62 protein-coding genes (2 of these 62 only partly in view) are annotated in these 57671 nt (G+C 40.4%); 13 read left to right on the top strand and 49 right to left on the bottom strand.

Going from position 1 to position 57671, the window contains the following annotated elements; all coding sequences use genetic code 11:
* Together PTRA_RS04310 and ilvY are read right to left on the bottom strand one after the other, a co-directional pair.
* Nucleotides 1–488, bottom strand: partial view of a MipA/OmpV family protein gene (locus PTRA_RS04310; RefSeq protein WP_058374516.1) — the 5' portion only. The gene continues 364 nt to the left of window position 1, outside the view; only the first 488 of its 852 coding nucleotides appear in the window; the start codon lies at nucleotides 486–488; its stop codon lies beyond the left edge, outside the window.
* Between the two features lie 229 nt (nucleotides 489–717).
* Complete coding sequence (gene ilvY / locus PTRA_RS04305; protein ID WP_058372823.1) at nucleotides 718–1623, bottom strand: HTH-type transcriptional activator IlvY; 906 nt, start codon at nucleotides 1621–1623, stop codon at nucleotides 718–720.
* 136 nt (nucleotides 1624–1759) lie between these two features.
* Between ilvY and ilvC the strand changes: the two genes are divergently transcribed.
* The 4 genes from ilvC to PTRA_RS04285 all read left to right on the top strand — a co-directional run bounded on the left by ilvC (nucleotide 1760) and on the right by PTRA_RS04285 (nucleotide 7517).
* Nucleotides 1760–3232: a ketol-acid reductoisomerase gene (gene ilvC / locus PTRA_RS04300; RefSeq protein WP_011327542.1), complete on the top strand. Its 1473-nt coding sequence runs from the start codon at nucleotides 1760–1762 to the stop codon at nucleotides 3230–3232.
* A 160-nt stretch (nucleotides 3233–3392) separates the two neighbouring features.
* Nucleotides 3393–5312: a methyl-accepting chemotaxis protein gene (locus PTRA_RS04295; protein ID WP_058372822.1), complete on the top strand. Its 1920-nt coding sequence runs from the start codon at nucleotides 3393–3395 to the stop codon at nucleotides 5310–5312.
* An 86-nt stretch (nucleotides 5313–5398) separates the two neighbouring features.
* Entirely contained in the window at nucleotides 5399–6580 is a 1182-nt protein-coding gene (locus tag PTRA_RS04290; RefSeq protein ID WP_058372821.1) for a tetratricopeptide repeat protein, read from the top strand.
* Nucleotides 6581–6602: 22 nt separating this feature from the next.
* Nucleotides 6603–7517, top strand: coding sequence for a M20/M25/M40 family metallo-hydrolase (locus PTRA_RS04285; protein ID WP_237113474.1), 915 nt, complete (start codon nucleotides 6603–6605; stop codon nucleotides 7515–7517).
* On the opposite strand, the gene PTRA_RS04280 is transcribed toward PTRA_RS04285, so the two are convergent.
* Nucleotides 7504–7818 carry a GIY-YIG nuclease family protein gene (locus PTRA_RS04280; protein ID WP_058372820.1) on the bottom strand — a complete coding sequence of 105 codons (315 nt, stop codon included), beginning with the start codon at nucleotides 7816–7818 and terminating at the stop codon, nucleotides 7504–7506. The two genes, PTRA_RS04285 and PTRA_RS04280, sit on opposite strands and share 14 nt — an antisense overlap.
* Nucleotides 7819–7930: 112 nt before the next feature.
* On the opposite strand from PTRA_RS04280, the gene PTRA_RS04275 reads away from it, so the two are divergent.
* Nucleotides 7931–8290: an outer membrane protein assembly factor BamE gene (locus PTRA_RS04275; protein ID WP_058372819.1), complete on the top strand. Its 360-nt coding sequence runs from the start codon at nucleotides 7931–7933 to the stop codon at nucleotides 8288–8290.
* Between the two features lie 66 nt (nucleotides 8291–8356).
* On the opposite strand, the gene PTRA_RS04270 is transcribed toward PTRA_RS04275, so the two are convergent.
* Entirely contained in the window at nucleotides 8357–8680 is a 324-nt protein-coding gene (locus tag PTRA_RS04270) for an RnfH family protein (protein ID WP_058372818.1), read from the bottom strand.
* Nucleotides 8677–9117, bottom strand: coding sequence for a type II toxin-antitoxin system RatA family toxin (locus PTRA_RS04265; RefSeq protein ID WP_011327535.1), 441 nt, complete (start codon nucleotides 9115–9117; stop codon nucleotides 8677–8679). The genes PTRA_RS04270 and PTRA_RS04265 overlap by 4 nt, the downstream gene beginning before the upstream one ends.
* Before the next feature lie 147 nt (nucleotides 9118–9264).
* On the opposite strand from PTRA_RS04265, the gene smpB reads away from it, so the two are divergent.
* Both smpB and PTRA_RS04255 read left to right on the top strand, forming a co-directional pair.
* Nucleotides 9265–9744, top strand: a complete 480-nt coding sequence (gene smpB / locus PTRA_RS04260) for an SsrA-binding protein SmpB (RefSeq protein ID WP_011327534.1) — start codon at nucleotides 9265–9267, stop codon at nucleotides 9742–9744.
* Nucleotides 9745–10108: 364 nt separating this feature from the next.
* Nucleotides 10109–12697, top strand: coding sequence for a TonB-dependent receptor (locus PTRA_RS04255; RefSeq protein ID WP_058372817.1), 2589 nt, complete (start codon nucleotides 10109–10111; stop codon nucleotides 12695–12697).
* A 58-nt stretch (nucleotides 12698–12755) separates the two neighbouring features.
* Here PTRA_RS04255 and PTRA_RS04250 read toward each other — a convergent pair whose 3' ends face one another.
* Complete coding sequence (locus PTRA_RS04250; protein WP_011327532.1) at nucleotides 12756–13361, bottom strand: peroxiredoxin; 606 nt, start codon at nucleotides 13359–13361, stop codon at nucleotides 12756–12758.
* 300 nt (nucleotides 13362–13661) lie between these two features.
* Complete coding sequence (gene fadR / locus PTRA_RS04245; RefSeq protein WP_011327531.1) at nucleotides 13662–14375, bottom strand: fatty acid metabolism transcriptional regulator FadR; 714 nt, start codon at nucleotides 14373–14375, stop codon at nucleotides 13662–13664.
* A 443-nt stretch (nucleotides 14376–14818) separates the two neighbouring features.
* Between fadR and dsbB the strand changes: the two genes are divergently transcribed.
* Entirely contained in the window at nucleotides 14819–15337 is a 519-nt protein-coding gene (gene dsbB / locus PTRA_RS04240) for a disulfide bond formation protein DsbB (RefSeq protein ID WP_058372816.1), read from the top strand.
* Complete coding sequence (locus tag PTRA_RS04235; RefSeq protein ID WP_058372815.1) at nucleotides 15337–15639, top strand: DUF6170 family protein; 303 nt, start codon at nucleotides 15337–15339, stop codon at nucleotides 15637–15639. The genes dsbB and PTRA_RS04235 overlap by 1 nt, the downstream gene beginning before the upstream one ends.
* A 15-nt stretch (nucleotides 15640–15654) precedes the next feature.
* Here the strand turns inward: PTRA_RS04235 and PTRA_RS04230 are convergent, their stop codons facing one another.
* The gene (locus PTRA_RS04230) at nucleotides 15655–15954 is read right to left on the bottom strand and encodes a ComEA family DNA-binding protein (RefSeq protein ID WP_058372814.1); all 300 of its coding nucleotides are present in this window, start codon (nucleotides 15952–15954) and stop codon (nucleotides 15655–15657) included.
* Between the two features lie 315 nt (nucleotides 15955–16269).
* Here PTRA_RS04230 and PTRA_RS04225 point away from each other — a divergent pair, with 315 nt between their 5' ends.
* On the top strand, nucleotides 16270–16587 hold the full coding sequence (locus PTRA_RS04225; protein WP_058372813.1) for a YebG family protein: 318 nt from the start codon (nucleotides 16270–16272) through the stop codon (nucleotides 16585–16587).
* 60 nt (nucleotides 16588–16647) lie between these two features.
* On the opposite strand, the gene putP is transcribed toward PTRA_RS04225, so the two are convergent.
* Complete coding sequence (gene putP / locus PTRA_RS04220; RefSeq protein WP_058372812.1) at nucleotides 16648–18159, bottom strand: sodium/proline symporter PutP; 1512 nt, start codon at nucleotides 18157–18159, stop codon at nucleotides 16648–16650.
* A gap of 320 nt (nucleotides 18160–18479) precedes the next feature.
* Between putP and PTRA_RS04215 the strand changes: the two genes are divergently transcribed.
* Nucleotides 18480–19703, top strand: a complete 1224-nt coding sequence (locus PTRA_RS04215) for an EAL and HDOD domain-containing protein (protein ID WP_058372811.1) — start codon at nucleotides 18480–18482, stop codon at nucleotides 19701–19703.
* Nucleotides 19704–19766: 63 nt separating this feature from the next.
* Here PTRA_RS04215 and PTRA_RS04210 read toward each other — a convergent pair whose 3' ends face one another.
* The 10 genes from PTRA_RS04210 to ccmA are packed head-to-tail and all read right to left on the bottom strand — an operon-like array spanning nucleotide 19767 to nucleotide 27492.
* Nucleotides 19767–20498: an MlaA family lipoprotein gene (locus PTRA_RS04210; protein WP_058372810.1), complete on the bottom strand. Its 732-nt coding sequence runs from the start codon at nucleotides 20496–20498 to the stop codon at nucleotides 19767–19769.
* 9 nt (nucleotides 20499–20507) lie between these two features.
* The gene (gene ccmI, locus PTRA_RS04205) at nucleotides 20508–21764 is read right to left on the bottom strand and encodes a c-type cytochrome biogenesis protein CcmI (RefSeq protein ID WP_058372809.1); all 1257 of its coding nucleotides are present in this window, start codon (nucleotides 21762–21764) and stop codon (nucleotides 20508–20510) included.
* A complete protein-coding gene (locus PTRA_RS04200; RefSeq protein ID WP_058372808.1) occupies nucleotides 21765–22226 on the bottom strand; it encodes a cytochrome c-type biogenesis protein in 462 nt (153 codons plus the stop codon).
* A complete protein-coding gene (locus PTRA_RS04195) occupies nucleotides 22226–22795 on the bottom strand; it encodes a redoxin family protein (RefSeq protein ID WP_058372807.1) in 570 nt (189 codons plus the stop codon). The genes PTRA_RS04200 and PTRA_RS04195 overlap by 1 nt, the downstream gene beginning before the upstream one ends.
* Complete coding sequence (locus PTRA_RS04190; protein ID WP_058372806.1) at nucleotides 22792–24762, bottom strand: heme lyase CcmF/NrfE family subunit; 1971 nt, start codon at nucleotides 24760–24762, stop codon at nucleotides 22792–22794. The genes PTRA_RS04195 and PTRA_RS04190 overlap by 4 nt, the downstream gene beginning before the upstream one ends.
* 2 nt (nucleotides 24763–24764) lie before the next feature.
* The gene (gene ccmE, locus PTRA_RS04185; RefSeq protein ID WP_058372805.1) at nucleotides 24765–25244 is read right to left on the bottom strand and encodes a cytochrome c maturation protein CcmE; all 480 of its coding nucleotides are present in this window, start codon (nucleotides 25242–25244) and stop codon (nucleotides 24765–24767) included.
* On the bottom strand, nucleotides 25244–25444 hold the full coding sequence (ccmD, locus tag PTRA_RS04180) for a heme exporter protein CcmD (protein ID WP_011327518.1): 201 nt from the start codon (nucleotides 25442–25444) through the stop codon (nucleotides 25244–25246). The genes ccmE and ccmD overlap by 1 nt, the downstream gene beginning before the upstream one ends.
* Nucleotides 25445–25446: 2 nt before the next feature.
* Nucleotides 25447–26184 (bottom strand): heme ABC transporter permease, encoded by a 738-nt coding sequence (locus PTRA_RS04175; protein WP_011327517.1) that lies wholly within the window; start codon nucleotides 26182–26184, stop codon nucleotides 25447–25449.
* A gap of 1 nt (nucleotide 26185) precedes the next feature.
* A complete protein-coding gene (gene ccmB / locus PTRA_RS04170) occupies nucleotides 26186–26872 on the bottom strand; it encodes a heme exporter protein CcmB (RefSeq protein WP_011327516.1) in 687 nt (228 codons plus the stop codon).
* Entirely contained in the window at nucleotides 26872–27492 is a 621-nt protein-coding gene (gene ccmA / locus PTRA_RS04165) for a cytochrome c biogenesis heme-transporting ATPase CcmA (RefSeq protein ID WP_099046585.1), read from the bottom strand. The genes ccmB and ccmA overlap by 1 nt, the downstream gene beginning before the upstream one ends.
* Before the next feature lie 113 nt (nucleotides 27493–27605).
* Between ccmA and fliK the strand changes: the two genes are divergently transcribed.
* Both fliK and PTRA_RS04155 read left to right on the top strand, forming a co-directional pair.
* Nucleotides 27606–29708: a flagellar hook-length control protein FliK gene (gene fliK / locus PTRA_RS04160; protein ID WP_058372803.1), complete on the top strand. Its 2103-nt coding sequence runs from the start codon at nucleotides 27606–27608 to the stop codon at nucleotides 29706–29708.
* Nucleotides 29709–29710: 2 nt separating this feature from the next.
* Nucleotides 29711–30019: an EscU/YscU/HrcU family type III secretion system export apparatus switch protein gene (locus PTRA_RS04155; protein ID WP_058372802.1), complete on the top strand. Its 309-nt coding sequence runs from the start codon at nucleotides 29711–29713 to the stop codon at nucleotides 30017–30019.
* Between the two features lie 30 nt (nucleotides 30020–30049).
* Here the strand turns inward: PTRA_RS04155 and PTRA_RS04150 are convergent, their stop codons facing one another.
* The 30 genes from PTRA_RS04150 to PTRA_RS04005 form a co-directional block, all read right to left on the bottom strand.
* Nucleotides 30050–30451, bottom strand: coding sequence for a DUF2802 domain-containing protein (locus PTRA_RS04150; RefSeq protein ID WP_058372801.1), 402 nt, complete (start codon nucleotides 30449–30451; stop codon nucleotides 30050–30052).
* 18 nt (nucleotides 30452–30469) lie between these two features.
* Nucleotides 30470–30967 (bottom strand): chemotaxis protein CheW, encoded by a 498-nt coding sequence (locus tag PTRA_RS04145; protein ID WP_011327511.1) that lies wholly within the window; start codon nucleotides 30965–30967, stop codon nucleotides 30470–30472.
* 24 nt (nucleotides 30968–30991) lie between these two features.
* Nucleotides 30992–31741, bottom strand: a complete 750-nt coding sequence (locus PTRA_RS04140; protein ID WP_058372800.1) for a chemotaxis protein CheW — start codon at nucleotides 31739–31741, stop codon at nucleotides 30992–30994.
* Between the two features lie 3 nt (nucleotides 31742–31744).
* A complete protein-coding gene (locus PTRA_RS04135) occupies nucleotides 31745–32515 on the bottom strand; it encodes a ParA family protein (RefSeq protein WP_011327509.1) in 771 nt (256 codons plus the stop codon).
* Nucleotides 32516–32527: 12 nt separating this feature from the next.
* On the bottom strand, nucleotides 32528–33487 hold the full coding sequence (locus tag PTRA_RS04130; protein ID WP_058372799.1) for a flagellar motor protein MotB: 960 nt from the start codon (nucleotides 33485–33487) through the stop codon (nucleotides 32528–32530).
* An 8-nt stretch (nucleotides 33488–33495) separates the two neighbouring features.
* Nucleotides 33496–34260 carry a flagellar motor protein gene (locus PTRA_RS04125; protein WP_058372798.1) on the bottom strand — a complete coding sequence of 255 codons (765 nt, stop codon included), beginning with the start codon at nucleotides 34258–34260 and terminating at the stop codon, nucleotides 33496–33498.
* A complete protein-coding gene (locus PTRA_RS04120; RefSeq protein WP_058372797.1) occupies nucleotides 34253–35428 on the bottom strand; it encodes a protein-glutamate methylesterase/protein-glutamine glutaminase in 1176 nt (391 codons plus the stop codon). Before PTRA_RS04120 ends, PTRA_RS04125 begins: the two co-directional genes overlap by 8 nt.
* Nucleotides 35429–35479: 51 nt before the next feature.
* On the bottom strand, nucleotides 35480–37657 hold the full coding sequence (locus PTRA_RS04115) for a chemotaxis protein CheA (RefSeq protein ID WP_058372796.1): 2178 nt from the start codon (nucleotides 37655–37657) through the stop codon (nucleotides 35480–35482).
* Between the two features lie 15 nt (nucleotides 37658–37672).
* The gene (locus tag PTRA_RS04110; protein ID WP_058372795.1) at nucleotides 37673–38434 is read right to left on the bottom strand and encodes a protein phosphatase CheZ; all 762 of its coding nucleotides are present in this window, start codon (nucleotides 38432–38434) and stop codon (nucleotides 37673–37675) included.
* A 15-nt stretch (nucleotides 38435–38449) separates the two neighbouring features.
* On the bottom strand, nucleotides 38450–38833 hold the full coding sequence (gene cheY / locus PTRA_RS04105; protein WP_011327503.1) for a chemotaxis response regulator CheY: 384 nt from the start codon (nucleotides 38831–38833) through the stop codon (nucleotides 38450–38452).
* Between the two features lie 40 nt (nucleotides 38834–38873).
* Nucleotides 38874–39584, bottom strand: coding sequence for an RNA polymerase sigma factor FliA (locus tag PTRA_RS04100; protein WP_058374514.1), 711 nt, complete (start codon nucleotides 39582–39584; stop codon nucleotides 38874–38876).
* 26 nt (nucleotides 39585–39610) lie between these two features.
* Nucleotides 39611–40471: a MinD/ParA family ATP-binding protein gene (locus PTRA_RS04095; RefSeq protein WP_011327501.1), complete on the bottom strand. Its 861-nt coding sequence runs from the start codon at nucleotides 40469–40471 to the stop codon at nucleotides 39611–39613.
* Nucleotides 40464–41954 carry a flagellar biosynthesis protein FlhF gene (flhF, locus tag PTRA_RS04090; protein ID WP_058372794.1) on the bottom strand — a complete coding sequence of 497 codons (1491 nt, stop codon included), beginning with the start codon at nucleotides 41952–41954 and terminating at the stop codon, nucleotides 40464–40466. Before flhF ends, PTRA_RS04095 begins: the two co-directional genes overlap by 8 nt.
* A gap of 20 nt (nucleotides 41955–41974) precedes the next feature.
* Nucleotides 41975–44086, bottom strand: coding sequence for a flagellar biosynthesis protein FlhA (gene flhA, locus PTRA_RS04085; RefSeq protein WP_058372793.1), 2112 nt, complete (start codon nucleotides 44084–44086; stop codon nucleotides 41975–41977).
* 72 nt (nucleotides 44087–44158) lie between these two features.
* Nucleotides 44159–45289, bottom strand: coding sequence for a flagellar biosynthesis protein FlhB (gene flhB, locus PTRA_RS04080; RefSeq protein ID WP_058372792.1), 1131 nt, complete (start codon nucleotides 45287–45289; stop codon nucleotides 44159–44161).
* Between the two features lie 9 nt (nucleotides 45290–45298).
* Nucleotides 45299–46078, bottom strand: a complete 780-nt coding sequence (fliR, locus tag PTRA_RS04075; protein WP_058372791.1) for a flagellar biosynthetic protein FliR — start codon at nucleotides 46076–46078, stop codon at nucleotides 45299–45301.
* Nucleotides 46079–46080: 2 nt separating this feature from the next.
* Complete coding sequence (fliQ, locus tag PTRA_RS04070) at nucleotides 46081–46350, bottom strand: flagellar biosynthesis protein FliQ (RefSeq protein WP_011327496.1); 270 nt, start codon at nucleotides 46348–46350, stop codon at nucleotides 46081–46083.
* A gap of 41 nt (nucleotides 46351–46391) precedes the next feature.
* The gene (gene fliP, locus PTRA_RS04065; RefSeq protein WP_011327495.1) at nucleotides 46392–47132 is read right to left on the bottom strand and encodes a flagellar type III secretion system pore protein FliP; all 741 of its coding nucleotides are present in this window, start codon (nucleotides 47130–47132) and stop codon (nucleotides 46392–46394) included.
* Nucleotides 47133–47136: 4 nt separating this feature from the next.
* Nucleotides 47137–47520: a flagellar biosynthetic protein FliO gene (gene fliO / locus PTRA_RS04060; protein ID WP_041454360.1), complete on the bottom strand. Its 384-nt coding sequence runs from the start codon at nucleotides 47518–47520 to the stop codon at nucleotides 47137–47139.
* The gene (gene fliN / locus PTRA_RS04055; protein WP_011327493.1) at nucleotides 47517–47915 is read right to left on the bottom strand and encodes a flagellar motor switch protein FliN; all 399 of its coding nucleotides are present in this window, start codon (nucleotides 47913–47915) and stop codon (nucleotides 47517–47519) included. The genes fliO and fliN overlap by 4 nt, the downstream gene beginning before the upstream one ends.
* Before the next feature lie 20 nt (nucleotides 47916–47935).
* Nucleotides 47936–49027: a flagellar motor switch protein FliM gene (gene fliM / locus PTRA_RS04050; RefSeq protein ID WP_011327492.1), complete on the bottom strand. Its 1092-nt coding sequence runs from the start codon at nucleotides 49025–49027 to the stop codon at nucleotides 47936–47938.
* Nucleotides 49028–49036: 9 nt separating this feature from the next.
* A complete protein-coding gene (gene fliL / locus PTRA_RS04045) occupies nucleotides 49037–49567 on the bottom strand; it encodes a flagellar basal body-associated protein FliL (RefSeq protein WP_058372790.1) in 531 nt (176 codons plus the stop codon).
* A gap of 57 nt (nucleotides 49568–49624) precedes the next feature.
* Nucleotides 49625–51205, bottom strand: a complete 1581-nt coding sequence (locus PTRA_RS04040; RefSeq protein ID WP_058372789.1) for a flagellar hook-length control protein FliK — start codon at nucleotides 51203–51205, stop codon at nucleotides 49625–49627.
* A gap of 168 nt (nucleotides 51206–51373) precedes the next feature.
* The gene (fliJ, locus tag PTRA_RS04035; RefSeq protein WP_058372788.1) at nucleotides 51374–51823 is read right to left on the bottom strand and encodes a flagellar export protein FliJ; all 450 of its coding nucleotides are present in this window, start codon (nucleotides 51821–51823) and stop codon (nucleotides 51374–51376) included.
* Complete coding sequence (fliI, locus tag PTRA_RS04030) at nucleotides 51823–53157, bottom strand: flagellar protein export ATPase FliI (RefSeq protein ID WP_011327488.1); 1335 nt, start codon at nucleotides 53155–53157, stop codon at nucleotides 51823–51825. The genes fliJ and fliI overlap by 1 nt, the downstream gene beginning before the upstream one ends.
* Nucleotides 53158–53175: 18 nt before the next feature.
* Nucleotides 53176–53991, bottom strand: a complete 816-nt coding sequence (gene fliH / locus PTRA_RS04025) for a flagellar assembly protein FliH (protein WP_058372787.1) — start codon at nucleotides 53989–53991, stop codon at nucleotides 53176–53178.
* 3 nt (nucleotides 53992–53994) lie between these two features.
* Nucleotides 53995–55035, bottom strand: coding sequence for a flagellar motor switch protein FliG (gene fliG / locus PTRA_RS04020; protein WP_058372786.1), 1041 nt, complete (start codon nucleotides 55033–55035; stop codon nucleotides 53995–53997).
* A complete protein-coding gene (gene fliF / locus PTRA_RS04015; protein ID WP_058372785.1) occupies nucleotides 55028–56743 on the bottom strand; it encodes a flagellar basal-body MS-ring/collar protein FliF in 1716 nt (571 codons plus the stop codon). The genes fliG and fliF overlap by 8 nt, the downstream gene beginning before the upstream one ends.
* A gap of 20 nt (nucleotides 56744–56763) precedes the next feature.
* Nucleotides 56764–57096, bottom strand: coding sequence for a flagellar hook-basal body complex protein FliE (gene fliE / locus PTRA_RS04010; protein ID WP_041454357.1), 333 nt, complete (start codon nucleotides 57094–57096; stop codon nucleotides 56764–56766).
* A 159-nt stretch (nucleotides 57097–57255) separates the two neighbouring features.
* Nucleotides 57256–57671: the end of a sigma-54-dependent transcriptional regulator gene (locus tag PTRA_RS04005; protein ID WP_058372784.1), read on the bottom strand. It continues 1045 nt past the right edge of the window; the window shows 416 of its 1461 coding nt (coding positions 1046–1461); the start codon falls outside the window, past its right edge; the stop codon is at nucleotides 57256–57258.

Raw genomic sequence — 57671 nt, 5'->3', positions numbered from 1 at the left:
AACATCTGCTGCTCAGCTACAAAGGAGTAACTTATACCTGCATCTAAAACGAGCTTACGCTTACTAATATTATTAATATTTATTTGTTGAGGCGAGGTATTTGTTTCTAACTGGGTAAATTGATTATTTGAACTAACACTTTTTAGCGCAAATATATTTTGCGGGTGCCAATCAATAAAAAAACGCGACTCTGGGTTTAATTCTGTTACTAGGCTTAAGCTATGCTGTTGCGTTTGTTTAAACGAGTAACCTATTCGGCCATTATCAAAAAACCACTGTTGGCCATAAAAGGCAATTTGAGGAATGATCACCAACGGAATATTATCTGCACCATATAATGGATTAGTTATTACTCCCGCCCCTATACTCATGCTTAAATGCAGTTGCTCTGTAGATATATGTGCATCTACAGGCTCGTCACTTAGCGCTAATACCTGAGCGTTAAACGAAAGAGAGATTAATAATATTATTATAAAATAAAACCGCATTGTGTTCATCGTACATATATAAAAAGGCCATTTATCCATAGTAGCAAGGTCATTGAGAACAAGCTCTAGGCAGTTACAATCATTAACAACTTTTATACAATTAAGATTACTTTGCGGCTTATATGCTTAGCCTAATAGCTCTATTTACAGGCTATAGAGGAGCTGTAGATTGAAGACTTACGCTATCTGGGATTTTATACTAAGAGCAACCTTAGTAAGTGTATTGCCACTAAATTATTTTTTCCCCCATATTTTGCGCTATATTCCACAAGGCACTTATAGCCGGATCGTTTAATTCTTTATGTAATACTGCCAAGCCAATATCAATACCTTTAGGTGCATGTGTATTTGTTTGCAAAACGTGTACTTTGTCTTGTAGTGGGCTGTTATCTAAAACTATTTTAGGGATCATTGCTATGCCAAAGCCAAGGCTCACCATAGATACCATAGCTTCGTGCCCCGCTACTTGCGCATAAATTTTTCCCTGAATATTATTTTTTCGCCACCATTGCTCCAAGCGCTGCCTAGCAAACCCTTGCTCTGGCACAATAAACTCAAGTTCTGACCAATCAATACTATTTGTATTACTAGCAAGCTTTTGCGTAATTGAGCACGCAATTTTAGGCGCAATAAATACCAGCGGCGAATAACCAATATCAACAAAGGCTATTTGTGCAGGTAACTTATTTGGCTTAGCAGCAATAGCCATAGATTCGTGGCCATCTAAAACACGGTTTATTGCCAACGCAGGATCGCCGGTATTTAGCGTGATTTCTATATGCTGATGTTGAGCGCGTAACTGCTCTAAAATATGATGTAAAAAGCTGTACGATGCGGTTACTGAACAATAAATACTCACGTTGCCATAAATATACTGCTGTGGTTCTTTTAGGTTCGCTTTAAAGCGCTGCCAATTAGCCAATGTAGATGTGGCGTAGTCAATAAATGCCAGCCCTTCGCGGGTTAGTTTTACACTGCGGTTATCACGTAAAAATAGCATTACCCCTACTTCGCTTTCAAGCTGCTTAATATTACGGCTCAATGTAGGCGCACTTATATGACAAAGTTCACTGGCGCGCGAAAAGTGCAATGTTTTTGCCAACGCTAAAAAGTAATTTAAATGCTTGTGATCCATAACCAACTCAGTATTTCATATTGTGAAACACTCTAATGCAAATATATCAGTTTACGCAAGAAAAGATTTTCCATATGGTTGAGTTAAGCAAAGCAACAGCAATGCATCTAACAAACTGAATCAATAGGACACTAACATGGCGAATTATTTTAATACCTTACCCTTACGCGAACAATTGGCGCAATTAGCCCAATGTGAATTTATGAACGCAGACGAGTTTACTGATGGCGTTGATGCTCTTAAAGGTAAAAAACTGGTTATTGTAGGCTGTGGCGCACAGGGTTTAAACCAAGGCTTAAACTTACGTGATTCTGGTTTAGATGTGTCGTATACGCTGCGTGACTCGGCCATTAGTGAGCGTCGTCAATCATTTTTAAATGCGTCTGAAAATGGCTTTACTGTAGGCACGTACCAAGAACTAATTCCAACTGCCGACGTCGTATTAAATTTAACGCCTGATAAACAACATACTTCAGTGGTAAACGCAATTATGCCACTAATGAAACAAGGCTCAACCCTTGCCTACTCGCATGGTTTTAATATTGTTGAAGAAGGTATGCAAGTACGCGACGACATTACCGTAATTATGGTAGCGCCAAAATGCCCAGGCTCTGAAGTGCGTGAAGAATACAAACGTGGCTTTGGCGTACCAACTCTAATTGCTGTGCACCCAGAAAATGACCCACAAGGTCATGGTTTAGCTCAAGCTAAAGCCTATGCTGCTGGTACTGGCGGCCACAGAGCCGGCGTACTTAAGTCGTCATTTATTGCTGAAGTAAAATCAGATTTAATGGGCGAGCAAACCATTTTATGTGGCATGTTACAAACTGGTTCTATTTTATGTTTTGATAAAATGATTGAAAAAGGCATTGATGCAGGTTACGCCTCAAAACTAATTCAATACGGCTGGGAAGTAATTACCGAAGCGCTTAAATACGGCGGCGTAACCAATATGCTTGACCGTCTTTCAAACCCAGCTAAAGTAAAAGCGTTTGAATTAAGTGAAGAACTAAAACAAATTATGCGCCCACTATATAACAAGCATCAAGATGACATCATCGATGGTACTTTTTCACGTACCATGATGGAAGACTGGAATAATGATGATGCAAACTTACTTAAATGGCGCGCAGAAACAGCCGAAACTCACTTTGAAAAAACCCCAGCGGGCAATGTTGAAATTGCTGAGCAAGAGTTTTTTGATAACGGTATTTTAATGGTCGCTATGGTTAAAGCAGGTGTAGAGCTTGCATTTGAAACCATGACTGCCGCAGGTATTATTGCAGAGTCGGCTTATTATGAGTCATTACATGAAACGCCACTGATTGCTAATACCATTGCGCGTAAAAAGTTATTTGAAATGAACCGCACAATTTCGGATACGGCTGAATATGGTTGTTATTTATATAACCATGCATGTTTACCTTTGCTACAAGACTTTATGCAAAAAATTGACACCGACGTAATTGGTAAAGGCTTAGGCGAGCATAGTAATCAAGTAGACAACCAAACGTTAATTCAAATTAATACGGCATTACGTGAACACCCAGTTGAAAAAGTAGGCGCTACATTACGCGGTTACATGTCAGCAATGAAAAAAATAGTTTAATCCCAAGTTAACCTAAGTTTCACTTGTTAGAAACCAAGCCCACCTGCTTTTGCGGTGGGCTTTTTCGTACCTGCATAACGCGCTATTCATCACTCGCTCAAAATATATAATGTGTTAAAATAATCACCTACTTGGTTCAGTTGTAAACAAAATTACCCTTATGATGATACAAAACCTTTCTATTACTCAAAAAATCACCGCTTTAGGCAGTGTTATCGCAATCTGTGTTGCCGCGCTCATAGGCTTAACATCGCTACATAGCGCAGAGGATATCATCGAAAAGCGTATGATAGAGTCTGAACTTCCAAGCAAGTTACAAACTATTAGTAACCATATTGGTGGCGAAATAAACGAGCTTTTAGGCGCCGCAGAACAACTTTCTTCAAATGTATTTCTGATTGATTGGGCAAACTCAGCCACCGAGGACGACTCTCAATTACTTAATGAGCTAAACAGATTAGTACAACAGTACGATCTTGCTACTGCATCATGGGCAAATAGAAACACTGCACAATACTGGAACCAAAATGGCTTTTTACGCGTATTGAAAAACGATGCCGCAGATGGCTGGTTTTTCGCATTTAAACAGTCAAAGCGCCCTTATGACATCAGTATTTATCAAGAATCTGCTAACGATGTAAAAATGTTTATTAACCATCAGCAACCCAATGGTTTAGGTTTAGCGGGGCTTGCTAAAAGCATTACCGATATGCAAAAGCTACTGCAGCAATTTAAAATTGAGCAATCTGGATTTGTTTTTCTTGCCAATAAAAATGGCTTGATCCAGTTACATAAAGACGCCAATAAAGTGGCTAAAGTAAATATAGATACCCTGTACGGCGCAAATATACATAATAAATTATTAAACAGTAATGGCTTTTCATTAGCAGAAATTAACTTAGCAGGTGAAGACACCCTAGTTGCTGCAACACCAATAAAAAATACTGACCTTTTTGTTGTAGCCCAAGTACCTAAAAGCGAAGTGTTTTCGAGTGTGAGTAAATTAGAATGGCAAATTTTAACCTTCACGATAATCATCGCCCTTATAGCGAGCATTATTAGTTATTTGCTTGCTCGATCATTGTCGTCGCCACTGTCGAAAATAGCTGAGCTATTCTCTCGTTTAGGCACAGGCGATGCTAATTTAGCATATAGACTTCCTTACTCTGCGCAACCTGAGCTAAATAATTTAACCGATGGTTTTAATCAATTCATCGAAAAAATAGACACAGCAATTAAACAAGTTGCCCATGAAAGCCATGGGATCCGCCAAAGCTCTGATCATGTATTTGCGCAAGCAAAACATAACTCACAAGCAATTGATCAGCAAAAAGAGCAAACAATATCGGTTGCTGCTGCCATTAACGAAATGGGCGCCACAGTACAAGAAATAGCACAAAGTGCCGCTAACACGGCGAAGTTAACTAATAGTAGCCGCGAAAACACCAATAAAAGCCATCAACAGGTACTGCAAAGCCAAACGACTATTGCAGCCCTTGCTAGCGACATAGATGGCATTACAGAGCAAGTAACCTTACTTTCTAAAAAAACGCTTGATATTGCTAGTATTGTTGACTCAATTAGAGGTATTTCTGAACAAACAAACTTACTCGCGCTTAATGCTGCTATTGAATCTGCGCGTGCGGGTGAGCATGGTCGCGGTTTTGCTGTTGTTGCCGATGAAGTGCGAGCGTTGGCTAATCGCACCTCACAATCAACCACTGAAATCCAGTCGATGATTGAAGAGTTAACCCAAATATCGAATGATGTTGTTACCGATATTAGTCAGTCTAAAAGTAAAGCTCAGCAAAGTGTAGGGGCAATGCAAAACTCAGTTGAGCTGCTTGATACTATTACTGAAACAGCAAATCAAATTAATGATATGGCAACCTTAATCGCAACAGCAACAGAGCAGCAAAGTAATGTAGTAGCCGATGTAGGACGCAATATTGAGCAAATTAGTGAAATTAGCGACAAGTCGATGAATGAGCAATTAAATACTGAGCAGGCTATTCGCGACTTAGCAAATAGCGCACAAACGCTTGCGTCACTTGTTGCCACTTTTGAGGCAAATAGATAACTCATTTTTTGTAACATTTAAATTATACCTCTGAGTAAAATTACAACTACACTTAATTGGTAAGTAGTTTTGCTTAGAGGTGTTATATGAAAGCCACTCAACTTAAATGTTATTTATCATTTAGCTTTATACTTTTTTTGTGTGCGTGTAGCTCATCGCCAAAGTTAGCGTTGCCGCATCTAATTAAGCCAGCAAACTTTAAGCTACAACAGATTGAAACCCCAGCCGAAATATTTAAATTAGATGCCAGCTTAACGCGGCAATTAGATTCTCATTTAAACAGTCAAAATTCAGCCCAACATATTGCACAAGGCATATTCAGCTTTTTATTAAAAAATGGTGATGACTCACTTGCCTATCGCTCATCAGCCACTTTAACCGCTGCACAAAGCTATCAAAACCTAAACGCTAACTGTTTGTCATTATCTATATTAGCGTATAGCTTAGCAGAGCACTTAGGCTTAAAAGCGCAATTTCAAAAAGTGCATATTCCTGAATATTGGGCACTTGATCAAGGCGTTAATTTATTAACCGGACACATAAATTTAAGCCTTAATAGTCAACCTCTAATAAAAGATGCTGGCACTTTATTTTACCAACGAGATCAGCGTTTAATTATCGACTTTGATTCTAATAGCCGACAAGCACGCTTTAAAACAACACGGCTATCAAAGAGTACTGTTACCGCTATGTTTTATAATAATAAAGGTGCTACTGCGCTAATAAATAAGCAATATGAATTAGCCTATAGCTACTTTAATGCAGCAACTAAGGTAGCCCCTAATTTTAGCGTTGCATGGGGTAACTTAGGTGTTTTATTTAGGCAATTTAACTATTTGAATGAAGCCGAGCAAGCTTATAATTATGCCCTTCATCTTGATAAAAACAACAACACTGCACAAGGTAATCTTGCTATGTTGTACTTACTTACAGAGCGAGAGATGCAAGGGGCTCAAATACTTAATCAGCTTGATAAACAGCGCCAAAGTAATCCTTATTACCATATATCACTTGGTAATACCGAGTACGTACATAAATATTATACTAAAGCACTCAAACACTTTAAAAAGGCCTATGCATTATCCCCCACGCTTCACGAAAGTCATTTTGGCTTGGCGCGAGTTTATTTTCAGTGGGGCGATACAAAGCAAGCAAAGTACCATTTACGCAAAGCCGGAAAAAATGCTGATTTTACACATGACAAAAAACGTTATGACGCAAAGTTAAAAGCGCTGCAATCATTAACCGCAAAGGTAGGTACCCATTAAACAATTAACTGTCGTTATTATTTTGCTGCTTTTAAGTCCTTTTGCTAATAGTAAAACGGCGCAGCAACTACTTATTGATGATTTATATTACTTAGCAGACCAGCAACTTGCAGGTAGAAAAACAGGATCTCAAAGCGCAGAGCTTGCAAGAAGCTATATAAAACGCAGATTAAGCAAAGTTAATAACAATGTGGTTGAGCAGCCATTTTGCTATAAATCGGGCCTATTTAGCCAAGCGTGTGGTATTAATATTATTAGTTCTAACATAGGTGCTATAGAAACAGCAGCAAAGGCAACCGACCCGGCACAAAAAGCCAATCGTATTATTATTACCGCACACTATGACCACTTAGGTAAGCATGGTGGAAAACTGCATCCTGGAGCAAATGATAATGCCACCGGTGTTGCGGCTTTAATTTATTTAGCAAGGGTATTTAATGATAAACCACTGCCCTTTTCTCTTACCTTTGTAGCCACAGATGCAGAAGAAAACGGCTTACATGGCAGTAAATACTTTGCCAAAACACTGCAGCCAAATAGCGTTATTATGAACATAAATTTAGACATGCTAGGGGTTAAAAAGCGTCGTAGCAACTTATATGGATTAACCTCTAGGTCGTTAAAAAACACCTTAAATAGCGTATTTTCTGCCGTTGAAAATAATAATGTAAAATTAAAACCGGTTTACTCCGCTGCACAAATGAGCCGATATATAAAATCTAAAAATATAAACTGGCATAAAGCGAGCGATCACTATTCGTTTGCAAGGCAAAAAATACCTTATGTTTACTTTGGCATGGGCTACGACAGTGCCCATCATACAAGTAATGACACCGCCAAGAATATTAACAGCAAACTTTTTACTGATGCAGTACTATTAATAGAAGCCTTTATTAACCAGCTAGCTAAAACACCACTCCCTCTTAGCTCGCCTTAAATGATGCTACATAGGCTTCTTTTTTAGCCCTAGATAATTTTTTCACTTGGTACTCTAATTTACTTGCTGCACTTTTATTGCCAACACTGTGCTGATGAATAAGTAAAAGTGGACCTTTACCTTTCAGGTTTTTTGCACCATTACCCGCTTGATGCGTAGCAAGACGTTGCTCAACATTAGTGGTTATACCCGTATACCAATGGCCGTAGCGGGTTTGTACTATATACAAATGCCAGGTAGATGGCTTTTTTAAGCAGCTTTGATCACTGCACTTTAAACTTTTTTGATTATCCGTGGTCAAATCGCTACCTTAACTTAATGCCCTTAACAAAAAACAATTGCTTAAAAGGGTTTTACCTTCAGTGACTAATCGGTATCATGCAGATTATAAAAAATAAGGATCACAACTAACAATGCAGTCGTTAAAAACTTTTTCTCTTTGGCTTATCGTTGCTTTAACGCTTAGTTCAGCAGCTGGGTGTTCTAGCTGGGTATACAGAATCAACATCCCTCAAGGTAACTTTTTAGAACAATCTGATGTTGATAAACTGCGTGTAAACATGACTCGTGAGCAAGTTGTTTATGTATTAGGCAAGCCTATCGCCGAAAATGCATTTGATAATAACACTTGGCGTTATGTATATAGCTTTAATAAAGGCCGCAGTAACGAGCAGTACAAATCACTGGTTATTAACTTTGAAAATGAAAAGCTTGTTTCTATTTCAGGTGATTACGAACAGCCAGAAAACTTTACTACTCCACTCGAACAATAAGCACCCTCGCTTATTAAAATTATAAAGGTGAGTTAAGCTCACCTTTATAATAGCTAAAACCTTATGCTATCGCTCTATAGGGCGGCCACCGGTTACTTTGTTTGCTCGCCCTTCTTCTTTCGCTTTTTCAGCACGTTTTCTACGCGCATCTTTAGGATCGGCAATTAAAGGACGATAAATTTCAATTCTATCCCCCTCTTTTAGCTCTTGATTAGGCTTTACAGTTCTATTCCAAACACCGAGTGTTAGTGCTGTAGCATCTATTTCTGGGTGTTTTTCGATAATTCCTGATTGAATAACAGCTTGTTCTACCGTTGTTCCCTTAACTACTTCTATTGTTAAGCTTGTTACTGTTTCGGGTAATGCAAATACAACTTCAACATGAATCATACTCTCGCTCCATAAACCTGTTTCGCGCGCTGAGTAAACGCACTCACCATATTTTTTGCAACATCATTAAATATTTTACCAAACGCCAACTCAATCAACTTACTCGAGAATTCAAAGTCTAATTGTAACTCTACTTTGCAAGCATTCGCGTCAAGTTGTTGAAAGTGCCAACGCCCCTGCAACATTTTAAACGGACCATCTACAAGATTTAATACCACGGTTTGCTCATCAACAAAGGTGTTTTCTGTGGTAAACCACTTTTTTATACCTGCTTTTGATATTTCTAAACTCGCGGTCATGCTATTATTGTGTTGCTTAATAATTTTTGAGTCTGAGCAATTAGGTAAAAACTGAGGATAGGCTTCTACATCATTAATAAGGTCAAACATCTCTTTAGTGCTGTACATAACCAGCGCACTTTTTTTTATTTGTGGCATACTCACTCCCAACTGTGTGGTGGAATTTTAGCAAGCTTTACGCGTTTCCCCAAACTTTCACGCTGCTTAAATTAATTACTAAGCTTTTAAATGCATTATTAAAAAATCGATGTAAAACATCTCGTATTACGTATAATATAGGGCACTATGGCTAAGAATAAATCATCAAAATCGACAAGCAATACCATCGCGCTTAACAAAAAAGCGCGACATGAGTATTTTTTACACGATAAGTTTGAAGCGGGTGTAGAGCTCCAAGGCTGGGAAGTAAAAAGCATCCGAGCTGGCAAAGTTAACATCACTGAAACTTATATCCACCTTAAAAACGGTGAAGCATTTTTACTAGGCGCCCAAATCCAGCCTCTTAACAGTGCATCAACCCATGTAATTTGTGATCCATTACGTTATCGTAAGTTACTATTAAGCAGACGCGAGCTAGATCGCTTAGTAGGCGCAACTGAACGCGATGGCTATTCATTAATTGCTACTGCTATGTATTGGAAAAATTGCTGGGTGAAACTTGAGTTTCATTTAGCAAAAGGTAAAAAATTACACGACAAACGCGAAGACGGTAAAGATAAAGACTGGTCGCGTGAAAAAGAACGCTTAATGAAGCATAAAGCATAAATAAAAACGCCTAATTTATTAGGCGTTTTTTTATTTATTTTAAAATAATTTAACGCACAACTTTAAAGCAAACTGCACAAATATACTGCAATTTAGTGACTACTTATAAAAGAATAAATTATTACAAAATAAGTGCCCACTAAACTATTTAATTCTTACCACTAATTGCAACGCAATATTTATATTAAAACCTCGCTTTACGTCGAACTTCTATCTCTAAGTAAATAAAATACACTGACTATTTTACCAGCAACACCCAGACTAAAGTCACACCACAGCGCAATTGCTAACACCTTTGTTACATGGTATTAATATGGAGGCTTTTTTAGCTACCAAATTCAACAAAACTAACAAGGACTTAAGGATGAAGCAATTTTCATTTACCCCTAGCTTAATTGCAGGGGCTACTTTGGCATTAACAGCTGGCTTTACAACAACAACATACGCCGCTGATGAAGTGAAAAAAGTAGAACGCATTGAAGTAACGGGCTCTCGCATTAAACGTTCTGATATGGAAGGCCCTTCTCCGGTTCAATCTATCAGTCGAGCCGATATTGATAACATGGGTTATGACAACCTACAGCAGTTGCTTGAAAGAATGCCTGTTGCAGGTAGCGGTACTTTCTCTACCCGTGGTAATAACCAAGACTCTACTGCAAATGGTTCTGCAGCGGTAAGTTTACGTGGCCTAGGCGCTGACGCAACTTTAGTACTTATTAATGGCCGCCGTGTTGCTATTAGTGCATTCGCTGAAGGTATTACTAACTCATTTGTTGATATTAACAGTATTCCTGTTTCAGCGATTGAACGTATCGACATTTTAAAAGATGGTGCATCGGCTATTTATGGCTCTGATGCTGTTGCGGGTGTAGTTAACGTTATCTTGAAAAAAGATATTGATGGTATTGAAGTAAACTTAGGCTACGGTGGCACTGACGGTCCTAATTACGAAGAAACATCAGCCAGCATCGTTTGGGGTACAAGTAACGAAAAAAGCAGTGCTTCCGTTATTATTGACTACTTTAAAAACACCTCTTTATCGTCAAGTGAAATGGGCAGCTTAGGCACTGCAGATCAAAGAGCTTTAGGTGGTGAGGACTTTCGTTCATCACGTGGCTTCCCTGGTTACTTTTACGTTGATGGTGTAAAAACCATTGACCCTGCTTGCCCAGCCGATAGCGCAACTGCCAGTGGCAGCTGTTTGTTTGATTACGGCCCATACGGCTATATTGCACCAGCATCTGAACGTATTGGTGCTATTTCGCAGTTTGAGTATAATTTTGATAATGGCATTACTGCATTTTTAGAAATGGCGGTACAACATAATAGCTCTGTGGCTATGGGTGCGCCAACACCACTAGATGAAGATGCAGGCCTTACTGTGCCAGCAAATCATCCTAATAACCCATTTGGTAAAGATATAGATATTGGCCGTTACAGAACGGTTGATGCCGGTGCTCGCCAATGGGATATTGAATCTGATACGATGCGTTTTGTAGCGGGCTTACGAGGCGAATTTAACGACTGGAGCTGGGAGACAGCGGTACAAAAAGGTCGTAGTAAATCAATGCAAACTGGCGATCGCTCACAAGGTTGGGTGCGTACCGACTTTTTACAACAAGAAATAGATGCCGGTAATTACAACCCATTTGGCGGCACTTATAACGATCCTGCAGTAATCGATAGAATCACTACTAGCTTAGTACGTCAAGGTGAGTCACACATGACCTCATTTGACGCAAACATTAGTGGTGAAGCATTTAGCTTTGGCGACGATGTGGTGATGATGGCAGCCGGTATTGAGTACCGCGAAGAAGACGTTACAGATATCCCTGATGATCAGTTCCGTCGCGGTTTAATTTTTGGTACTGAAGCTGTATCAGCCGCAGCGTCACGTGATCAATACGCTGCTTATGTTGAATTTTCAATTCCACTAGCTGATACATTAGAATTACAACTTGCTGGGCGTCACGATGACTACAGTGACTTTGGTACAACTACCAATCCAAAAGTTGCACTTCGCTGGGCACCAAGTGATGAAATCACGGTTCGTGGCTCATGGGCACAAGGCTTTAGAGCCCCCTCTTTAGCACAAGTTGGCCTAGGTCCATCAGAAAAAAGTCAGTTCTTTATTGATACTCAACGCTGTCAACAAACTGGCTTAGACTGTCAGGCACTTGATTACAACATTCAATTCTCTGGTAATGCAGACTTACAACCTGAAGAGTCTGAATCATGGAACGTCGGCTTCATTTGGGCCCCTAGCGCAGAGTTTGGTTTAAGTATTGATGTGTGGAGCATCACCCAAGACAATAAAATTGACCAAGAAGAGTTTGGTCCAATTTATGCTGCAGAGTGTGGTAACCAAAACAGCACTGTATGTGTTCGCTTACCGCCTACTAATGGTGAAAGCTTAGGTTCAATTCAAAAAATCTATAGCACATTTGAAAACGTCTCTTCACAAGAAGTATCTGGCATCGACTTTTCAGCAAACTACAATCATTCATTGGATGATTTAGGTTTATTGAAATTCAATTTAGAGTGGGCTTACCAAAATAAATTTGAAAAAGATGGCCGTGATTACTCTGGTGAATATGGTTACCCAGAGCATCGTTGGATTTTCTCAACTAACTGGGAAGTGGGCGACTTCAATACTAATGTTAACTTAAGTTATGTTGGTGAATTTGAAGATACACCTGATATCGACTTTGACGGTAACTTAGATTTTGATAGCAATACATCACGTATGATTGACTCACAAGTGTTAGTTGATTTACAAACGTCGTACCGTATTACTGAGTCAGCTAAATTATCACTAGGTATTAATAACTTGTTTGACGAAGAGCCACCATTTGCAATTGGTGATGGCGATTCTGACCTTTACGGTTATGCGTCTGGGGTTCATAACCCACGCGGTCGTTATATTTATACTAAAGTAAGTTTCTCGTTCTAAACGAGAAGCAACAAAAAAACCGCCAATCGGCGGTTTTTTTATTTAAACGAGAGCTAAATTATAGATCGCCTTCGTTTTCAGATAGGAACTTAGCAACGCCTTCAGGGCTCGCGTCCATACCTTTTTTACCTTCAGTCCAACCAGCAGGACATACTTCACCGTGCTCAGTGTGGAACGCTAGTGCGTCAACCATACGTAGCATTTCATCAATGTTACGACCTAGTGGTAAGTCGTTCACTACTTGGTGACGTACGTTGCCTTCCTCATCAATTAGGAAAGATCCACGAAATGCAACACCCGCTTCAGGATGCTCAACGTCGTATGCTTTACAAATTTCATGTTTAATATCTGCAACTAGTGCATATTTAACTTTACCGATACCGCCATCTGCAACAGCAGTGTTACGCCATGCGTTGTGTGAGAATTGTGAATCGATAGAAACACCAATTACTTCAACACCACGTTTTTGGAATTCTTCATAACGCTTATCAAATGCAATAAGTTCAGAAGGACATACAAACGTGAAATCTAGTGGGTAAAAGAAAATAACTGCTTTTTTACCTTTAATTTTTTCATGAAGGTTATAGCTATCTACAATTTCACCGTTACCAAGAACTGCTGCAGCGGTAAAGTCTGGTGCCTGGCGGCCTACTAATACACCCATTTTATTCTCCAAATATTTTGAGTTTGTTGTCAATTGCTTATGCAATGCTGATAGTTATATGGGCTCTAAAAATTAAAAACCAATAGCGCACATATAATTATTATTATTCTAGAGAGAACTGATGCGAAATGACAATCGTATTTAACGATTCATCCCATCGATAATACTGAACGCTAAAAAGTGATGGGAGTTATTATATTTTATTAGCTCAGCTTCTTGGTTATAAAGTATTAATAAAAAGTAGATATAATTAAAATGAAGACACAAAAAAACCTGCAAATGCAGGCTTTTAAAATAGGTTTAATCCATTATGTCGCTGGGCATATCGCCACGAATTTGTTGCCAAATTTCACCGGTTTGATGACCATATTTACGCATCATCATAATCGCACCGTCGTGTTCTCTGTTTTCGGCCAATTTAGTTAAATCTTTATAAAACTGGCGAGCCAACTCACGCGTTCCCGGATCTGAAAAATAATGACAACCTATTTTTGAATAAAATCCTTTAAAGCCATTAAGTATAAGCACGTAAATACGATTATTACCTGCAACAGCTAACTCGTGATGCACTTTATAATCGTAATCAGCAAATGCTTGCGCACTGTCTTCTAACTCATCGCTTTGTGAGAGAATTTCAATCACACGTTCTGGGTTTAACTTTATAGCGGCACGCGTATAAATTGCGCTTATATTAGTGCGTGCAGAGAGTAACTGATCGGTTAGCTCTGGCATTTTATCTTCATCAAGACGTGCTAACGTTTCAAGAATATTTAATCCTGACGTTTCCCAAAAGTTATTCACTTTTGTTGGCTTACCATGTTTAATAGTTAACCAGCCATCTCGAGCCAATCGCTGTAATACTTCACGTAACGTCGTTCGGGTAACACCTATTAACTCTGAGAGTTCACGCTCAGCAGGTAGAATAGATCCAGGAGGGAAATCGCCATTCCAGATAGACTCTACTATGTATTCTTCAGCAAATCCTGCTGGGCTTTTCGCTTTAAAAATTCTCATCCAATTCCCACTCGAATTAATTCACACTACTACATACGATTAACCGACTGATTGTACCAGACGACGCTCAAGTAACAAGTAAAGTACGCCATATTACTGCCAGTATGCGATTAAAATATTTTTGTCTATAAAATGCTTTCTATTTTTTACTAACACTTGTCGCAAGTACTTATATATTCATCCTAGATACATTTTAAGTAGCCACTTACTTTAAATTTGCGCCTTTCCTGGCTAACTTGTTACGCAACTTTATCTAATCCAAATTCTTTTCTCGCTTAGAGGACTCCCCCTTTCTTCACATTATTTGGTTTTTATTGGCTTTGATAATTATAACCTTAACTTTAATCATCATAAATGCATGTGAGGTGGCTTTAAGTCGTTTTGCTTGCCCCTAACTTTATCCTACGTCATAATCTAACGTCTTATTTAAATGTGGATTTATTATGAACTGGCTTGCACAATTACCCACCCAACGTACTCCTTGGCTTTTGTTTAGTGGTATTGTTTTTCTGCTTGAAATAACAGCACTGTTTTTTCAATATCAAATGGGATTGGCGCCATGTATCATGTGCATATATCAGCGTACTGCCGTATTAGGTTTACTTATTGCAGGTATTATTGGTACAAGTAATCCTGGGCATAAAGGGGTTCGCTTGCTCGCCTATAGTGTATGGGCTGTTTCTAGTGTTTGGGGATTTATAATTGCCCGCGAGCATATCGAAATGCAAACAACCACGGATCCTTTTGCATTTAGTTGTGAGTTTGAACCTAACTTTCCTGCTTTTATGCCACTACATGAGTGGATCCCAAGTTTTTTTGCAGCCACTGGTGATTGTGGAAACATTGACTGGCAATTTGCGGGATTAAGTATGCCAGCATGGATGGAAGTAATATTTGCGTTGTTTGCAGCCACTTTATTTTTACTGGTAACAAGTCGCTTAATAACTAAAAGGGCGCTGTAATGTTTGTGTTTTTTTCAAGCCAAATTAATGTACTAAAGCATTTAAAAATACGTGACAGACAAGTTGTTATAGCTATTTCTTTAAGTATGCTTTCACCTGTTAATAAAGTACTGCTTCGTATTATAAAATTATTATTACTCAGCCCGCTGTTTTTAATATTTGTCGTATTTGAAGGCTGGTTACTCATCCCTTTTTTACTACTCGGTGGGTTGTGTTATCCACTACTAACGACTCCAATTGAAATTAACTTTGCTAAAAAACATTTAAGTGAAGCATTAACCCAATATACTAAGGGCGCTTAACGCGCCCTTTTTAACTTAAAACGAAACCTTGCCTTCAAGCTTGGCAACTAATTTTTTACCTATGCCTTTTACCATTTTCAAATCCTCTAACGACGTAAAGTTACCTTGTGCTTCGCGATAATCTATAATTGCTTGTGCTTTTTTCTTACCAATACCTGGAAGCTTAGATAGCTGACTAACATCAGCGGTATTAATATTTAAAGCTGCCTGCTTTACTTGCTGAGTTATTGCTGAGGTATCTACATTTGCATAAGTAAGGGTTACTGGCAACATACAAAAAGCTGCAGCTAAAACACTGTATTTTAGTTTTTTCATCTTTCTTCCTTTTTTGTTCATACATGAACATTTAGTCTGTTGTTTATATGTTTAAGTCATAACGCAAAAGGCTTTTTACACCTGCACTTTATTAAATACTTAAACCTAACATTCACTCCCTGTGAGATCCTTAACTACAACGGTACACAAAAGTGATTAAGTTAAATAAAGTAAAGTTAATCTTTGTTGTCAACTATTATCACTTAATATTAATTAGGGGACTTGCAAATTTAGGCACAAACTTGTACTGTACATAAAAACAGTAATCTAATGGTTTATATATACTATATGCCACGCAAGTAAGCAGGAGAAATCATGGCTGTTGTTGTTAAATATGTTGTAGAACGAAACGGAGTCGAGCGCATGACGTTTACTACCAAAAAAGAAGCTGATGCCTATGATAAAATGCTCGATATTGCAGAGTCGCTTGAAATTTTGCTAGAAAAAGTTGATGTGCCATTGAGTGAACAACAAGTAGAGTCACTTGCTTTAGAAATAGCAAAAAGTAAAGATGACTTTATGACAATATTAAAAGGGGGTAAAGAGCCTATAGCCCCTAAAGCTGCTGTAAAAGGCAAAAAAGCAGATAATGTTGCACCCATAGAAGAAAGTAGCGATAAAAAAGCGAGTTAATAAATTTTGCATAAAAAAAGGGAGTAACCTAGGTTACTCCCTTTTTTTGCTTATAACTTTTTATAGTTCTTGTTCTACTTCATCAAATAACGTTGTAATTTCTTTAGCTGGCTCACTGGTCATTAAGCTAACTAATACAATCGCAATACTTGATAAAATAAAGCCTGGGACTATTTCATAAATAACGCTACTTAAACTCTCACCATTAATTGTGATTGGTGCGTATATCCATATCAGTACCGTTGAAGCACCCACTAACATGCCAGCTAAGGCACCAGCAAAGTTCATTCTTCTCCAGTAAAGGCTAAGCAATACGAGTGGCCCAAATGCAGCACCAAAGCCTGCCCACGCATTACTTACTAAGTCTAAAATAGAACTATCTCTATCGTAAGCTAAGTAAATAGCAAACATAGCAACTAACGCCACACTAATACGCCCAACAAAAACTAGCTCTTTTTGAGAGGCTTCGCGGTGCAGGTATATTTTATAAAAATCTTCAGTTAACGAGCTTGAACACACTAGCAATTGTGAAGAGATAGTACTCATTACAGCCGCTAAAATAGCTGCTAATAAAAAGCCAGCAATCAATGGATGAAAAACCAATTCTGATAACACTAAAAATATTGTTTCTTTATCATTTATCGGCATTTCATTTTCTAGTATGAAGGCTGCCCCAAATAAACCAGTTAGTACTGCGCCTATTGCTGATAATGTCATCCAAGACATACCAATACGTCGCATTGCTGGAATATCTTTAACTGAACGTACCGACATAAAGCGTACTATAATATGAGGCTGACCAAAGTAACCTAAGCCCCAAGCTAACGCAGAAATAATTGCGATGGTAGAGCCACCAGCAAACCAATCTAGCATATTTAAGGAGTGAACTTCACTGGCCTTTGGCGAGACAAGTAACAGGTCATAACTAGCATTAGCAAGCGTTTCCATTACTGGGTGATCAAGCATAGTAAACGTTACTATTGGCACTATTAGTAATGCAATAAGCATAATGCAACCTTGTACAAAGTCGGTTAAACTTACCGCTAAAAAACCACCAAAAAGCGTATAAAGCACTACAACGCCAGTAGTGACATAAAGGCCAGTTTCGTAGCTCATTCCAAATGAATTTTCAAATAACTTACCACCAGCAACTACGCCAGATGAGGTATAAAGTGTAAAGAAAACAATAATAACAATGGCTGAAATCACACGTAAAATATTTTTATTGTCCGCAAAGCGATTAGCAAAATAATCCGGGATCGTAATTGAATCATTCGCTTTTTCAGTGTAAACACGTAGCCTAGGTGCAACTAAGAAGTAATTTGCCCAAGCGCCAAGTACTAAACCAATCGCAATCCAAACCTTACTCAAACCAAAAAGATACATAGCGCCGGGAAGGCCCATAAGCAACCAGCCGCTCATGTCAGATGCACCTGCGGATAGCGCTGCAACACTTGGTGATAAATTACGCCCCCCTAACATATAACCTGAAACATCGCTGGTTGATTGCTTAAATGCATACAACCCTATACCTAACATTACAACAAAGTATAATGCTAGTGAAATAATCATTCCTGTTTCCAAATTCGCCTCCACTAATAAATTGCAACAGGCTTTTGATCCAAATAATGACTCTTAAAATATTATAGTTAAGACAGTATTGGGATAAAAACCATTCTCTGTCACTATAGCATGGGTAATAGTTAAAATTCCAACATGTCAACTTTAGTGAATTAAAAACAAACAAAGCGTATATATTTAAGTCAAAACCTCTGTAACTTATTAAAAGTATGTTATTAATCTAAGATAAGCTTATTTACATCATGCTATTTTTAATGTTTTGCCATATATTGTTACAATGAATAGTTATTTTTATCTATACGGAATTTTTTATGTATTTTTATGCTGCACGCCAACCTATCTTAGATCGCGATAAAAAGCTTATTGGCTATGAATTACTATTTCGTGATGGTGTAAATAACGTGTTTCCTGATATAGATGGAGATGAGGCAACAACACGCCTAATAGAAGGTAGCCAGTTTAATTTTGGCCTTGAGGATTTAACCGATAATAAACCAGCGTATATCAACTTTACCCTAGAAACTTTACTAAAAGGCTACCCTAGCTTACTGAGTAAAGACGCTGTGGTGGTAGAAATACTCGAAACAGTTCAACCTGGTAAGCGTTTACTAGCTATTGTTAAAGACTTAAAAGAAAAAGGTTATACATTAGCCTTAGACGACTATATTCATCAACCTGTATGGCGTCACTTTTATCCATTTATCGATATTATAAAAATTGATTTTTTAACCTGTAATATAGAAACAATTAAAACAATTATTGATGATTTAAAACCTTATCCACACCTAAAATTACTTGCTGAAAAAGTTGAAACCCATGAGGTGTACAACCAAGCATTAGAACTTGGCTTTGATTATTTTCAAGGATTTTTCTTTTCAAAACCTGAGATGATCCAAAGTAAAGCGCTTCCCCCCTCTGGTATGACATTAGCCGAACTACTTTATGAGACCTCAACGCTTGATATGGATCTAAAAAAGATCACCGATATATTTGAGCGAGATGTAAACTTATCTTATAAGTTACTGCGTTATTCAAACTCTGCAGCATTTGCTAGACGTACAGAAATAAGCACAATTAAACAAGCGCTTATTACCCTTGGTGCCAATGAAATTAAAAAGCTTTTATCTTTACTATTTGCAGCGCAAGTTTCAACAGATAAACCTATGGAGCTAATTAGGTTATCGCTCACTCGGGCGCGTTTTAGTGAGTTACTGGCTATTTCGCATGGTAAGTTTAAAGACACAGGAATGGTTTTTTTAACCGGCATGATGTCGCTGATGGATGCTATTTTAGATGAAAGTATGCAAAACGTGATGCAAAAACTGCCATTATCTAATGAGATTAAAGCCGCTTTACTTAATGATGAGGGTTTGCTTGCAAGCTACTTAAACTTGGTTAAATTTTATGAGCAAGGCAATTGGCAAGCAGCTAACGAGATCAGCCAACAACTGGGTTTAGATGATAAAGTACCCGATGCTTACCACGAAGCAATAAGCTGGGTAAATGAGCAAATGCAGTTAATGAGCAATACTTAATAACAACTTTTTAATCACTAATAAGAAAATAAAACGCCAGCATTGCTGGCGTTTTTAATAAGTTTACAAACTTTCTAAAAAGTCTTCATCAAAGTCATCTGGCTCTTCTTTGATTGGCGGGTTACCGTCGTAAAGTTCGTATAATTGGCGTTGAAAATAAATATCTTTAATAAATAAGTAAGGGTCTAGTGAATCGTTCAATAAACCTTCTTGCGCAATTAGTGATGCACGGGCCTCAACAGCCTTTAAAGCAAACACTATAATTGTTTGTGGTGTAGTTAACGCTATTTCAGGTAAAACAAAGTTATCAACCACATCGCCGGTTAAGTTACGCGCTGTAGAAGGCCCCATAGCAGGTAGCATCAAGTAAGCACCATCACCTGCTCCCCATACACCTAATGTTTGCCCAAAATCCTCATCTACATGCTCAAGCCCTAATGAGCTGGCCACATCAAATAACCCAAAAACACCTACGGTCGAGTTAACTAAAAAGCGCGCTAAGCTAACACTGGCATTACCTGGTTTACCCTGTAAGCCGGCGTTGATCATATCTACCGGTGCACTAATATTATTAGTAAAATGCACTAAGCTTTGACGCACTGGTACAGGAGTCACCGTGATATACCCTACGGCGGCAGGTCTTAATATGTATGTGTCTAAAACATCCATATTAAAATCGTATATTGGGCGGTTAATATTTTGTAGTGGATCGCGTTCGTCCTTTTGGCTATCAGGTACTTGTGCACACCCGGCCAGCACTAACAAAAATATATAAATTAAACCATGTTTTAACATCGCGTATCCTTAAGGTATTAATGTGTCTATTTGTAGTTGCAACTGACGGGTACTTTCACGTTTTAACGTTGCTGAATGCCCTTCTAACTCACCGCTACTTGGCATTACTGAGTCATCATTAGAGATACGTGCAGTAATAACTATATCTTCTGCGCTTGACAAGTTTAACCCTGCAACCATAGAGTTAGCATCACTTAGTTCAACTGTAATAGGAAATTGATACTCATTAAGCTTAACAACCGCAATTGGCATAGGAGAGCCATTTAACGCTTTTGCAAAAACAAATAAAATTCCGTTTTCAGGTTGTTTATTTTTAAGCTCTGCACTTACATTTACTGTCACTTTAATTGCCGCACTATTTGTAACGTCAACATTTTGTGCTTGTTGCTGGGTTGCTTGCTGTTGCTCAATCTCACTAATACGCTGCGCTATCATATTATAGCGGGTATCTGCTTTATCCATACTGGCAAGTAATACTTCAAACGCTGCTTTTGCTTGTACCCAATCTTTACGTTCGTAAGCAATAAGTGCTAATAAAGAAATAGCGTCTAAATTTTGCGGCTCTTTTTGCAGTACTTTTGAAAGCATACCTGCAGCACGTGTCATGCTTGCCTCACTGCCCTCAAGCAACAGCACTTGGCTGTAACTAATAAGCACCTGCATATTAGCCGGATTCATTTGCAGCGCTTTATCAAACGACTGCTGCGCCATATCAAATTCGTTCAGTGACATAGCAACACGGCCCAGTAACATCCAGGCAATTTCGTCATCACCCGTTTGGCTAAGCTTAGTGCGCAGTGCCAATGCAAATGCTTGCAGCTCGTTTTCACTTAGCGGCTCGCCTTTTTGCATAACAGCTCGCTCACCGTATTCTGCCAAGTTATCCATAGCATCGTGCCAAGCCGATATTTGCTGCTGATTACCTGTCATAGAGTAAAAAATACCGGTTAGCGCAATAACAAACGCACCGCCTGTTAAGGCAAAAATACGATTATTACCACGGCTATTAAGTGATTTTTCTGGAGAGAGCTCATTGAGTAAGCGACGTTTGAGCTCGATCACTGACTCACTGTGATTTTGTGCATCAATTCGCTGGTTTTCTAAGTCGTTTTGTAGCTCAACTAAACGCTGTTCATAAATACTAATAAGTTCTGCATTGGCATTATGCGTAATGGTTTTAACACGCTCTTTTTTTAAAAAAGGCAACATCACAAACAACAGTGCAATAAGTGTGAGTAAAGCAAAAGACGCCCACATTAAAATCATTTAACTTTGCTCCTGACGTTTATTTTTAGCAATTAATTTAACTAACATTGCTTCGTCGTTGTTGCTCCAGCTTTGCTTTACCGATGCTTTGCGTTGGCGAATAACAATAAAACCAAAACCAAAAATTACAATCAATACCGGTAAAACCCACAGCACTAAAGTTGCAGGTGTTACTGGTGGATCGTAATGTACAAAGTAGCCATAACGATCGATCATATAATCTATTACTTCGTCTTTCGTTTTACCTTCTTTTACTAAAGCCAATACTCGCTCGCGTAAATCTTTTGCTACTACGGCATCAGAGTCGGCAATATTTTGATTTTGACATTTAGGGCAACGTAACTCTTTGGTTAGCTCTTCAAAGCGAACTGCTTGCTCGTTACTGTCAAATTGGTAACGGTCTTGCTGAGCAAGCGCCCCCATACTGACAAAAAGGCTAAGGGTTAATAACAACCACTTCATTATTTGAGCTCCTGCATAATTGGTGCAAACTTAGCACGCCATACTCGCGGATTTATATCACCTGTATGGTGCAACAAAATGGTGCCGCTTTTATCAACTAAAAAAGTCTCTGGCGCACCCGACACACCTAAATCTAGCGACAGTGTGCGATGTAAATCTAAAATATTAAACTGATATGGGTCGCCAGCACGCGTTAGCATATTGGTTACGTCGCTACGCAGTGCTTGCATATCAAATGGCCCGTCAAAATCGGCATCGTAACCTTGCACATAGTACAAGCCAATAATTTTAACACCTTGCTCGCGCAATTTAGTTAAATAGCCTAGCTCTGCTAAACATGTAGGGCACCAGGTACCCCATACATTCAATAAATAAACGTCACCTTTTAACTGCTCATTGCTCCACTGCTTATTATCTTGCATTAGATCTGGCAGGTTAAATTCTGGCATAGATTGCCCTAATCGCCCTGTTTGTATCTCCCTTGGGTTAGCGAATAATCCTTGGAATAAAAACACACAAATAAAAGCAAAAATCAGTAACGGTGCTATAGCTAAAAGCTTACGGTTCATGCTTCGCTCTCCGCTGTTTCTTTTGTTGATTGAGGTGATGAGGTGCGATAGCGTTTATCAAATAAAATGACGAACCCTGCTAGCGAAATTAATATACCGCCAATCCACATCCAACGCACAAATGGCTTATGATAAATTCGTAATGACCACGCGCCTTCGCTTAATTGCTCACCTAACGCTAGATATAAATCGCGTGTGAAGCCTGCATCAATTGCAGCTTCTGTCATAAACTGCATACCAATATCGTAACGGCGTTTTTCGGCATGTAACTGAGTAACTAGCTTGTCATTTTTTAATACCGATACAACCCCCGCATGGCCACTGTAATTAGCCCCGCGAACATTTTTCACCCCTTCAAAGCGGTATTGATACTGATTAAGCTGCGCCGTATCACCTGGTTTCATTGATACGTCGCGCTCAACCGAGTATGCCGAAGTAAGGGTTACGCCAGCAATTACAAAGGCAATACCTATATGGCCAAGTACCATAGCCCAATAACCTAAACCTAAGCGCTTAAAGCCTTCTTTAAAAGTGCTATGAACGGTAACTTTACTGTACAAATCAATACCTGTTGTAATTACAATCCATACAGCTAACGTGGTTGCTAATAAGGTAAGCGGTGCAATCACATCATAGCTAGAAAATAACCAAGCAAAGGTAATAATAATGCTGACTAATACACCCATTAGTATTTTATTTTGTAAAAACGCCCATTTATTTTGCTTCCAGCGTAAAAACGGCCCAATACCCATTAAAATAGCAAATGGCACTAACAGTATTGCAAACATTTTATTAAAAAATGGTTCGCCAATTGAAATGCTGCCTAAGCCCATTTCTTTGTGCACCATAGGCAACAAAGTACCTAGTAATACAATTAAAGTTGCAACCACTAAAAATATGTTATTTAGCCACAGTGCTACTTCGCGCGATACTAATTTGTAACGCCCTTCGCTTCGCACTTGCGATACGCGCATACCATAAAGTGCTAATGCACCGCCAACAACAATCGCTAAAAAGGCCAATATAAATAAGCCTCTATCTGGGTCAGTCGCAAAAGCATGTACAGATACAATAATACCTGAGCGCACAATAAAGGTGCCCAATAAGCTAAGTGAAAATGCTGCAATTGCTAACAGTACGGTCCATGATTTAAATACACCACGTTTTTCTGTCACACTCAATGAATGTAATAGCGCCGTTGCTACTAACCAAGGCATTAAAGATGCATTTTCTACTGGATCCCAAAACCACCAGCCGCCCCAGCCAAGTTCTGAATACGCCCACCAACTTCCTATGGTAATACCTAAGGTTAAAAAGCCCCACGCGGTCATAGTCCAAGGGCGAGACCATTTGGCCCAAGTATTATCTAGCTTGCCAGTTAAAAGTGCCGCAATTGCAAAAGCAAACGCTACAGATAGCCCTACATAACCCATATAAAGTAACGGCGGGTGTATGATCATACCCGGATCTTGTAGTAGCGGATTTAAGTCGCGTCCCTCTACCGGAAAATAAGGTAATAAACGCTCAAATGGGCTTGAAAGCAATAAGGTGTACATCATAAAGCCAACACCTAAAAAGCCAAGCACACCAAGTACACGAGCACGCAATACCCAAGGTAGTGCTTTAGAGCGCAGTGCAACAACAGCTGTCCAACCTGCTTGCATCAATAACCATAATAAAATAGCGCCTTCGTGCCCACCCCAAGTTGAGGTTATTTGATAATACCAAGGCAAAGAGCTACTTGAATGATACGCCACATATGCAACCGTAAAGTCATTTGTAAGACTGGCATAAATAAGGGCGGCAAACGAAATAAATACAAATACAAATTGCCCTACCGCTAAAGAAGGAGCAGCACGCATTAAGCGTAAATTACCGGTATGTGCCCCCCACAGCGGAAAAACACACAATAAAACGCTTAGCACCATGGCAAGCGTTAAAGAAAAATAACCAAGTTCTGGGATCATTATTAATTACCACTATCTAGGTTGTATTTAGGTTTCTCGTGTTTAATTCCCTTTAACGCTTCTGCCACTTCAGCAGGCATGTATTCTTCATCATGCTTAGCAAGTACTTCAAATGCTTCTATTACCGTGGGCTCAACAAGTACACCTTGTGCAACTATGCCTTGGCCTTCGCGAAATAGGTCTGGCAAAATCCCTTGATAACGTACCGTTACGGTTGGGCCTGTATCAATTAAAGTAAAGCTTACTTTTAAACTTTGCTCATTACGCTCTACCGAACCGGGTACAACCATGCCACCAATGCGGAGCTTTTGGCCTATTTGTGGTTTTTCTTTATTGGGGCCTTTGCCGTCAACAAGCTCACTTGGGGTATAAAATAAATTAATGTTTTCTTGTAATGCATACAGCACCAAGCCTATTGAGGCACCAATGCCAAACAGCACAGCAACGATAACTAAAAGGCGCTTTTTACGTCTTGGGTTCATTATATTTGCTCCTGCTTAGCATTTTTAATACGAACTTCTCGTGCTATTTGTTGCTCTACCGATGCCATAATATGTTTAGTCTCTCTAAGTGAACTAAATAAAATACCTAATAAAATAAGCGCGCAAGTACCAAAAGAAAGCCATACATAAAATCCATAGCCTCCCATTGCAATAAAATCAGAAAATGAGTCAAACTGCATAACTACCTCTTAGTTAACAACTGGCGCACCCATGGGCGATGCTTTTCACGTTGTAATATTTCATTTTTAAGACGAATTAAAGTAACAGTGCCAACAAAAGCTGCAAACGCCAAAATGTTTACCATTAATGGCCAAAACATACTGGGATCAATTGCTTTGGTATCTAGCTTAGTTATTGACGCTCCTTGGTGTAGGGTGTTCCACCACTCAACAGAGTAATGAATAATAGGTAAATTAATAACCCCTACAATAGCCAATATAGAAGCGGCACGACCCGCTGCCTTTTTATCTTCAAAGGCATGATACAAAGACAACACACCCAAATATAAAAATAATAAAATAAGCTCTGAGGTTAAGCGCGCATCCCACACCCACCAAGCGCCCCACATAGGTTTGCCCCATGCTGCACCGGTTATAAGTGCAATCGCAGTAATGCATGCTCCTACTGGCGCAATTGCAATAACTGCAAGTTCAGCGTTTCGTAACTGCCAAACCAGTGCAATAATGGCCGCAATCGCCATTGATGAATAAGCGCCCATAGATAAAATAGCCGAAGGCACATGAATAAAAATGATACGGTAGCTGTCTTTTTGTTGGTAATCGGCAGGTGCAAAACCAAGCCCCCATACCCAACCAACTAACATACTAATAACCGTAACTACGGCAAAATAAGGCAATAACGTATTGCATAATTTATATGCACGCTCTGCTTTAGCATAGGGATGTAACCACTTCCACATATTAACTTACACTCACTTTTAATGCTGACGATATGGCGATTGGCGCACTAATAATAGCAATAACTAACATAGCGCCAAGAATGGCAAGCTGCCCACTATAATCCAGCGACATAGTACTGGTATCGATAGCCGACGTTGCAAAAATTAAAACTGGGATATACAAAGGCAACACCAATAAACTCATTAAAATACCGCCTTTTTGTAATCCTACAGTAAGCCCGGCCCCAATTGCACCAATAAAGCTCAACAAAGGCGTACCTAACAATAGCGTTAGTAACGTAGCCATTAATGCTGTGTTATCTAAATTCAATAGTAGTGCAAACAGTGGGGTCATTAATACTAAAGGAAGCCCAGTGATCACCCAATGTGCGGCTACTTTAGCCAACACAGTTAACGATAGCGGATACGACGATGCAATAAGTTGTTCAAGTGAGCCATCGTTATAATCATCTCTAAACAGCTTGTCTAACCCCAACATAGTAGAGAGTAAAGCAGCCACCCAAATTATACCCGGCGCCATTCTTGCCAGTAGACCGGGCTCTGGCCCAATTGCTAACGGAAATAATGAAATAACAATTAAAAAAAACAAAATAGGATTGATAATTTCAGCGCGCTGACGAAAGGCAAGTTTAACGTCTTTACTAAACACGGCTTTAAAAAGTAACCAATAGGAGTGTTGTCGGGTCATTAGTGACGATACTCCAAAGTGAGCGTTTGTAGGTTGCTAAAATGGGCCGTTAAATCTTGATGCGTGGTTAGCAATATGGCTCCGCCACTGTTTAAATGCTCAACAAAACGTTGTTGTAAAAAGGCAACGCCACTTTTATCCAGTGCTGTAAATGGCTCATCTAAAATCCATAACTTAGCTTCGCTTAACCATAATCGAGCTAACGCAACACGGCGTTGCTGCCCAGCAGAGAGCGTTCTAACCGGTACATCTTCAAGGCCTACTAAGCCAAGCTTACTTAGTAAAGGGTATAAGTCACCTTCATTAGTGTAGCCATTAATTGCCAACCAATGCTTAACGTTTTCAAGCGCGCTGAGCTGCACATTAACCCCGGTTTTATGGCCTATAAATAATAGATCTCTGGCGTACTCTTCATAGTACTTTTTAATCGACTGATTAAGGTACAAAATATCGCCTTCATCAGGCATAGAAAAGCCCGCTATAATACGTAATAAAGACGTTTTACCAGCACCATTAGCACCTGCTAATTGCATGATTTGGCCGCTATTAAGGCTAAAATTAAGATCCGCAAACAAACAACGCTCTTGCTTGATGCAGGTGACGGACTTAATGTATAACAAGATGACGATTCTCTCTGCCAAAAATTAGGCGTTAGTCTATCATAATGATAGGGTAATACGAATATTGCTTTAAAATCGATTCACTAAAAATAAAGAAAACTTGATTTAAAATAATGAATACACCTACGCAAATTACATTATCTAACTCATTGGTTAATAACCTAACCTCTAATGCGCCTAAGCATAACTTAACCTCGCTTCCTGACGAGATGCTTGCGGCAAAAAACATTCAGTTTTCTAAAGAATCTATCACCCTTGATGTATTAATAAATAAACACTGGCAAACTCTCAGGCTTGGCATTACAACCGCACCAAAAAACTTAGACAAAATAGCCAGTGCAAACATACAGCTCAGTAATGAAGGCAAATCACTTGCAATTACCCCCAACAATACAAGGCTTACACTTAATCAACCGGTGCAATTACAGCAATTTTTAAATTATATAAATACCGGAAGCGAGGTGCAAAATAACCCTATGCCGGCGCAGGTCGTATTAACGCCTACACCCAAGCTGGTAATTGAAAAGCTAAATGCCAGCATTGCAATTAATAAAGAGGTAGCGCAACTACTGGCTGCCGAGCAGCCATTAAAAATAATAATTAGCACCAATAATAAAGGCGCACAGCTAGACGTTATTAATCGCTTTTCTGAATCCGTGCATACACAACCCATAACCCAAGCAAAACTAGCAAGTTTGCTTGCGCAAAATTTGCCAAACGCACAGCTACAAGTAACCCCTAAATTTGCAATTTTAACGCATTCACAACAAGCCGGTTCATTTAAACTTAATATAAACAATAATCAACTTAACCAGCTTGCGCATACCGTAACAAACGTAAACTTGAGCAGCCAAGCTAATAAACTATTAATTCAAACTAATATAAATAGTACCAACGTCATACTTAAAAACTCGTTCACAAAACCGTTTAATCAACTAATTTCGGCGCAGCAAAGCCGCGTATCAACAAGCAATTTAAACAACCCTACTAGTCCATTAATAGCGACTAATAACAGCCCTATTGATTCTTGGTTAAAAAGTAGTTTTGGTGAACTAAAAACGCGTATAAGTGATGCAGTAAAATACTTCGAAAACAAACCTTTTGCCGCTGTAAATCAAACGACAACAGCCATAAACAAACTAAATATCACCGAGCAGTTAAAACAGCAACCTAACCAATTGCCACCTTTAGTGCAGTTAACCCAACTAATTAAATCAAGTGTTAGCCTATGGCAGTTGCCAACAAGCATGCTCTCTACAACAACGAGTGATGGTAAACTAAGTACGCAAAATCAATTACACCCTTTAGAAGCTAAATTACTTGCTCCGCTGCTAAACCGAGCCAGTGCAGCTAGCGCAATAAACACACTCAATAACACGCCGCTTTTAAGCAGTAAAATAACAGATATTACACAGCAGTTATCGCAGCAACCAGCAGACTTAACGCGCCTCGTTAATCAGGCATTTAATCGTATGGTTTCTAGCAATAATTTACATCCAACAGCCATACAGCGCGAAATTCTCGCCACATTACAACCAGCACAACTGACAAACGACACGCTGCAAAGCAGTTTTAGTAAGGGATTAGAGCAACTTGCAGTGAGTATTTTAGCCGCGCCTATTATTAGCCAAACAACTACGCCAATTAGCATTAATAATCAAACTGGCTTAGATGCACTACTGCAGGTGTTATTACCCACATTTAAAACCGGCAACTCTGGTGCTAAACTACTTGAGCAGCTGCAACAAAGCCAAGTGCAAGCGCTTGCGGGAGAGTTAACACAGGTTAAAAACACCCTTGGCCAAGTAAATGTTACCCCAGCTAATCAGCTAGCCGATTCAAACCCCTTGGTAAACTTTTTATTACCAATGAAATTACCGCCAGAAGCGGCGCAAACAGAAATAACATTAGGCCAATATAAAAAGCCCAGTGGCGATAAATTAGCAGGAAAAAATGTCTGGTTTGTTAGATTAAACTTTGATTATGCACAACTTGGTCAGTTACAAATTACTGCCGAATTAATGGATAAAGCACTTGATTGCCAGTTATTTGCATCAAGCCAAGAAGTGACCGCTATGGCTCATCCGCATCTTGATAATTTAAGATCAAAATTAGCCAAGCATGGTTTGCAAGTAGGTGTTCTTAATTTAAAGCAAGGCGATGCAAGCCACCAAGCCTTTTATAAATCGCATGCCATTATTAATATTAAGGTATAAAAATGAATGACTCAGCCAACAATAAATCTGCGATTGGGCTTTTATATGCAGCTGGAAACTCACCTATGGTAAGTACTAAAGGCTTTGGCAAATTAGCTGATGAAATAATAGCGGCGGCTGAAAAAAAAGGCATTATGATCCATCAAGATGAAGCATTGGCCAAAACGTTATCACACCTAGAGCTTGGGGAGGAAATACCCAAAGAGTTGTATTACGTAATTGCTGAGTTAATTGCGTTTTCGTATGTATTAAGAGGGCAATTTCCGCCAGGCTGGCAAGATTTTCAAGGTAAGTTAAATATTAAGGCGTAGCTTTAACAACAGTAAAAAACAAAAAAGACGCTAAGCGCCTTTTTGTTTATGCAGTGAAAACAACAGTTCAGCTTCTGCTCTAGGTAATTCGCATTCACGAATCACTTCATCTAAATCAGCCCCAAGTTCGACCATTTTCACAGCACGAGAATAAATTTTTGCATCTGGATCGTCATACTTTTGCGCCGCTTGTTGCTGAGTTAGCTCTTCATTTTGCTGCTCAACTTCAAGTACTCGCTTACCAATACTTAATAACCCAGTGCGCAATTCTTGCACCTCACTGCGTAAAATATTAATTTGCTCAGCCGAGTCTTTAAATTGCTGCAGCTGAGAGGCAAGCTCACTTGCATAGCTGCTTTTAAATAGAATAATCATCGCCAACGCTATAAGGGCAACAGCTAACGCTATAATTGCTAAACTGAGTAATAACATAATTTTTAGTGGTAAAGCTTATAAATCGCTCAACTCATCCCATTCGTCGTCACTAAGTAGTTTATTTAAATCAACTAAAATAAGTAACTCGTTTTCGCGATTACACACACCCTGAATAAACTTAGCGCTTTCTTCTGTGCCTACATTTGGCGCACTGTCTATTTCTGAGCTACGCAAATAAACTACTTCAGATACGCTGTCGGCTAAAATACCAATAACTTGCTCTTCAGCTTCAATAATTAAAATTCGCGAATTATCTGTTGCATCCGTACCGGCTAAACCAAAACGGGCACGCGTATCAATAACCGTAACCACATTGCCACGTAAGTTAATAATACCAATCACGTACGAAGGTGCACCAGGTACAGGGGCTATTTCAGTGTAGCGTAATATTTCTTGCACTTGCATTACGTTAACACCGTAAGTTTCGTCTTCTAACTTAAACGTTACCCACTGTAGTATTTCATCATTATTATCTGCATTTTTATTTGCTGACAGTAACTTATCTTGATTCATGCTGTTTCCCCGTAATGGTCATTACTACTGACGGCTGTCTAGGCCTTTCTCTAATAATGCATTTAAATTATTTACATCTATTAAAGCGCACATTTTTTCTTTAATAACACCGGCAAGCCATGGGCGCTTACTTTGGTTTGTACGCCATTTTACATCTTCTTTACTCAATGTAATGTTATTTATTAGCTTTTCTGCCAATAATCCCCACTGACTGTCGCCTAGTGTAATTAAATACTTATAGTTAAGTGACGCCTCTAACTTTTCGTCATACTTCTCTGGCATAACCCAACGTGCGGTATCAACCACATTAAGCTTTTCATCTCTATTGAGCATAACGCCTTTAAACCACTTTGGTTTACCAAATAATTGATTTACTTCACCCAGTTCATGTATGCCACCTAACGCTTTAAGCGGCACAGCTAGCGTTAATCCTGCTACTTCAAAAAATAAGGCTTGAAACTGCCCGTCAAAATAATCAGCTTGGCTTTGTGCGGCTAATATTTGCTCGGCCGACACAGCTTGCTCAGCAGAGGTTACTAGCGCTTTAATTTCTTGCGCTATCGGTTTTTTAATAACGTCTGGCACAGCTTGCTCAAGTGCTGGGGTACTTTCTGTGCTCTGCTCTTCTAAATCTGGGTGTTCAGTTTTCCTATCCGTTACTTGCTCAAGTAATTTTGCAACGGGTTCAAGATTATCTACAGGCTCGTCTTCACACAATAACGCGCCTAGATATTGAGTCATTACTTTTTCATTAGCAAATAATTGCTTACTCATTGATTAACCTTGTTCTATTAAATAATCGAGCAATGCTTTGTAGGCATATACCCCGCGAGACCGTGGGCAAAATTCACTTGGAACTTGTTGCGCTAAACTGGCGTCTCTAAATTTGGTATCTACCGGAACAACGCCCGGCCACACTTTATCGGTGTAAGTATTTTGCAGTGTTTTATATGCCTCTAACGAGGCTTTAGTGCGCTTATCGTACATGGTGGCAATTATAGTATATTCATAGCTTTTAGCTTGAGATGTTTGCATTAACTGCATAGTACGCATCATTCTGTCGAGCCCCTTTAACGCTAAAAACTCAGTTTGAACTGGCACTAAAATACGTTCACTCGCAGCAAGCGCATTAACCATTAATACGCCAAGTACTGGGGGGCAATCGAGGATTGCATAGTCGTAATATTCGCTTATTTTTGCAAGCGCTTTTTTTAATATTAATCCCATACCGGTTTTATTGCCCATACTTCTATCTAGGGTAGCAATAGCCATAGTGGCGGGTAATATATCTAAATTCTCAATACTAGATGGGCATAATGCTTGGAGTATTTCTTCGCTTTGCATGCTAGTTCCGCGTACAAAAATATCGTATACGCTAACCTCTAAATCCTCTGAATCAATGCCAAAGTAATAGGTTAATGAGGCATGAGGATCGGTATCAATCAATAACACGCGCTTACCTTGCGATGCTAAAATACCAGCAAGGCTAACCGCGGTTGTGGTTTTCCCTACTCCACCTTTTTGATTTGCTACAGTCCAAATCTTCACATTGCATCCTAATTACAGTTCATTTCGAGTCGATATACGAATACCGCCATGGGGTAAACGAATTATTTTTATTGTATTATCGTCAGAGGGTAATTCTGCTTCAGGCTCAGGTTTAACGGCTACTTGTTGCGGCTCAACGCTTACTACTTCTGCTATTGGTGGCAACCCATATTTAGATAGGGCAATAACTACTTTGCGATTTTCAGCACGCCCTTGCTTAGTATCGTTAGTGGCAAAAGGAGAATATTGACCATAACCTTCAATCGCCATTCGAGCTGAATTTATACCTAGGCTTTCAAGCTCAACTAAAACGGCTGTTGCACGCGCCACCGACAACTCCCAGTTCGAGCGGTATATTTCATTACCTATGGTTTGGTTATCAGTATAGCCGCGTACTCTAATATAGTTATCTACCGGGGCAATAATATCTTTAATTATTTTAACAACTTGCTTAGCGCGAACTTGCGCTACACTACTGCCACTTGAAAATAACATACCTGAGCTAAGCTCAATGATCAGCCAATCTTGGCTGAGTTCTAAGCTTGCTTCACCATCACGTATTTCATCTATTAATGACGATTGCAGCTTAGTTAATAAGCTATCGAGTGGTTTGCCAAGGTGTTTTTGCTCAATGTTACTGGTATCACTTTGCCCATCTAGCAACTTTGGCCCGTGCTCTTCTTTTAAAATACTTTCGCCGTAGAGCACTTCTTGCTCTGGAGTTACTCTGTCTGTCAATATTGCGTCGCCATTTACCCCTGTTCCTTGCTGCGAATGTTGACGGGCCGATTTATCAAATACATAACCAATCGAATCGGATAGCACTTGAAATTTCTCTTCTTTGTTAATTGCTATTGCGTACAAAACCACAAAAAAGGCAAACATAATCGTCATATAATCAGCATAAGACACCAGCCAACGCTCTGTGTGCTGGCTTTTAGTGTGGGTGTTGCGTAAGCGACGACGTAACATAATAGCGGCTACTCAACCACGACATTTGGGCGGTCAACCCGATAGGCTTCAAGCTTTAATTCAATACTTACCGGGCTTTCGCCTTGGCTTATTGCAATTACGCCCTCAGCAAGCATCTCGTGATAAAGCATTTTTTGCTCAACCCGCTGCTTTAACTTATTAGCCATAGGTAAAAATAATAAATTAGCTAAACCCACACCATAAATAGTTGCTATAAAGGCAGTTGCAACACCGGCTCCAAGCTTTTGCGGATCGGTAATAAACGACATTGCCTGAATAAGACCAAGCACTGCACCTAAAATACCTATGGTCGGGCTATAACCGCCCATAGCTTCATAAACACGGCTTGCCTCTAGCAAACGTTCGCGCTCTAGTAGTAAATCTATTTCCAAAGTGTCGCGCAGCTTTTGATCTGAGCAACCATCAACTAATAACCCAAGGCCTTTTGCAGCGTAGGCATCTGGGTGAGTAAGCGCTTCATTTTCAAGGGCTAAATAACCTTCTTGACGGGCTTTATGTGACCAACCTTTTACTTGCTCTATCGCATCTTCAATATTGTATTTAGGCGATACAAAAACCCAGTGCGTAATTTCTAGCATCTTTTTAAAAGTACTGGCTGATGTTTGTAACATTACAGCACCCAATGTGCCGCCAAGTACTATGATCAGCGCAGGCCCGTTAAATAATGCCGATACCACGCCGCCCTCTAACGAGTAACCTATTGCAATGGCGCCTAAGCCAATAAGTAAACCTAGTACGGAGAGTTTATCCACAGCCCACCTCTGTATTTAAACGTACTGCTACTTCATCTAATGGTAGACTTTCGCTCGCTAAACCAGCATTAGCAATGGCTTGTGGCATACCATAAACAACACAGCTTTTTTCGTCTTGCGCCCAAATGGTCGCCCCTGATTGCTTAAGCATGCGAGCGCCTTCACGCCCATCTGCGCCCATGCCAGTTAATACTATGGCTAGCACATCACCTTGGTACGCTTTAGCGGCACTGGCAAAGGTCACATCAACGCTTGGTTTATAACTAATGCGCTCGCTGTTATCTTCAAAAACTCGTAACGTTCTCGTTGCCCCACGACCATCAATCATCATTTGCTGACCACCGGGCGCTAAATAAGCCACTCCTGCTTGCAGCCGATCCCCTTGCTGCGCTTCTTTAACCCGAATTTTACACAAGCTATTTAAGCGTGCCGCAAAAGCCGGAGTAAACGCAGCAGGCATATGCTGAATTAACAATATAGGGTGCGGAAAATTAGCAGGAAGCTGAGTTAATATAGTTTGTAGCGCAACAGGTCCACCGGTTGATGTGCCAATTGCAACTAGTTGATAGTGCTTGCCACTCGCGCGCTTTGTTACTGTAGCACTGCGGCCAGTTACCGGCGTATTAGCAAAGCTTCGCTCTGGTTGCGCTACTGTTGTTGCTGTTTTGTTTGTTTGTGCAAACCTTGTTGCTAATGCGCTTGGCGCTGAAGTAGGTGTAAATAAAGGTTTGTTTACGCTGGGGGTTCTAGTGCTAGCAACACGTCTAATGCGTTGGCGGCCAATTTCTTTTACTTTGCTTTGCAGCAGCTTAATAGCATCTTCGTTATTGCGAGCAATGTCTTCAAATTTTTTCGGTAAAAAATCCATAGCACCGGCATCAAGTGCATCTAAAGTTGCAGTTGCACCAGAGCGAGTTAACGACGAAAACATTAAAATTGGCGTGGGGTTACTGGCCATAATTTCTTTTACGGCACTGATACCATCTAACACTGGCATTTCTACATCCATAGTGATCATATCAGGACGTAAACTCGCTGCTTTTTCTACAGCATCTCGGCCATTTACGGCAAAGCCAATTACTTTAATCTCGCTATCTAACTCAAGAATTTCACTCACTCGACGGCGAAAAAAGCTCGAATCATCAACAACTAAAACTTTAACGGCCATTTTGCTCTCTTATTTTTATTGTGTAGACGTATAAAGCATACGTCTACTTTATTATTTACCTGCGTAGTGCTTTAACATACTCGGTACATCTAATATAAGTGCAATACCACCATCCGAAGTAATAGTGGCACCTGCCATTCCTGGCGTACCTTGTAATAAAGCGTCTAACGGCTTAATAACCACTTCTTCTTGACCAATTAACGAATCAACCACAAAGCCAACTTGTTGTGTACCTATTTGTACAATAACCACATGGCCTTGCGCTTTACGGCTCGTACGATCGGCACCTTTAACCAGCCAATGCTCTAAATAAAATAAAGGCACTGCTTTTTTACGAACAATAATAGTTAACTGACCATCAACCACATTCGTTTTAGTAAGGTCTAAGTTAAATATTTCACTTACCCCTGCCAATGGTAGTGCAAATGTTTGCTCACTCACTACCACCATTAAGGTAGGTAAAATAGCCAAAGTTAACGGTACTTTAATTTCCAGTATGGTACCCACGCCTAGCTCTGACTCTATGCTAACCGAGCCATTTAACTGGGTGATTTTAGTTTTAACCACATCCATGCCAACACCACGGCCTGAAATATCAGATATTGCTTCTTTAGTAGAAAATCCTGGCGCAAATATTAGGTTGTAAGCTTCGGTGTTAGACAAACGGCTTGCTTGTTCTTGGTCAAGCACGCCTTTTTTAATCGCTATTTGTTTTAGTTTTTCAGCATCCATACCCGCACCATCATCTTTAATGGTAAGCAAGATATGATCCCCCTGCTGCGAAGCAGAAAGTGTAACGGTACCTGTTCTCGGTTTACCCGCAGCTTCACGATCATCTGGCATTTCTATACCATGATCAACTGAGTTACGTACTAAATGCACTAATGGATCGGCCAGTGCTTCAACTAGGTTTTTATCTAAGTCGGTTTCTTCGCCAACCAGTAATAAGTTAATATCTTTATTTAAGGTACGTGCTAAGTCGCGAACAACACGCGGAAAACGGCCAAATACTTTTTTGATTGGCTGCATTCGCGTTTTCATTACCGCACCTTGCAAATCAGCTGTAACAACATCTAAGTTAGATATTGCTTTACTCATAGATTCACTTTCTGAACTGGTGGCTAAGCTCACTAACCGGTTACGTACTAATACAAGCTCGCCCACCATATTCATAATTTGATCAAGGCGTTTAGTATCAACCCTTACAGTTGTTTCTGCTTGTGCAGGCGGCGCTTTTTTAGCAACTGGCGCAGCGGTATTGGTATTAGCACTTGCTGCTGCAACAGCCGCTTTTGGCTGTTCAACTTTATTAACTGCTACTGGCGAAGCTTTAACTACAGCAGCTTTAGGAGCCGTAACCTTGTTTACAGCTGCAGGTGTTGCCGCGCTTTCTTTAGATTTTGGCGCAGCTCCCTTACCATGCAGCTCATCTAGTAAAGCTTCAAACTCATCGTCACTTATTTCATCATCGTTAGTGCTAGCAACCTGACTTTGAGATGCTTGAGGTTTTGGTGTTTTATTTACCGCACCAAAACTTCCCACCCCGTGAAGCTCATCTAATAAGCTATCAAATTCATCGTCGGTAATATCGCCACTTAAGTCACTGCTATTACTTAATGACTCTTTTATTGCAGGGGCTTTACCTTTGCCATGAAGTTCATCAAGTAAGTTTTCAAATTCATCTTCGCTAATTTCATCAATATTCGCATCGCTTGTTGTGGCGTTTGTTGCAGCACTGGGTGCATCAAACAACTCATCAAATGCAAAAGGGTCATCATCTAAATTAGTATCTGGCGTTATTACTGGCGCAATAGTGTCACCACTAAGCTCTTCTTCTGTGGGCGGTAAACCTAATTTATGTAATATTTCGAGTAACTGAGGATCTGCTGGCTCTGGTTGCTCACGATTTTTTATCGTAGCAAACATTTCGTTAATAGTATCAAGTGCTTGAAGTATAACATCCATTAACTCAGAGTTAACCGTTCGCACTTTTTGACGCAGTAAGTCAAACACGTTTTCTGCGCCATGGCAGGCATCTACCAGCTCTGACATTGCTAAAAAGCCCGCGCCACCTTTAACAGTATGAAAGCCTCTAAAAATAGCGTTTAATAACTCAGTATCTTCTGGGTTATTTTCCAGTTCAACTAATTGTTCAGATAAAAGCTCAAGGATTTCTCCAGCTTCAACTAAAAAATCTTGTAATATATCTTCATCGACTTCAAAGCTCATGCAGTTACTCTCCTATTAGAAGCCCAAACTTGATAATAAATCATCAACTTCGTCTTGATCAGATACAACATCATCACGCGATTCTTTATCAATAATAGGGCCTTCAGGGCCTGCTAATGGTTGTGCAGCAATCGAGTTGTCTATTTTTTGTTGTTCTTGGCTATCGTTTTCATCTTGTGCTGCAAACGCAGTTAACAGATGAATTAAACTTTCTTCAACTTCGCGTACCAGCTCAATAACACGGCGAATTACTTGCCCGGTTAAATCCTGATAATCTTGAGCCATTAACACATTGGTCATTAATACTTGCAACTCATCGGTTTTAAGATGAGAGCTGTTCATAAACTTATCTATGCTATGACACAGTGTTTTAAATTCACCCAGTTCAAGATCGCGGCTCATTAAGCGATCCCAAGTTGGCTTAATATGCGAAATATCATCAGCTAATTGCTGGGCTAAAGGCAGGCTTGCTTCAACCGCATCCATGGTTTTGTTAGCGGCGTTTTCTGTCATTTCTATGACATAGTTAAGTCGCTTTTTAGCATCAGGAATGGCATCAGTGGTTAAATCTGTTATGCGGGTGTCAAGTTCAAATCCCTTTAAAGACTCGTGCAACTGCCGCGTTAATTTACCTACTTCTGCAAACAAATAGGATTGTTCTTGAGAGGCAGTTTCTAAAATTAACTGATCCGCCTTATGCTGCTCACCGTTTTCTAAAAAAGTGACCAGCTGACGTGCTTGCTCTAAAGTAATCTGAGGCGCAGCAGGTGCTGACATAAGCCTCTCCCCTTATTAACCTAAGCGTTCGAACACTTTTTCTAATTTAGTTTTTAATGTACCCGCAGTAAATGGCTTAACAATATAACCATTAACGCCTGCTTGGGCTGCTGCAATAATTTGCTCTTTTTTAGCTTCTGCAGTAACCATTAAAACCGGAAGATGCTTTAATTTATCATCTGCGCGTATTGCTCTTAACAAGTCAATACCTTGCATGCCAGGCATATTCCAATCTGTTACCACAAAGTCAAATGATTGATTTTGCAACATAGGTAAAGCAGTTGAACCATCATCTGCTTCTAAAACATTGGTAAACCCTAAATCACGCAATAGGTTTTTAATAATACGTCTCATCGTTGAAAAGTCATCAACAACAAGAATTTTTATGTTTTTATCCAAAACATCCTCCAGTGAGGCCTAAACCTGTATTTATTTATTTCTAATTTATCCAGTCATTGATTTTTGCTTTTAGCTTAATCATCGCCTGACCATGTATCTGACTTACACGCGATTCACTTACATCGAGTATCTGTCCAATTTCTTTTAAATTCATTTCATCGTTATAGTACAACGAAAGCACCATCGCATCTCGCTCTGGCAGGGATTTAATTGCACTTAATAATGATTCATTAAACCTTTCATTTTTAACGTTATTAAAGGGTTTGTCTAGTGCTAAATCGTGCCCAACAGGTGTTATAACATCCTCATCAATACCTAAATCTTCTATTCCTAGGATTTTACTGGAATTAACATCGGTTAAAATATGATGATATTGCTCGAGTGTAATTTCAAGCTTTTGGGCAACTTCACTGTCTTTAGGTTCACGATTCAGGCTGCTTTCTAATGCTGAAATAGCTTCTATAACTTGGCGGCTTTTACGATGTACAGAGCGAGGAGCCCAGTCCCCACGGCGCATTTCATCTAGCATAGCACCACGAATACGAATACCCGCAAAGGTTTCAAAACTAGCGCCTTTAGTGGCATCAAAGTTTTTTGACGCCTCTATTAATCCTATCATTCCTGATTGAATTAAATCATCGAGTTGTACACTAGGGGGTAAACGAGCAATTAAATGACATGCTACTTTTTTTACTAATGAAGCATGCTTTTCAACAATCATATTTAAATTTTGTGTTGATTCATATCCCATAGCTCTATTCACCAATGTAGTCATAGTTAGCCGTTAACGAGTTTCTCAATGAAAAATTCTAAATGACCTGAAGGCTGGTTCGGTATTGGCCACTTTGTTATTCTTGTTGCTAATGTTTTAAAGGCAAGTGCAGCAGGAGAACTTGGAAATAGTTCAACAATTACTTTTTGACGACGTGTTGCTTTACGCATATTTTCATCATAAGGAACGGTTGCAACCAACTCCATTGATATATCTAAAAATCGGTCTGTAACCTTTGATAGCTTTGCAAATAATTCTTGCCCTTCGCGTAATGAACGCACCATGTTGGCAACAATTTTAAATTTATACACGCCATGTTCGCGGCTTAATACTTTGATCAGTGCATAGGCATCGGTTATTGAGGTAGGCTCGTCACACACCACAACCAAAACATCTTGTGCAGCGCGAGAAAAACTCAGCACCATATCCGATATACCGGCAGCGGTATCAACAACTAATATATCAAAATCAGTATTGAGTTCGCTAAAGGCACGAATAAGCCCAGCATGCTCTGCAGGCGACAACTCAACCATACTTTGTGAACCCGACGTCGCTGGTACTATTTTGATCCCAGCGGGGCCTTCTACTAGTATTTCATCAAGCTCACATTCGCCAGATAACACATGCGATAAATTACGCTCAACACGTAGTCCAAGCATTACATCACAATTGGCTAAACCCAAATCGGCATCAAGCACTAACACTCTATTGCCTTGCTGGCCTAAAGCGATCGCAGTATTTAACGATACATTTGTTTTTCCAACGCCACCTTTACCGCCAGTGACGGCGATAACCTTAACGCCGTTATTATTATTTTTGCTCATTTTACGCAGGCCGCTTGCTTGATCTAATACTGTGTTAATCATACATCTCTACTGTGCTCGACGCCACTGATTGGTGTCGTGAATGTTGTACTTTTGTTCTCTTTAAATATAATTGCTCAGCTTTTTTCACTAGTTTTTCTGCATTTGCAACTCGAATATCTTCAGGTACTCGTTGACCATTAGTAAGATACCCTATTGGCAGGCGATTTTGAATCGCAATACTAATTATCTCGCCTAAACTTAATGATTCGTCGAGTTTAGTGAAAATACAACCGCTTAACTGTACTTTTTTAAAGTGTCTTACGGTTTCTTGTAACACATTTATTTGCGCAGTGGCACTTAATACTAAGTAATTACGAATATCCACACGCTGATTACGCATTAAGGTATTTAGCTGCTCAGTTAAACGTAAATCACGTTGGCTCATACCTGCAGTGTCAATAAGTACTAAGCGCTTGTTACGTAAATGATATAACACTTCGGCTAGTTCGTTCGCATCTTTAACTTGTTTAACCCCACAGCCAATAATACGGCCATACGTTGCAAGCTGCTCGTATGCACCAATTCTGTATGTGTCGGTAGTAATTAGTGCTACTTTATCGGCACCATATTTTTGTGCGCCTAATGCTGCGAGCTTAGCCACTGTCGTAGTTTTACCTACACCCGTTGGACCAACTAATGCGTAAACTCCACCTTGGCGCAAAATTTCGTTATTCGTGGTTTGCATTTGATCTTCAACCATAGTTAACAGCGCTTTCCAGCCCTGCTGACGCGGAACATCTTCAGGTACAAAACAAGCCATTTGCTCAGCAACTTCTTTATCGATTCCCATGCCTACTAAGCGGTCAATCATGCATGCGCGCGTTGGGTCACGGCGCGCCATATCTTGCTGCATTAAACCCGACACTTGATGCTCTAATAACTGGCGAATTGCGTTCATTTCTTCACGCATTGTGCTCATTGCTTCACTTTCGGTATTTTTAGTCGTGTGCTTTTGCGCAACTGGCGTGTCTAATTCATCAAAATCACGGTCTAGGTCATCAAAACCTAAGCTGTCAGCTTGTGTTTGTGGGCGTGCTTGCGCGGCTTCTTCACGCGCAAACATATTTGTAGGGCGTTGTTTAGCGACCGGCTCTTGATAATGTTCTGAGGTGTCTATACCTGATTGCGAAAACATTGAAGCCAACTCTGCTGAACGTGGACGCGGCGACTGGCGCTCTAATAATGCTTGTAAGCTGTCGGCTACCTTTGCTTGTGGCTCAGGTCTAGCACGCTGCGGCTCTGGCTTTACAAAGTTATGCATGCTTTGCGAGTGAACAGAATGTGCCGTACGCTGCTGCAGCGGCGCACTTTGTTGTGGCGCGGCGGCTTTAGGGGCTGCTTTGTCATAATCAACCGCTGCGACAATTTCTACGCCGTTTGCGAGTTTTTTATTAGACATAATAACCGCATCAACACCTAGTTCATCTTTAACTTCTTTAAGTGCTGTGCGCATATCTTTAGCAAAAAAACGTTTAATCTTCATGGTTTAACCCCTTTAAAATCTTATTGTTGGCCTACTGAGCTAACAATCTTGATCTGCCTTTCGTCTGGTATCTCTTGATAAGACATCACTCGCAATCCTGGAATGGTGTACTTAACAAAACGAGATAACACAGTGCGTAACATTCCTGACGTTAACAGTATTGAAGGTTCACCGGCCATTTCTTGATTTTGATGCGCTTCGTTTAATGACACTTGAAGTCGCTCTGCAAGTCCTGGCTCTATTCCGGCACCTTCGTCGCCTGCATTTTGTAATGACTGATGCAACATCTGTTCCAACTCGGGCGCCAAGGTTATGACAGGGATTTCTGAAGACATACCCACCGCATCTTGCACTATTAATCGACGCAGTGAAATTCGTACCGCAGCGGTTAAAACATCTGGGTCTTGGCTACGCGGGCCATACTCTACAAGGGTTTGCACTATTGAGCGCATATCGCGAATAGCCACCCCTTCGTTTAATAAATTTTGTAAAACTTTAACTATGGTAGTTAATGGCAATACATCAGGCACCAAGCCTTCTACTAATCTTGGGTGACTTTTTGCTAGCATATCTAATAGGTTTTGTACTTCTTCGTGGCCTAATAATAACGCCGCATTATTGGTGAGTAATTGGCTAATATGGGTGGCAACCACAGTCGCCGAATCAACCACGGTATAACCAAGCGATTGCGCTTCGTCTTTTTGATCAGGTTTGATCCACACCGCATCCAAGCCAAAGGCTGGATCTTTAGTTTCAATCCCTTTTATAGGACCAAATACTTGCCCCGGATTAATTGCCAATTCGTCGCCGTGTTTTAGCTCGCCTTCGCCACTTGATACACCCATTAAGGTAATTCTGTATGCATTTGGGTCTAGCTCTAAGTTGTCGCGAATATGTACCGGCGGCACTAAAAAGCCTAATTCTTGAGAGAGCTTTTTACGCACGCCTTTAATACGGTTTAACAGCTCGCCACCTTGGGATTGATCAACCAATGGAATAAGTCGGTAACCTACCTCTAAACCAATTACATCAACTTGCTGCACATCGTCCCAGCCTAACTCTTTTTGTTCTTGCTTATTGGCAATGCCTGTACCTACTGCGCTGCCATTAGCGGTTTCCTCAGCAAGTGCTGCTGCCGCTTTTAATTTATTTTGTTGAGTGTAGTAAGCTAAATAACCTAATAGTGCGCCCAAGCTTAAAAACGCTACGTGCGGCATACCAGGTACTAAGCCCATAATGATTAAAATGCCTGAAGCAATAAATAACGACTTTTCGTTACCGAGTTGTTTCTTAAATTGATCGCCCATGTTGTGCGACTCATTTTGACGCGTTACAACAATAGCAGTACCAATAGAGAGTAATAATGAAGGGAGTTGCGCAACCAAGCCATCACCTATGGTGAGCAAGGTATAAATTTCCATGGCATTGCCAAAGCTTAAATCGTGTTGGATCATGCCAACAAATAAGCCACCAACAATATTAATAATTAATATAACAATACCGGCAATAGCATCGCCTTTTACAAATTTACTGGCACCATCCATAGAACCATAAAAGTCGGCTTCGCGGGTTACTTCTTCGCGGCGCTCCCGCGCTTGCTCAGCGCTAATAAAACCCGCATTCATGTCAGCATCAATTGCCATTTGTTTACCCGGCATAGCGTCTAGGGTAAAACGCGCCGACACTTCAGAAATACGCCCAGCACCTTTAGTAATTACCACAAAGTTAATGATGATCAAGATTAAAAACACCACTAAACCTACTGCATAGTTACCACCAATAACCACAGAGCCAAAGGCTTCAATTACTTTACCGGCAGCGTCACCACCATTGTGGCCCTCAAGTAATACTACTCGGGTGCTGGCAACGTTAAGTGCCAAGCGCATAATAGTGGCGATTAGTAACACAGCCGGAAACATACCAAACTCAAGTGGTTTCATAGTGTATACAGTTACCAGTAACACCACCAAAGCAAGGGCAATATTAAAAGAAAATAATATATCAAGCAGGAACGGAGGAAGAGGTAAAATGACCATACCAAGCGCAGCAAGTACCATTAATGGTGTACCTACGCCTTTGGCATACTCTTTTTTATCTTTGTTAAGTTGTTGTAATACCGCTTTAAATCCCATAACCCTACAATTTCAAAAAATTGACACTACTGTGAAATTGCAATAACTATTCCAAGTTATAGGTTATTTAAATTAATACTGATAATCGTCAGGAATAGGTAGTTTTTTATTAAGTTTAGTGGGGCGTTTTCCGCGCCCTTTATTAAAGCGCTTAAGCTGAAATACATAAGCCAATACTTGCGCAACTGCGGTAAATAATTGATCCGGAATTTGCTCCCCTACTTCTGCAGTATGATAAAGCGCTCGAGTAAGCGACGGCGACTCTAAAATAGGCACTTCATTACCAATCGCTATTTTACGAATTTGCATCGCCATTTCATCAATTCCTTTGGCAACTACTATGGGTGCTCCGGCGCGTTCGGTGTCGTACTTTAAAGCCACAGAATAATGGGTAGGGTTAGTTACAATAACATCGGCATCGGGCACATCTTGCATCATGCGTTTTTGCGACATTTGCCGTTGGGTTTGCCTTATACGGGCTTTTATTTGTGGGTCACCCTCTGAGTTTTTATACTCGTCTTTTACTTCTTGTAGGGTCATTTTAAGTTGTTTATTGTGATTATAGCTTTGAAATGGCGCATCAATCGCCGCAATAATAATTAAGGTACAAGACAAACCTAAAAACATCCAAGCCAATATTTCTAGGGCATGAATAATATTACCTGGGGCGCTTTCTACACTTAAGTGCAGTATTTCATCAAAAAAGGTATTAATTAAAAACACTGCAAAACTGGCAACTAAACCAAACTTTAACAGCGACTTTAACAGCTCCACCCCAGCTTGTGGGCCAAACATACGTTTAAAGCCTTTAGCGGGCGACATTTTACTGGCTTTAGGTGCAGCAGCTTGCCAACTAAAATTAAAGCCACCTAACATGGTGTTACCAATAAAAGCAGCTAATACAATAATAAATACAAACATTGCCATAGGAAACATCAGCGCATCGGCCACTTCGCCCCATACGGCAAACATTTTGGTGGTGTCGTAGGTTTCGTTACGGTTAAGGCTAAGCATTCTACCCATTACGTTATACAAACCTTTACCAATTTCGGGGCCGTACATGAGTAACGAAATTGCCGAAAAAATAAGTACAAACATAGTACCCAGCTCTTTTGAGCGTGCTATTTGGCCTTTCTTTTTGGCATCCTCTATTTTTTTGGATGTGGGTTCTTCGGTTTTTTCTTGTCCAGAATCTTCAGACACAATAACCTCCTAAGGCGAGCAGCCCACTAATGAGCACATTAACTCGACCATTTTTAGCCACTGAAACTCAAACTGCGATACAAAATTACCTAAGGTCGCCCAAATAATGATAAGCCCTGCAACTAAAGTAAACGGAAAACCAATAGAGAAAATATTAAGCTGCGGCGCGGCGCGGGTCATAATGCCAAACGACATATTAATTACCAGCATAGCGGTAAGTGGTGCCAGTGAGAGCACCAGCGCTGTGGTAAACATCCAGCCACCCCAGGTTACTATGTCCCAGTAATGATCCACCGACCACCAATTACCGTCAATAGGCAGCACTTCAAAGCTATGTATCACCATTTGAATCATCATTAGGTGACCATTAAATACAAAAAATAATAAGGTCGCTAAAATAAGATAAAACTGCCCTACTGCAGGCACACTTAAACCATTAGAGGGGTCAACCACAGAGGCAAAACCAAGACCCGTTTGCATAGCCAATATTTGCCCAGCTAACACAAAGGTATTTAACAATAAGGTAGATGCAAAGCCAATCGCAATGCCTATTAGCATTTGCTGAATAACCACTAAAATCATTTCAAACGAAAACAAATTAGTAAAGGTAGCAGGCGGCAGCATAGGCACAGCAACAAAGGTAACAACAATTGCTAAGCCCATTTTTATACGAGTAGGTACGTTTTTAGCGCCAAGGCCAGCCATTACCATAATCATTGAGCTAATGCGCACTAACGGCAGTAAAAAGTCACTCAACCATTGAATAACGACAGCAAACGGTAATTCCATACCTAGCCTGCAATTTCAGGAATAAGTAATACTAGGCGGGTAAAAAAGTCCATTAACTCTTGGGTAAACCAGTGGCCGCCAACAATAAGCGCACTTATAGTAATAAGTAAGCGTGGTAAAAAACTCAACGTTTGCTCGTTAATTGAAGTTGCAGCCTGAAACACGGCAACCACTAAGCCCACAATTAAGCCCGGCACTACAATCGCAGAAACCAATTTAATTACTAAAAACAGCGCGCTACTTAAAATATCAACAAATACTTCTGGTTCCACGGCGTACTCCTAGTGCGTAATTCGCTTAGTGTTAAGTAAGGTCATGTGCCTAAACCAAAGCTTTTAGCCAAGGTTCCCATTACTAAGCTCCAGCCATCAACCAACACAAACAGCATTATTTTAAACGGCAAAGACACTATCATTGGCGATAGCATCATCATACCCATGGCCATTAATACCGACGCCACCACTAAATCCACGATTAAAAAAGGAATAAAAAACATAAAACCAATAATAAAGGCCGTTTGCAGCTCACTGGTTACAAACGCCGGAATAAGTACAATTAACGGCGTGGCTTCTGGCGAGTCTAACTGATCGTATCCCGCTATTTTTGCAAAGGTTTCTAAATCTTTAATACGCACCTGCGACAACATAAAAGCTTTCATTGGCTCTTTTGCCAACTCCAATGCTTCCATTGAAGTTACTTGCTCGCTTAGGTAGGGCTCTATTGCGCGCTCGTTCACTTGCTGATAAATAGGCGCCATAATAAAAATACTTAAAAATAACGACATGCCTAGCAATACTTGATTTGAGGGGGTTTGTTGTAAACCTATGGCTTGGCGCAAAATAGCCAGCACTACAATAATACGGGTAAACGAGGTCATCATGATTATAGCCGCCGGAATAAAGCTCAGCGCGGTCATAATAGCCAATACTTGCAGCGTTACCGAGTAGTCTTGGGTGCCATCTGCATTTGTGGTAATGGTTAGTGCGTCTATTCCTTCTGCACTTACATTTGGTACAAACAGCATGACAAAAATAAGAAGCAGCCATTTAGTCATAATTTTAATTCTTTTTATTTTGATTTGCTTGTGGATTTAAAAGCTTACTAAAGCGTTTTGCTAATTCTGGTAGCTCTTTTTCACTCAAAGGTGTATCTAATTTATGTAAATAGTTAATGCTGTGCGGGGTAACCCCTAACAAATGTTGTGCGTTGTCTATTTCTACCACCATTAAACGCTCACGCGAGCCCAGCGGTAAACTACGCACTACTTTAAACTCATCACTATTTGCTAAATTTGGATTAAACTTTTTCACAAAAAATGCCAGTACTATAATTAGCACCAGCACCATAACAAGCGATAACACCATAGAGAGAATATCGCCTGTGGGTGTTACCTGCTCTGCTTTTGTAAATACCGAGCTGGTTAAAGCAACAACCATACTCATCGTAATTTTTTGATCCGTTCTACTTGGCTAATTACGTCGGTTAAGCGTATACCAAACTTATCGTTTACTACTACCACTTCGCCATGGGCAATTAAAGTACCATTAACCAGTACATCTAACGGTTCACCCGCAACTCGATCAAGCTCTACCACCGAGCCTTGGTTTAATTGTAATAAGTTACGAATATTAATTTTAGAGCGCCCTACTTCCATAGAAATAGTCACAGGTATATCTAAAATTGTATCGAGCTTGCGCTTTTCATCGCCACTGATCTCGTGTTTTGCATCACTTAATTCATCGAGTTCAGTTACTTTTGCTTGGCCACTGTCATCAGTACCCTCAGCTTCGGCTAATGCTGCTGCCCATTCATCCATAGTGTCTTGATCATCGCTCATACGTTTAACCTTTTAATCAATTACCAGTCTAAGTCTACACCGTCAGAGAGGTGTAAATCATCTTCTAGTTCTGCTAATTCTGCATCTGAATCAATTTTCTTGCCGCCTTTGGTAAATACATGCAGCTCAGATTTAACTGAATCAGGTCGTTTAATTTTTTCACTAATTTGCAGCGCAACACTATCGCGTGAGCGGCCCATTTTAGCTCTAAATGTCGGTAACTCTTCAACAAATACAGTTATATGCTCAGGCATTTCTACCGGAATAATATCACCTGCTTTAAGTTCCATTATTTGTTTTAGCGTTAAATCCACTTCCAATAACTGAGTAGATAACTCAACCTCTACGTCCATTATTTCATCGCGTAGTGCCTTACTCCAACGTAAATCGGTGTCTTCGGTATCCGATTGCACACCCGCGTCAAGCAGCTCTCTAATTGGCTCCAGCATAGAATAAGGTAGAGCAATATGAAAGTCCCCTCCGCCGCCATCCAATTCAATATGAAAAGAGCTAATAACCACCACTTCGGTTGGGCTTACAATGTTAGCCATAGCAGGGTTTACTTCAGAATCTAGGTATTCAAAGGATACATCCATTACCGGTGCCCATGCTTCTTTATAATCTTCAAAGATTATTTTTAGTAGCATTTGCACAATGCGTCGCTCTGTAGGGGTAAATTCTCGCCCTTCAATTTTTGCATGGTAGCGGCCATCACCACCAAAAAAGTTATCAACCAAAATAAACACTAAGCGTGCTTCCATGGTAATAAGGCCGGTGCCTTTTAAGGGTCTAAAACGCACCATATTTAAACTAGTTGGCACAAACAAAGTATGCACATACTCGCCAAACTTAATCATTTGTACGCCGTTTATAGACACCTCAGCGGTGCGGCGCATCATGTTAAATAGGCTAATTCGCATATGACGAGCAAAGCGTTCGTTAACAATTTCCAGCGTCGGCATTCGCCCACGTACGATCCGATCTTGCGAAGAAAAGTCATACTGAAGCGTATTGCCTTCACCGTCTTCACCTTCGGGTATATCTTCCTCATCAACGTCATCAACACCATGCAATAACGCATCAATTTCGTCTTGGGATAATAAATCGCTCACGCTAGCCCCTTATTGCATCACAAAGCCGGTAAATAATACCCGCTCAATTACTTTACTGCCTTCAACGTCCATTAAGCTAGCTTGTACTTTTTCTAGTGCTGCAAAGCGTAAGTTTTCTTTACCTACACTGGTGCTTAGTTCGTCAGCCGTGGTCATAGAAAATATGCTCAATAACGTACTTTCTATTAGTGGAATATGCTTTTTAGCAGTTTCTTCGTTTGCTTCGCCGCGCACTAATAATTCCACTTTAATTTGTACAATTCTATCGCGGCTAGAGCCTGGTATGTTAAATACAAAAGGTCTTGGCATTGCAACATAAAGTGCGCTGCCTATTTTAGCCGATGAGCCTGTAGAAGAGCTTGTTTGCTGTGCTGCAGTGGCTTCATCATTTAAAGTTTCTACTGGCGCGTCAGAGCCCGAAAGCAAAAAATAACCAACAACAGCTGCAACAATAACAAGCAATACCGCTGCAATAATTACTATGAGTTTCTTTTTGCTATTACCTGTTTCTTCTATTTCTAAATTAGTCTCTTCAGCCATGATATTTCCTTTAGTAGCAAAGGTACTTGCTTGTTTTAGCTATTATAATAGCAGTACTTAGGCATAGTAATCTATTGATGATGACGTTTGTTGTCGAGAACTTGGCATTTGTGTATTAATTTGCTCATCGTTTTCATCGCTAGTCAATTCATTATTAGTTAAACGACGACTATCGCTGTCATCATTTTGCTCTGCTCCTTGCCCTCCAGGCTCACCATAAGAAATAGTGCTTTCGCCTAAATCAATGCCTTGCTGGGCAAGCATTTCGCGTAAGCGCGGTAGCGATTGTTCAAGCGCTTCTTTAGCTTGCTGGTTTTGTACTACAAAGTTTATTTGTGCTTGCTCTGCATCGCTCCTGATGCGAATTTGCATACTGCCCATTTCTGGTGGGTCGAGACGAATTTCTGCTACTTTATTATTTATGCTAAGCATAGAGCTCACTCGCTCTTGCAGCATTTTTGCCGCGTCACTTTTTATAATATTAAGCGCTTGCATAACACCTGGGTCCAAGCTTGCTTGTTTAACTTGTGCTGTGCTTTGTAATTGCCCAGCCTGCAATGCTTGCATATCAATTATAGTTTGCTCATACCCTATACTATCGTTTAGGCCTAAACCATTTACCGTACTGGTAATTTGCGTCAATAATTGTGCTGTACGGGGTGATAATTGCTCTGTGTTAGTTTTTGGCAGTGACTCTAACGATTTAGTGAGTTCTTTATCGCTAAGTGCGTTTAATGCTGTTTTATCATCTGCAGTTATTAATGCTGTTTTATCAATCGATGCGCTTAAATCTGCAATTGTTTGCTTAATACTTGCTAGTTGCTCACCTTGGGGCTGCTCATTTTTAATATAGCTATTTAACTGGCTCAGTAGCGCTTGTTTTTCTGGTGTGGTCAAAGCATTTATTTGAGAATTTAAGGCCTGTTTAGCCGTGTCTGCCGCGCTTGCTTTATCACTCTCAACAACATATTGGGTAAGCATTTGCTTTAATGTTGCGAGGTTGTCGTTGCCATTGGGTTTACTACTTGCCTGCAGCTGCGTAGTTAATTGCTCATGCTGCTCGGGTGTTAGTTTAGCAAGTAACGGATCTGCTTTAATTGCCTCGCTATCTTTGCTTAGCAAGTTCATTACTGCGGCATCTACAGATTGTTTTTGCGCTGTTGCATCGCCTTTATTATTTGCAGTGGCCATACTTTGAGATAAGGGCATTAGCTTTTCGTTTGCCGCCTCAGCGCTTGCTGCAACATCGCTAAGCACACCTTTTCGCGGTGCAATTACAATAGGGGCAAGCTGATCATCAGGCTTCCCTTTTAATTGCTTAGCGTCTTCATCTAAAGCCTCGGCTTTAGCATCAGCGTTCTTTTTAACTGAGGTATCTATAGTGTGCGCAGCATTTATTTGCGCCAACATACTATCGCCCGAAACAGCATCGTCTCGTGCTTCAGGCTGCTCAGTCTTAGCATTACTAGCGCCGGTTTTAGCTTTGCTGTTATTATCGTAAGCCGCTTTATTAGCATCTTCTAACTGATTAAAAAAACCAGTATCAGAGTCATCACTACGTTTTGAGTTACTCGTTTGTTTATTAGAGTAAACGTCTTGCTCAGATACCGCTAACATTGAAATATCATTAATCGTCATAAATCACCTAATATAAAGCGGCAACAAACCACCCAATAATGTCTAAAATTATAGTTCACTTAACAACAAAGCAATTAACGTGCCTTTGTTTATAAGGTACAGCTTTTGTTAAAGCGGTTAAGGTACTCGCTACTTTTTAAAGTCTGTTGTTACTAAAGTCGATTGCTATTAAAGTCGATTGTTGTGTCGTTGAAAAAATTGATTAGCAGAAAACTCATCCAACATTTTTTGCTCATTTTTCGCCACTAGCACATTAGCCTTTAACTGTTGTTTTTCAATTAGTTTAGCGACTGCTTTAGCCTTAATTTGCTGCTTTAACCACAGTGTTTTACGCTGACTCACCACTTGTTTTGCGGTATTAACCGTATTGGCTTGTTGGCGAATTGCTTCTTCTATTTTGGCAATAAATGCATGAAACTGACTAAATCCAGCACTTGATAAGCCCGACTGCCCTTTAATGTGTAATTGCTGGGTATATTCCAATCTAAAGTCATTTAAACCTTGGAGCTTTTGCTGGTTTGCTTGTAAATTTTGATTCGCCTGCAAGTAGCTCATCCGTAGCGTTTCTTCTTTATCGTTTTCTATTTTTAGTAATAAATGCAGTTTGTTTTTAGCCATTATGCTTGCCCTAATAACTGCGCTAGCCCTTGCAGGCCGTCGTCGTAACTAATTACATCGCGCATACCTTGCTGTAAAAAGGCATTTACTCTTGGCATCATATTAATGGCTTGATCAAGCATTTGATCTGTCCCTTTTTGATACGCACCTAGGGTGATCATGTCTTTATTTTGCTGGTACATAGAATACACCTGCTTAAGTACTCGCGCTTGTTGCATGTGCGTCTCAGATACCACTTGCGGCATTACTCGCGAAATAGATTTTTCTATATCAATTGCCGGATAATGACCGCTGTCGGCCAGTTCCCGCGAAAGTACAATATGGCCGTCGAGTATGGCGCGCGCTGCATCGGCAATGGGGTCTTGCATATCATCGCCTTCACTTAATACAGTAAAAAAGGCAGTAATAGAGCCTTGCCCTTCTCCGCCGTTACCGGCACGCTCCACCAGCGCAGGCAGCTTTGCAAACACCGAAGGCGGGTAGCCTTTAGTTGCCGGAGGCTCGCCTACTGCAAGTGCTATTTCACGCTGCGCCATGGCATAACGCGTTACCGAATCGAGCAATAACAAAACATTTAATCCCTGATCGCGAAAGTACTCAGCAATAGTCACCGCGCTTTCGCAGCCTTTTAAACGCATTAAGGGTGAAGAGTCTGCCGGTGCTGCTACAACCACCGAGCGTTTACGCCCCTCTACACCAAGTATTTCTTCAATAAATTCTTTTACTTCGCGGCCACGCTCACCCACCAGCCCCACCACAATAACATCGGCTTCACTACCACGTGTCATCATACCAAGCAGTACCGATTTACCTACACCCGAGCCCGCAAACAAGCCCATTCGTTGGCCTTGTCCTACTGTTATTACTGAGTTTATAGCACGCACACCTACATCCATAGGCTGGCTTATGGGTCGTCTTGAAAGAGGGTTTATCGGTTTTTGGGCAAACTTAAGGTAGTGCTCAGCATTTATTTTACCTAAACCATCAAGAGGACGGCCTAAGCCATCAACTACGCGGCCCAGCAAACTCATGCCTACAGGTAAACCTGTGTCGTTAAGTTGGGGGATCACCCGAGCCCCAGGAAGCACCCCCGATATATGATCGTTTGGCATTAAATATAAGGTTTGGTCGTTAAAGCCAACAATTTCGGCATCAACAAAGCCGTTCATGGTTTCTATTTTACATTGGCTACCTACAGGCGCACGTAAGCCTTTGGCCTCAAGGGTAAGGCCAACTACTCGCGTTAAAATACCCGCTACAGCAAGTGTTGGCGGTTTAATATGCTGTTTGTATTGAGATAAGCGTTCGCTTAATGAAACATCTAAAGCAGACATAACAGACCAATAAAATAGTTAGATACTACTGTTATGCAAAAAACTATCCAATGTTTCTTTGACACGCGTTTTAAGTGTCATATCAAGCGATGATTGCGCGGTTTTAACTTCGCAGCCGCCTCGCTCTAATGTTGGCTCTGCAATCAGCTGCCAGTTATTATCAGTCACTGTTTGCTCGCCATAACTATGCTTTATTAGTTCTAAATCTTCGGGGTGTAAATGAATGCGTACTTTTTCTTGCTCGGTATTAAGCGCATCAATACTGTGTTTAAGGGTGTGTAAAATAACGTCGGGAGAGGTTTTTACTTCTTGATAAATAATAGCTTCTGCAAGCATAACGGCTAATTGCACTAATTGCTTTTCAGCTTGCTCATCTACTTTACCTAGTGGCGCGGTTAATCCCTCTAAAACACTGCGCAGGCCAGTTAACTGCTCTTCTATTAGTGGTTTTACATCTTCATGGCCTTGGGTTTTACCCAGCTCTAGGCCTTCTTTGTAGCCTGCTTCTTTACCTTCGGTAACGCCTTTATCAAAACCATCTATGTAACCTTGCTCGTGGCCTTGCTTTACACCTTCTTCAAACGCATCTTGTCTAATGCGTTCAAGTTCGGCCATAGTAAGCGCAGGTAACTCAGGTTCTTGCGGCTCCTCAATTAGCGACTCTTCAGCCATTTCTTTTCGATACAGCTCCGCAAGCGGTGTACCAAATGCCGTAGAGCGATTACCAAAGCTTTTTTCATCTGGCGCTACATCAGGAACATCCCAATGCTTTAATAGTTCATCGGCTTCATCTGCGTGCAGTGGACGCCCTTTATGCATTGACGATTTAGTCATGGTTTATAAAAACTCCTCACCGCCGCCGCCGCCAAGCTGTATTTCGCCCGAGTCTGATAACCTACGTGCCGTAGAGAGTATTTCTTTTTGCGCTGCTTCTACTTCACTAATACGCACAGGTGCCATTGCCTCTAAGTCATCAGCAAGCATTTCGGCAGCACGTTTAGACATATTACCGAGTATTTTTTCTTTAAGCGCATCGTCTGTGCCTTTAATCGCTTTCATTAGTACGTCTTGTTGTACTTCGCGTAAAATTGCTTGAATACCACGGTCGTCTACGTCCATTAGGTTTTCAAACACAAACATAAGATCTTGAATTTGTTGCGACATTTCTTCGTCATGCTCACGAATAGAGTCCATTAACTGCCCTTCTACGTTGGTATCTAGGTAGTTCATAATATCGGCAGCCGCTTTTAAGCCGCCCATTTTCGCTGCTTGCGCACCCGCTTGGCCAGCAAACTGTTTTTCCATAATTTCGTTAAGCTCTTGTAATGCAGCAGGCTGCACTTCTTCAAGATTAGCTATACGCATGGTTAAATCTAGGCGCACTTTTTCAGGAAACTGCGCCAGTATTTCGGCAGATTGCTCAGGCTCTAAATACGACAATACAATGGTTTGAATTTGCGGATGCTCATTACGAATAATGTTAGCTACTTGCTTCGAGTCCATCCACTTTAACGAATCAAGCCCTTTAGCCCCCGAACCCATTACTATTTGGTCAATTAGGCTAGCGGCTTTGTCTTCACCTAATGCAGCGGTAAGTGCTTTTTTAATAAAGTCTTCTGATTGAAAACCAATTGTACTAAAGCTTTGAATTTGCTCTATAAATAAATTATGTACCGCGCTTATTTTAGCTTGCGATAAATCCTGTAAACCAGCCATCGCCATACCCACTTTTTGCACCTGTTTGGGCTCTAAATGTTTGAGTATTTGCGCTGCATCTTCTTCAGATAAACTTAATAGCAATATGGCCGCTTTATCTACGCCATCTAGTTTATCAACATCGAAAGCTGCTGGGAGTTGTTTTTGGTTTTGATCAGTCATCTTCGGTTAACCACGCTTTCACTACTTGTGATGATAGTTCTGGTTCATTAGCTACAAGGGCACGTACGGCTTTAAGTAAGTCTTCGTCACCATGTAAATCGGGTAGCTGCAGTGTACCATCGCTTGAGAAGCCAACTGAAGCAGAATCAAAGTCTTTATTTAGCATATCTAAGCTACTATCGCCAATATCAACCCCAGAGCTAAGTGCATCTTCATCGTACTCATCAAGCGTGCTGTCTGGGTAAATTAAGCGTTTTAGCATAGGTTTAACTACCGCCATAATCAACACAATAATAACCAATGCTGCCAGTACTAGGCGTACTATTTTCATAAACCAGTCTTGTTCCCATAAAGGTACTTCAAAACTCATATCTGCGGCTTCTCGTACAAAGGGAACTGTCACTACCTCTAGGGCATCGCCGCGTTGTATATCAAAGCCAACACCGCCTTGTAATAAACGTCGAATATTTGACAGTGCCTCAACCGAGCGCGGGGTCATGGTGGTTTCACCGTTTTCGCCCACTGTTGGCAAATAATCAACCGCTACCGATACGCTAATTCTGCGGATCGTGCCGCTTTGTTGGCGCTTATACGAAATAGTAGTATCGAGCTCATAGTTACGCGTGGCTTCTTTGTGCGTACGACTCGGTGAAGTAACACTTCCTGCGCCGCCTTGACCTGCTACTTCTGGAATATCTGAATTTACCGGAGGTTGGTTACTTAACGCGCCAGGAATACCTACAGCTAAGCCGCCTATGTTGTTTTCTTCAAACGTCGTTTCACTTCTTACTGCTGGTAGGTCTGGGTTATAACGTTTTTGCGTTTCTTCTAGTGAGCTAAAGTCCATGCTCAAATCAACTTGCGCGGTGTAATTACTCAAACCAACAATAGGGATTAAAATGCTATCAATTTTTTCAAGGTATTCTTGCTCGCGCTTACGCTCTAGGTCGTACTCTTTACGAGAGCGTGCAGAAAGTGAGCTTTGTGAGCCTGAGTTTAATAAACGGCCATTTTGATCAGTAACCGTTACACGTGCAGGCTCTAATCCTTGCACTGCTGAGGCTATCATATCCACCACAGAGTCTACTTCTTCGCTGTTAAGCGAGCGTCCGCGTTTAAGCGTAAGTACGACCGTTGCTGATGGCTTTTTCTCTCTGCGGGCAAATACGTTTTCTTTAGGGATGGCTAACAATACTTTGGCGCGAGTAATGTTATTAAGCTCTTCTATAGTGCGGGCAAGTTGTTGCTCTCGGCCATGCTTTAGGCGCTCGCGCTCTAAGCGTTGGCTTACACCAAAGCCCATATCTTGCATTATTATGTCTGAGCCAGAAGTAGGACCTTGATCCAAGCCTTCGCGAGTCATTAATAATTTTATATTTTGGTATTCGCTTTCATCAACCGACACTACGTTACCATCTAGTTGATAATCTATTTTTTGCGCATCTAAAAAATCAAGCGTTTGAATTAGCTCTTCGGTGGGCATTTTACCTAATGGACGCATATCTGGCTGGCGTGCCCAAATAATCACAAAAATGGCAATTGCCAAACAAATAGCCAGTGCAATAATAAGGGTAACTTGACGCAATACATCAACACCGCTTAACGCACTTAAATAGCCCGACTTTTGTTCTTGTTGATCGTCACTATCGCTTTGCTCAATACCGCCACTAGCAAGTGCAAGATCTGTAGATTGATTAGATTGCGCCACAATTATTCTCCACTACCTGATTAAACAGGCATATTCATGATTTCTTTGTAAGCTTCAACAAGTTTATTACGCACTTGTACGGTCGCTTCAAATGCAACAGATGATTTTTGCGAAGCAATCATTGCCTCTGCAAGCGATACGCTTCTGTCGCCCATTTCAACCGCTTTTACTTTTTGACCTGTGTCTTGCTGTAACTCATGCACAGTATTAAGCGCATTACTTAGCATATCGCCAAATTGTGCTGATGACGTAGACTGAACTTGCGTAGGCAATTTATTAATTTGATTATTACGGCCCGCTTCTAAGGCCATAGATTGCATTTCTTGAAATACAGCGCTATTTTGAATTTTCATTATTTGTCTCTAACAATGCAGTTAACTCTTAAGGTTAATAAAGCACAAAGCGTGCCATATAAATAAACCTTTAAATACAGAGTGTTAGTGTGATTTTTACTTAGTCAGAGTTTTGACAACCCTAAATTCAAGGTGTTGAATTTAGGGCTTTTTTGAAGGTTATGCAGGAAGTGAAATACCTAAGTCGCGCATTTGCGCCAGTTTATAACGTAAAGTTCGCGGGCTAATCCCCAAGGTTTCGGCTACATCTTTACGCTTGCCTTGGCAACGCGCGAGTGTTTCTAAAATAATTCGATGCTCTTTATCTTTAAGCTCATCTTTATAACTGCCAGTATCTTGAGCGAGTAAATCTGATTTTTGCTCGTTCGGTATTCGCTCATCAGGCTTTTCATCACCCAATTTTTCGTCATTAGTAATGGTCGTTGTTTTATTATCGTAATAAGCACTAGTTAACGCACTTTCACTAATTGCTGGCTCTACTACAAAGTTACTTGGGGCTAAATTTTCAATAAAAATAGCTTGCTCACCTATGCTGTTGCCACTGCGCAGTATAAGCGCACGTTGAATTACGTTAT

The organism is Pseudoalteromonas translucida KMM 520 (assembly GCF_001465295.1).
Taxonomy (GTDB): domain Bacteria; phylum Pseudomonadota; class Gammaproteobacteria; order Enterobacterales; family Alteromonadaceae; genus Pseudoalteromonas; species Pseudoalteromonas translucida.
Note: the sequence above shows the minus strand (reverse complement) of the source record. Positions and strands in the feature narration are given on the sequence as shown.

Coding starts and splice junctions, on each gene's coding strand:
- ilvY (WP_058372823.1), bottom strand. CDS start 1,623: ATGGATCACAAGCATTTAAATTACTTTTTAGCGTTGGCAAAAACATTG.
- ilvC (WP_011327542.1), top strand. CDS start 1,760: ATGGCGAATTATTTTAATACCTTACCCTTACGCGAACAATTGGCGCAA.
- PTRA_RS04295 (WP_058372822.1), top strand. CDS start 3,393: ATGATGATACAAAACCTTTCTATTACTCAAAAAATCACCGCTTTAGGC.
- PTRA_RS04290 (WP_058372821.1), top strand. CDS start 5,399: ATGAAAGCCACTCAACTTAAATGTTATTTATCATTTAGCTTTATACTT.
- PTRA_RS04275 (WP_058372819.1), top strand. CDS start 7,931: ATGCAGTCGTTAAAAACTTTTTCTCTTTGGCTTATCGTTGCTTTAACG.
- PTRA_RS04270 (WP_058372818.1), bottom strand. CDS start 8,680: ATGATTCATGTTGAAGTTGTATTTGCATTACCCGAAACAGTAACAAGC.
- PTRA_RS04265 (WP_011327535.1), bottom strand. CDS start 9,117: ATGCCACAAATAAAAAAAAGTGCGCTGGTTATGTACAGCACTAAAGAG.
- smpB (WP_011327534.1), top strand. CDS start 9,265: ATGGCTAAGAATAAATCATCAAAATCGACAAGCAATACCATCGCGCTT.
- PTRA_RS04255 (WP_058372817.1), top strand. CDS start 10,109: ATGAAGCAATTTTCATTTACCCCTAGCTTAATTGCAGGGGCTACTTTG.
- PTRA_RS04250 (WP_011327532.1), bottom strand. CDS start 13,361: ATGGGTGTATTAGTAGGCCGCCAGGCACCAGACTTTACCGCTGCAGCA.
- fadR (WP_011327531.1), bottom strand. CDS start 14,375: ATGAGAATTTTTAAAGCGAAAAGCCCAGCAGGATTTGCTGAAGAATAC.
- dsbB (WP_058372816.1), top strand. CDS start 14,819: ATGAACTGGCTTGCACAATTACCCACCCAACGTACTCCTTGGCTTTTG.
- PTRA_RS04235 (WP_058372815.1), top strand. CDS start 15,337: ATGTTTGTGTTTTTTTCAAGCCAAATTAATGTACTAAAGCATTTAAAA.
- PTRA_RS04230 (WP_058372814.1), bottom strand. CDS start 15,954: ATGAAAAAACTAAAATACAGTGTTTTAGCTGCAGCTTTTTGTATGTTG.
- PTRA_RS04225 (WP_058372813.1), top strand. CDS start 16,270: ATGGCTGTTGTTGTTAAATATGTTGTAGAACGAAACGGAGTCGAGCGC.
- putP (WP_058372812.1), bottom strand. CDS start 18,159: ATGATTATTTCACTAGCATTATACTTTGTTGTAATGTTAGGTATAGGG.
- PTRA_RS04215 (WP_058372811.1), top strand. CDS start 18,480: ATGTATTTTTATGCTGCACGCCAACCTATCTTAGATCGCGATAAAAAG.
- PTRA_RS04210 (WP_058372810.1), bottom strand. CDS start 20,498: ATGTTAAAACATGGTTTAATTTATATATTTTTGTTAGTGCTGGCCGGG.
- ccmI (WP_058372809.1), bottom strand. CDS start 21,764: ATGATTTTAATGTGGGCGTCTTTTGCTTTACTCACACTTATTGCACTG.
- PTRA_RS04200 (WP_058372808.1), bottom strand. CDS start 22,226: ATGAAGTGGTTGTTATTAACCCTTAGCCTTTTTGTCAGTATGGGGGCG.
- PTRA_RS04195 (WP_058372807.1), bottom strand. CDS start 22,795: ATGAACCGTAAGCTTTTAGCTATAGCACCGTTACTGATTTTTGCTTTT.
- PTRA_RS04190 (WP_058372806.1), bottom strand. CDS start 24,762: ATGATCCCAGAACTTGGTTATTTTTCTTTAACGCTTGCCATGGTGCTA.
- ccmE (WP_058372805.1), bottom strand. CDS start 25,244: ATGAACCCAAGACGTAAAAAGCGCCTTTTAGTTATCGTTGCTGTGCTG.
- ccmD (WP_011327518.1), bottom strand. CDS start 25,444: ATGCAGTTTGACTCATTTTCTGATTTTATTGCAATGGGAGGCTATGGA.
- PTRA_RS04175 (WP_011327517.1), bottom strand. CDS start 26,184: ATGTGGAAGTGGTTACATCCCTATGCTAAAGCAGAGCGTGCATATAAA.
- ccmB (WP_011327516.1), bottom strand. CDS start 26,872: ATGACCCGACAACACTCCTATTGGTTACTTTTTAAAGCCGTGTTTAGT.
- fliK (WP_058372803.1), top strand. CDS start 27,606: ATGAATACACCTACGCAAATTACATTATCTAACTCATTGGTTAATAAC.
- PTRA_RS04155 (WP_058372802.1), top strand. CDS start 29,711: ATGAATGACTCAGCCAACAATAAATCTGCGATTGGGCTTTTATATGCA.
- PTRA_RS04150 (WP_058372801.1), bottom strand. CDS start 30,451: ATGTTATTACTCAGTTTAGCAATTATAGCGTTAGCTGTTGCCCTTATA.
- PTRA_RS04145 (WP_011327511.1), bottom strand. CDS start 30,967: ATGAATCAAGATAAGTTACTGTCAGCAAATAAAAATGCAGATAATAAT.
- PTRA_RS04140 (WP_058372800.1), bottom strand. CDS start 31,741: ATGAGTAAGCAATTATTTGCTAATGAAAAAGTAATGACTCAATATCTA.
- PTRA_RS04130 (WP_058372799.1), bottom strand. CDS start 33,487: ATGTTACGTCGTCGCTTACGCAACACCCACACTAAAAGCCAGCACACA.
- PTRA_RS04120 (WP_058372797.1), bottom strand. CDS start 35,428: ATGGCCGTTAAAGTTTTAGTTGTTGATGATTCGAGCTTTTTTCGCCGT.
- PTRA_RS04115 (WP_058372796.1), bottom strand. CDS start 37,657: ATGAGCTTTGAAGTCGATGAAGATATATTACAAGATTTTTTAGTTGAA.
- PTRA_RS04110 (WP_058372795.1), bottom strand. CDS start 38,434: ATGTCAGCACCTGCTGCGCCTCAGATTACTTTAGAGCAAGCACGTCAG.
- PTRA_RS04100 (WP_058374514.1), bottom strand. CDS start 39,584: ATGGGATATGAATCAACACAAAATTTAAATATGATTGTTGAAAAGCAT.
- PTRA_RS04095 (WP_011327501.1), bottom strand. CDS start 40,471: ATGATTAACACAGTATTAGATCAAGCAAGCGGCCTGCGTAAAATGAGC.
- flhF (WP_058372794.1), bottom strand. CDS start 41,954: ATGAAGATTAAACGTTTTTTTGCTAAAGATATGCGCACAGCACTTAAA.
- flhA (WP_058372793.1), bottom strand. CDS start 44,086: ATGGGATTTAAAGCGGTATTACAACAACTTAACAAAGATAAAAAAGAG.
- fliR (WP_058372791.1), bottom strand. CDS start 46,078: ATGGAATTACCGTTTGCTGTCGTTATTCAATGGTTGAGTGACTTTTTA.
- fliP (WP_011327495.1), bottom strand. CDS start 47,132: ATGACTAAATGGCTGCTTCTTATTTTTGTCATGCTGTTTGTACCAAAT.
- fliO (WP_041454360.1), bottom strand. CDS start 47,520: ATGAGTATGGTTGTTGCTTTAACCAGCTCGGTATTTACAAAAGCAGAG.
- fliN (WP_011327493.1), bottom strand. CDS start 47,915: ATGAGCGATGATCAAGACACTATGGATGAATGGGCAGCAGCATTAGCC.
- fliL (WP_058372790.1), bottom strand. CDS start 49,567: ATGGCTGAAGAGACTAATTTAGAAATAGAAGAAACAGGTAATAGCAAA.
- PTRA_RS04040 (WP_058372789.1), bottom strand. CDS start 51,205: ATGACGATTAATGATATTTCAATGTTAGCGGTATCTGAGCAAGACGTT.
- fliJ (WP_058372788.1), bottom strand. CDS start 51,823: ATGGCTAAAAACAAACTGCATTTATTACTAAAAATAGAAAACGATAAA.
- fliI (WP_011327488.1), bottom strand. CDS start 53,157: ATGTCTGCTTTAGATGTTTCATTAAGCGAACGCTTATCTCAATACAAA.
- fliH (WP_058372787.1), bottom strand. CDS start 53,991: ATGACTAAATCGTCAATGCATAAAGGGCGTCCACTGCACGCAGATGAA.
- fliG (WP_058372786.1), bottom strand. CDS start 55,035: ATGACTGATCAAAACCAAAAACAACTCCCAGCAGCTTTCGATGTTGAT.
- fliE (WP_041454357.1), bottom strand. CDS start 57,096: ATGAAAATTCAAAATAGCGCTGTATTTCAAGAAATGCAATCTATGGCC.